Source organism: Aeromonas sp. 600886, assembly GCF_049174935.1.
In the GTDB taxonomy this organism is placed as follows: Bacteria; Pseudomonadota; Gammaproteobacteria; order Enterobacterales; family Aeromonadaceae; genus Aeromonas; species Aeromonas veronii_A.
This window is the reverse complement of record NZ_JAAKUB010000016.1, coordinates 56,880-109,464: the sequence shown is the minus strand read 5'-3', so window position 1 is coordinate 109,464 and position 52,585 is coordinate 56,880. Positions and strand designations below refer to the sequence as shown.

Sequence of the window (52,585 nt, the reverse complement as noted above, 5' to 3'; positions counted from 1 at the left end):
GAGCGGGAAACGAGACTCGAACTCGCGACCCCGACCTTGGCAAGGTCGTGCTCTACCAACTGAGCTATTCCCGCAACTACCTTAAAACAGGCCGAACAGCATTTGGTTGCTTGCGCTACTGTACGGGAGCCGAATTATAAGAGCAGTCATTCCAATTGCAAGGGCTTTTTTGTCTGGTTGCGCGCGTTCGCTCAAAAGCTGGCCGAACTGTCGATTTTAGCAGCCAGAGTATGACAACCCCTTGCCGGGGAATCAGATCTTGAAGACGTGGCTGCGATAGAACTGCAGCTCGGCGATGGATTCGCGGATATCGTCCAGCGCCTGGTGGGTGCCGCTCTTCTTGAACTGATCCAGCAACTCCGGCTGCCAGCGGCGTACCAGCTCCTTGATGGTGCTGACGTCGACGTTGCGGTAGTGGAAGAAGGCTTCCAGCTCGGCCATGTGCTTGACCATGAAGCGGCGATCCTGACCGATGCTGTTGCCGCACAGCGGGCTGGTACGCTCCGGCACCCACTGGCGAATGAACGCGAGGGTCTCGGCAATGGCTTTCGCCTCATCGTGCTGACTCGCCTTGACCCGGGCGACCAGACCGCTCTTGGTATGGGTGTTGACGTTCCAGTCGTCCATCTTGGCCAGCTCTTCATCACTCTGATGAATGGCGATGACCGGCCCTTCGGCCAGTACGTTCAGATCCTTGTCGGTGACGATGGTGGCAATCTCCAGTACCACGTTCTCTTCGGGGTCGAGACCCGTCATCTCCATGTCGATCCATACCAGGTTCTGCGCGCTGACTGTCATGATTGCTCTCTCTATTGGGAGGAATGGCGGAATTTTGCCAATTTGCATGTATCATACTGGCTTTGGATCTGTTCATAAACTGGCGAATCGAGTGGCAAAGAAAGCAAAACTCAATCTGGGTCAACAAAGGCGCGTCCAGGCCAACCGCGAACGGCGGCTGCAAAAAGATCACACCACAGTGGTGGATGACACCCTGTTTGGCCCCGCCATCGAAGGGGTGGTGATCAGCCGTTTCGGTCAGCACGCAGACGTGGAAGCGGTCGATGGCACCATCCACCGCAGCAACCTGCGGCGCAGCAGCATCAGCAGTCTGGTGTGCGGCGACAAGGTGGTGTGGCGTCCCGGCCTCAATGCCGCGACAGCGGGCGTCATCGAGGCGGTGCATCCGCGCCACTCGGTACTGACCCGGCCGGACTTCTACGACGGGGTCAAACCCATCGCAGCCAATATCGACCAGATCATCATCGTCTCGGCGGTGATGCCCGAGTTCTCCACCAACATCGTCGACCGCTATCTGGTGGCCGCCGAGGATGTGGAGATCCGCCCCCTCATCGTGCTGAACAAGGTCGATATGCTCGATGATGCCGCCAGAGCGCGCATCGAAAGCCAGCTCGAAACCTACCGCAAACTCAATTACGAGGTGCTGCTGGTGAGCTGCGAGAGCGGCGAAGGGCTGGATGAGCTTAGAGCCGCACTGACCGACAAGATCAGCATCTTCGTCGGCCAGTCCGGGGTGGGTAAATCCTCGCTCACCAACGCCCTGATGCCGGGGCTGGATGTGCTGACCGGCGAGATCTCCGAAAACTCGGGGCTCGGCCAGCACACCACCACCACGGCGCGACTCTACCACTTCCCGAGCGGTGGCGATCTCATCGACTCCCCCGGGATCCGCGAGTTCGCCCTCTGGCATCTGGAAGCCGACCGCATCACCTGGTGCTTCGTCGAGTTTCGCGACTATCTGGGTGGCTGCAAGTTCCGCGACTGTACCCACAAGGACGATCCCGGCTGTGCCCTGCGCGCCGCGGTCGACGCGGGCGCTATCAGTGCCGATCGCTTCCACAACTATCACCGCATCCTGGAAACCATGCAGGAAGCCCGTCACGGTCGCCAGCAAGCGCGCCTGTGACCCTAATAAACCTACGTTGATGATGAACATGAGCATTACTGACAACCTGAAAATTGCCGGTCAATACTGTCTGCCCAAGCACGCCCTCTCCCGTCTGATCGGCAAATTTGCCGCCGCCGAAGCGGGTAACATCACCACCAAAGTGATCGAGGCCTTTATCAAGCAGTACAAGGTCGACATGAGCGAGGCGCTGCACGAGAGCCCGGCCCACTACAAGAGCTTCAACGAGTTCTTCACCCGCGAGCTCAAGCCCGGTATCCGCCCCGTGGTAGAAGATGCCATGACTCTGGCCCTGCCGGTGGATGGCACCGTCAGCCAGCTCGGTCCGATCCAGCAGGGTCGCATCATCCAGGCCAAGGGCCACGACTACAGCGCCCGCGAACTGCTGGGTGGCTATGAGGATCTGGTGGCGCCGTTCAAGGATGGCGACTTTGCCACCATCTATCTGGCGCCCAAGGATTATCACCGCATCCACATGCCGCTGGAAGGTGTGCTGGAGAGCATGGTGTTCGTGCCGGGGGATCTCTTCTCCGTCAACCCGCTCACCGCCGAGAACGTGCCTAACCTGTTTGCCCGCAACGAGCGGGTGGTGGCCACCTTCCGCACCCCGCACGGCCCCATGGCGCTGGTACTGGTCGGTGCCACTATCGTGGCCAGCATCGAGACCATCTGGGCCGGCAACATTGCGCCGACCAAAGAGAAGAAGGTGGTGCGCTGGGACTATACCGGCGACGAGGCCATTACATTGCAAAAAGGTGCCGAGATGGGGCTGTTCAAGCTGGGCAGTACTGTCGTCTGCCTGTTTGGCCCGGGCATGCTGGCCGGTTTCGAACCTCACTTGGCTAACGGTGTCACCACCCGCATGGGTCAGCCCTTTGCCAAGCTGGCGGAGCAGGCATGAGCGAGCAACCGAACGCCTCGCAGAAGAACAACCCGCTGCACGGGCTGACGCTGGAAGCCATCGTCACCGCGCTGGTCGAACACTACGGCTGGGAAGAGCTGGGGCAGCAGATCAATATCCGCTGCTTCACCGATAATCCCAGCATCAAGTCCAGCCTGAAGTTCTTGCGCAAGACCCCCTGGGCTCGGGAGAAGGTCGAAAGCCTCTACCTCTACGTCCAGCGCAAGCAAGCCAAATCGAAGAAGGAAGGGCAAGATGGCCTTTAAGATTACGTACACCTATAAAAAACAGGCCAAAGAGATCGGCTACGCGAACGACAAGTTCCGCAGCATCTACGACGCCATCGCTGCTGCCGAAGGGCTGGATCTCACCAGTTTTCACGCCATGGAGGCCCAGCTGGCTCAGGTTTGTCGCCGCGACAAGAAAAGCGTGAAGGATTACCAGGAGAACTACTTCAAAGAGCTGGGATTCTCCAACATCGTCATCGAACGGGATCTGCAGGAGTAACCATGCGCACCTTGACCCTGATGGCCGCCTCTCTGCTACTGGCGGCATGCAGTACACCGGAACAACATCTGGTGGGCGGCGATCGCGACAGCCACGGCTGTATCGGCAGTGCGGGCTATCAGTGGTCAGCGCTGGCTGGCAAATGTGTGCGCCTGTTTGAAGAGGGTGTACGGCTCAATCCGACCGATGCCAGCCAGACCAGCAGCGCCTTCGTGCTGTTCAACACCGACCAGACGCAGGCCGAACTGCATCTGCCAAGCGGCGAGCAGCACCTGCTGACCCGTCAAGGTGCGGAGGGCAACTGGTCGTGGCAGGGCAGCGGCTACACCCTCTTTATCTGGAAGGGTTATGTGCTCAAGCAAGGTGACAAGGCGCTCTATCACGGGGAATAACCCGAGCGCCTGATATCTTCACGATATCCACCAAATAAAATGCCGACCCTGGGGTCGGCATTTTTGTTTTTGCAAAAGCCTGTTATCAGGCGCGGCTGAGGTAATCGGCCTGCCCTACCCACTTGTAGCTGGTGAGCTCGGTCAGCCCCATGGGGCCACGGGCATGCAGCATCTGGGTCGAGACCGCCACCTCGGCCCCCAAACCAAACTGGCCACCATCGGTGAAACGGGTGGAGGCGTTGACATAGACAGCCGCCGAACCGGCGCCATTGACAAAACGCTCGGCGTTGGCCAGATCGTTGGTCAGGATGGCATCGGAGTGACCGGCGTTGTGCTCGCGCATATGGGCCAGTGCCTCGTTCACATCCGCCACCAACTTAACCCCTAGGGTCAGCCCGAGCCACTCGGTATCGAAATCCTCCGGCCCCGCCTCGCACAGGTTGTCGGCACCCGCCAACTGCGTCATGGCGTTGGGCGCGGCCACCAGCGTCACCTTGCGCTCGTTCATCAGCGTCACCAGCTGCGGCAGGAAAGCCGAAGCGACTTTCTCGTGTACCAGCAGAGTATCGAGGGCATTACAGGCGGAGGGGCGTTGCACCTTGGCGTTGTCGATAACAGCCAGAGAGCGCACCAGATCGGCACTCTCGTCGACGAAAATATGGCTGATACCGAACCCGCCGATGATGACCGGGATGGAGCTGTTCTCCTTGCACATCTTGTGCAGGCCGGCACCGCCACGGGGGATGATCATGTCCACATAGCGGTCGAGACGCAGCAACTCGCCGACCAGCGCCCGATCCTGGTTGTCGATGTACTGCACCGCCGCCTCGGGCAGACCGGAGGCCGCCAAGGCATGCTGGATCACCCGCACTAGCTCCAGATTGGAGTGGAAGGTCTCGCGCCCACCACGCAGGATGCTGGCGTTGCCGGTCTTGAGGCAGAGGCTGGCGATGTCGATGGTGACGTTGGGGCGCGCCTCGTAGATGACGCCGATAACCCCGATGGGCACCCGACGACGGGAGAGCCGCAGGCCATTTTCCAGCACCCGGCTATCCATTTCGGCGCCGACCGGATCGTCCAGCGTAATTACCTTGCGCACATCCGCCACAATCCCGGCCAACCGGGCTGGATTTAGCAGCAGGCGATCCAGCATGGCTTCTGACAAGCCTGCCTCACGACCGGCGGCAATATCTTTCGCGTTGGCTACGAGGATCTGCTCACAGCGCGCCTCCAGCTCGTCGGCGATGGCGGCCAGCGCCCGGTTCTTCTGCGCCGTGCTGATGGTAGCCAGCTGATAGGCAGCTTCACGGGCCGCCTGCCCCATTTTCTCCAGACTCATCTCGGTTCCCTTTTGTTCATGCCGTGCCGCCCTGATTAGAGCAGCACCATATCGTCTCGATGGATGGCTACTGAACCATATCCATAGCCCAGTACCTGCTCAATCTGATCCGAGTGAACGCCGCGCAGCTTCTCCAGCTCCAGATGGTCGTAACGGCAGATGCCGCGGGCCAGCTCAGCGCCCTTGGGATCAAGAATGCGCACCACATCGCCCCGAATAAAGTCGCCCTTGACCGCGACGATCCCCTTGGGCAGCAGGCTGGAGCCTTTCTCCTTCATGGCGGCGACAGCCCCCTGATCCACATGCACTTCGCCATGAGGGGGTGGGCCTGCCAGGATCCAGCTCTTGCGCCCTTCCAGCGGGGACGCCAGCGCCGGGAACAGGGTGCCAATCCGCTCGCCCTTGGCGAGACGGCCGATCACCTCCGGCATCTGGCCGGTCGCGATCACCACGTTGACACCAGCGCGGCGTGCCACATCGGCGGCCTGCAGCTTGGTAGCCATGCCGCCGGTGCCGAGGCCGCTGACACTGTCACCCGCCAGCGAGCGCAGGGTATCGTCGATAGTCTGCACCTCTTCAATAAGCTGGGCATCGGGATTGGTGCGCGGATCGGCGGTAAAGAGCCCCTTCTGGTCGGTTAGCAGGATCAGCAGATCCGCATCCGCCAGAATGGCGGCCCGCGCGGAGAGGTTGTCGTTGTCGCCGACCTTGATCTCGGCGGTCGCCACCGCATCGTTTTCGTTGATGACCGGAATAATGCGGTGATCGAGCAGGGTGCGCATGGTGTCGCGGGCGTTGAGGTAGCGCTCCCGATCTTCCAGATCGGCGCGGGTCAGCAGCATCTGGCCGATATGCAGACCGTAGAGGTTGAACAGATCCTGCCATACCCGAATAAGCTGGGTCTGACCAACCGCCGCCAGCATCTGCTTGTTGGGAAGGGTTGGCGCCAGTGGCGGGTGACCCAGATGTTCACGCCCGGCGGCGATAGCTCCTGATGTGACAACCACGACCCGATGGCCGTGACGGTGCAAGGCCGCACACTGTCTGACCAGCTCGACCATATGGGCACGATTGAGCTGGGAAGACCCCCCTGTGAGCACGCTGGTGCCCAACTTGACGACTATGGTTCTGTTTTCCATGGGAGCATAAAGGCTAAAAAAGTAAGGAATATCTTTATACCCACGGCCATGGTGCCCTGCAAGGCAATTAACGCCGGGGTGAGGAGATGGGGCAAAGCCCGGATGATTGCGGGCGGAAGGGGAGATGGCTGACTGATGGCCCGGCAAACAGCGGGATGCTGCTCGCCGGGCATCAGGGATCAAGCGGCGGTCACGGTCAACTCATTGGTGACCTGATCCGCTGGCGCTAACTGACACTCCAGTGCCGTCAGTTTGTCGCTGATGAGCTTGTAGAAACGGTTGAGGGTCCGCTCCACTTCTACCTGGTGCTTCTTGGGGATCGGCTTGTCCAGCCACTCACCATCAGCATTGTAGAAACCGAGCTGATAATGGTAACGGAAATGGTGATCGTCCTGCTCCAGCACCAGCCACCAGCCCCAGAACTCCCGTTTGTCCGGCGCCGGCTTGGCGCTGACACAGACCGACAGGCAGTCGAAACGATAACGCCCCTCTTCGCAGAGATCCTCACGCAAGTAGGGGCCAATGGCAGCAAACTGCCTCAGCAGTCGCTTGTAGGTCACTCTTTCAGACATGTTAACCTCCCTGTTAAACAAGCCGCGCCACCTCGGGATGGCGTCAGTTCTTTAGCGCAATATCAGGTACACAAATGCTGTTTCAGCCACTCGACGATTTCGTCCAGTGCCTTGTCATACACCTCCAGCAAAGGCTGTTTGTCGAATACGATGGCCTTGCCGTTACGACTGGCCGCCGCCAATGCCCGTACATCCTGCTCGGGACAGATAAAATCTCGCTTGTGTCCAATACTCAATATCGGCACAGAGGTGCGAGTCCCCAGTAATCCTTGTGTTTTAAGTGAAAAAACCTGGCACTTGGTACGCATGCCGTCCCACTGCGCCGCATCCGCCCCCAACCGGTTGGCCAGACTATCCCGCATCATGCGCGGACACTTGGCAAACAGCTCCTGATTGGTAAACACCTGATTGACACCGGCGCCGACACAAACCACGGTGCGCAGCTTAAAGGGTTCGATAAAGGCCAGTCTGGCTGCGATATTGCCTGCCAGACGCATCCCCACCATGGCGATACGCTGATGATCGACCCAGGCCACTTCGGAAAGGTAATGGAGCACCGCCTGATGGAGACGGCTGGTATCCTGCACCAGCGGCCAATGCTCGGCATAGCCGACCCCGGGCATATCGAGGGAGAGCATGCCAATACCGTTGGGCTCGAGCCGTTTGAGATAGAAGTTGAGGAAATCGAGCTGCAGGGAGTCGATCCCGCCGCTGATGATCACCAGCGGTACCGGTTTTTCGGTCGTCGGCAGGTGGAGATAACCCTGAATATGCTTGCCGCGAAAAGGCACCTGGATCTCTTTGAGCGGTACCTTGAACAGGCGACCTGCCTCGCGATAGGCCATGTTGCCAAGCAGCTGGGCTTGATCCGCCAGCTCGTCATCCTTGAGATGGGGATAGCTGGCGATGGAGTAGTAGCGCACCGCCTTGAGCAGCTGTTTCAAGGCGCCAGAAGGATCTCCCTTCTCGCGCAGTTCGCGGCCCTGCTTGAAATAGTTGCCAGCCACCTGGCTCCACTCGTAGATCCAGTTGCCAGGCACATAGCCCTTGATGGTATCGAGATAGCAGTCATGGGTGCGCTCGCCGGTCGCCATGGCGATGCGGGCCAGGGTCTGCTCCACTTCGATGGGGTCTGCCCCCTGCCAGGTCCAGGAGGGGCGGCGCAGCAAGCGATACCAGCTCTTTGACATGGATCCGTCGATAAACATCTCGTCTGACTCGGCTTGCGCCAGATCAGCCGCACTGGAGTTGGAGATCTCGGATGTTTCCAATACCTTCTTGACGCGGGTAAAGAGCTGTTCGGTCAGGTTTAGGTCTTCGTTCAAGTCCAAGATAGTGTCCCATTCATATCAGGCAATAGCTCATCTTAACCACTTTTACTGCCCATCAGCCACCCTGCAACAGATTGATACACAAAAAAACAGGGCTCCAAATTGGAGCCCTGTGAAACCATTATTGCCGGTTGCGACCAATGGACGCAGCGAGCGTCACATCCCGCTCCCGTTACTTTTCGTCGCAGATCGGTGTGGCGAACTCCAGTGCCATATCCCACGGCTGTTCGATCCAGGTATCCTGCGGGATCGCCACTTCGAAATCGTCCAGCAGCGCTTCGCCCATCGGCTTGGCGAAAATCGCGATGAACTTGGCTTTCGGGTAGAGCTCGCGGATCGCCTTGGCGGTAGTGCCGGTGTCCACCAGATCTTCCACCACCAGCCAGCCTTCGCCGTCACCGGCGGTGGTGGCAGCCTTCACGACCACCAGCTCGCGCTGGCTGTCATGGTCATAGCTGGAGATGCAGAGGGTTTCCACATTACGAATGCCAAGTTCACGGGCCATCAGGGCTGCGGGCACCAGACCACCACGGCTGACCGCGATGATACCTTTCCACTGGCTGACAGGCAGCTGACGACGGGCCAGACGGCGAGCTTCACGTTGCAGGTTGTCCCACGACACATAGAACTTTTTCGGCATGTTATCGATCTCGAATAGTTATTTAAAAACAATCACTTAAAATAACAACACCCGCAATTATCCCTGCGGATGCCAGTAAATGGCGGCCCTTGCCCGACTGAATTCAGATTGCACTTCGGCTGCCTCAGGGCTAAGCCTCGGCAGCAAATCTGATAACAATGGAAGCAAGATGGGCTTATCCGGCGATCGGTTAGATGATGTGTCCAAACCGCGGACAGGCTGTTGGGCCGATATGATAGCACCGTTTGCAGAGAAAATGCCTGGCAAACGTATGCCAAAAACAGGAAAAATCGGCATCACCCTCTCCATTCGGCACATCTCGAGCTCCAAACGACTAACCTGCCGTCCCTGCTGCCGAGTCCTAATGGGCTGTGCGGCAAATCGCAGATAAAAAAATAGCAGGGGGAGGTTTAACCTCACGCACCTGCTGCTTTCTCGCCTCTGCCTGGTTGGGCAGCTCGTCTTAGCGACGAGTGACGAAGGGGTTAGGGTAGCTGAAACCCTGGGTATACAAAGAGGGGGCAAACCAATAGGTTGAGTTGCTGCCTGGCATATTGAAACTCCTGATTGCTTAACAAGTTACGTACCTTTATGCGGGCTCAAATCCTTGAACGAACACTCGGTTCCATGGAGGCGCACTTGCTTTGCTTCGGTTCCCTGGAGGCTTTCATCGTCATCCTGACGGGTGGCGAACCACGGGAGCTAATTTACCAGTCGGTGCGTTAAATTCAATATTTTTGTGAGATCGGTCACATATTTTCTTTTCTATCGGTCAGCGTCGTCCGAACCTGACGATCGTACTGCCTGGTTGCCATCAGCCAGCACAAGCTGCCTGCGATTTGCGCTGATTGCTCACATTTTTGTGTGATTGACTGTATTATCGTTATCCTCTTCCCCGGCCCGCTGATGGGGCCCTGTTAATTCCGTGCTGGTAAGGAGTCCCGACGTGGCACAGCTTAGCTCTCTCTCTCCCAAACTGATTTGGCATTTCTTCGAACAGATATGCTCCATCCCCCACCCTTCCAAACATGAAGCCAAACTGAGCGCCTGGATCATCCAATGGGCTCAAGGGGAAGGTCTGGCGGTCAAGCAGGACAAGGTCGGCAACATCATCATCAAGAAACCGGCCACCCCGGGGATGGAAAACCGCAAAGCCGTGGTACTGCAGGCCCACATCGACATGGTGCCGCAGGCCAACGCCGACACCAAACACGACTTCGCGACCGATCCCATCGATGCCTATATAGATGGCGAGTGGGTCACTGCCCGTGGCACCACCCTGGGTGCCGACAACGGCATCGGTATGGCCGGTTGCCTGGCTGTGCTGGCTGACAAGACCATCAAGCACGGTCCGCTAGAAGTGCTGCTGACCACAGACGAAGAGACCGGCATGACCGGCGCATTCGGTCTGGAAGCGGGCTGGCTGGAGGGCGAAATTCTGCTCAACACCGACTCCGAAGAGGATGGCGAAGTCTATATGGGCTGCGCTGGCGGTGTGGATGCCAATATCCGCTTCCCGCTCGAGCTGGTTGACGCCAGCGAAGGCGAAGCGTTCGAGCTGGCCGTGAAAGGGCTGCGTGGCGGTCACTCAGGTTGCGATATCCATCGCGGTCGTGGCAACGCCAACAAGCTGCTGGTTCGCCTGCTCAAAGCAGCAGAGCCGCTGGGTGTTCGTCTGGCCGAGATCCACGGCGGCACCCTGCGCAACGCCATCCCGCGCGAAGCCCGTGCCACCCTGCTGGTGCCTGCTGCCAGCGTAAACGAGTTCAAGGCGCTGGTTGACCGCTACACCGGGATCTACCAGACCGAACTGGCCGCCACCGAGCCGAACCTGACCGTGCTGGTCAACAACGCCGCCAAACCGGCCAAGTTGATGAGCGTCTCCCTGCAGCAGCGCCTGCTGGATGCCCTGATGGCCTGCCCGAACGGCGTGATGCGCATGAGCGATGCCATGCCCGGCGTGACCGAAACCTCTACCAACCTGGGGGTCATCAAGACTCAGGATGGCGAAGTGTACGTCCAGTGCCTGATCCGCTCCCTGATTGACTCCGGCCGCGAGAGCATCGAGCAGATGACCCGCTCCCTGTTCACCTTGGCAGGCGCCAGCTGCGAATTCACCGGTGCCTACCCGGGTTGGGCGCCGAACGTGGACTCCCCCATCATGGCGCTGGTACGCAATAGCTACCAGACCCTGTTCGGCACCATGCCCAACGTGATGGTGATCCACGCCGGTCTCGAGTGCGGTCTGTTCAAGAGCGCCTACCCGGAGTGGGACATGGTCTCCTTCGGCCCGACCATCCGCGGTGCCCACTCCCCTGACGAGAAGGTACATATCCCGGCGGTCGAACGTTTCTGGCAACTGCTGGTGCACGTACTGGAAGCGATTCCGGCCAAATAATCCAGCCTACGCCACACGGCAAAACAAAGCCCCGCACTGCTGCGGGGCTTTTTATTGTCTGTTCCAATCCGACGTTGGCACTTACCGGATGCCGCGGGCCTCGCGGATCCACTCCCAGGCTTGCTGGATCTCCTGGGTCTTCTCCTTGGCCATCTCCATCATCTCAGGCGGCAGCCCTTTGGCGGCCAGCTTGTCCGGGTGATGCTTGCTCATCTCCTTGCGGTAGGCGCGCTTGATATCCTGATCGCTGTCGCTCTCGCTCACCCCCAGCAGCTGGTAGGCATTCTTGAGGCGATCCGCCGAGGGTGCCGCCTGCCGATACTGCTGGCCACCGGAATGGCCCCCCTGATACTGGCCATGAGCCTGATTGAAGAAGTTCATCTGCGCTTCGGCCATCGCCAGAATGCGGGCCAGCTCGATGCGGCTGAAGCCCAGCTCGTCGGCAATGGTATGAAGAATGGCGCGCTCGCCTTCCTCCACCCGCCCGTCGGCAAAGGCCGCCTGCAACTGCACTTCAAGGAAGAAGCGCAGGATATCGCGCTGCCCCAGACTGGCACGGCGGAACTCGGCCAGGGTCTCGCGCAGCGGGAAGTCGGCCTCCTTACCGAGACGAAACGACTCCTGCGCCCGGGCACGCTGTTCGCCCGCCAGCCGCATCCGATCCATCAGGTTGGAGGCAACCCGGATCTCCTGTTCGGTCACCTGGCCGCTGGACTTGGCGATGTGACCCATCACCGAGAAAGTGGCATGGAAGAAGACGGCTTGCTGCTCCTGACTCGGACCGCGACGAAACGCCCCCTGCAGCCCCATGCCACGGTCGAAACGGTGGCCGATCCAGAGGCCAATCAGGGCGCCGATGATATTGCCGAGCAGAAAACCGAAGAAGGCGCCCAGCACCTTACCCCAAATACGCATGGTTCAAGACCTCTTGAAGTTAATGAGTGCGGGCCTGGAGCTGGTCATCCAGCTCGCGCAGTCGATCGACCGTGCCGATATCACGCCACTCGCCAGCGAGCAGGCTGCCGCCCACCCGCCCTTGCGCCATCCAGTCACGGAGCAGGGGCGCCAGCTTGCGGGCACCGCCCGCGAGACCGGCAAAGGCCGCCGGATCATATAGTCCGACCCCGCTGAAGGTAAACGCTGGCGTATCCATGACTCGCCCTTCTTGCAGGGCAAAGTCCCCGCTCGGGTGCTGGGGCGGATTGGGCACCAGCCAAAGGTGGGCCAGATCCTCGCCCAGGGGCTGGCTGACCAGAGTGTGATAATCGAGATCGAGCCAGGTATCGCCGTTGATCACCAGAAAAGGTTCTGCGCCCAGTAGTGGCAGCGCCTGCACGATGCCGCCCGCGGTCTCCAGTGCGCTCTCCTCGGCTGACCAGTGGATGGTCACGCCAAGCGCACGGCCATCACCAAGGCTCTCGACCAGCTTGTGGCCGAGCCAAGCGTGGTTGATGACCAACTCGGTCACGCCGGCGGCTTTGAGTTTTTCGATGTGATGAACGATGAGCGGCTTGCCCCCCACCGCCAGCAGCGGCTTGGGCAGCAGGTCAGTCAGCGGGCGCATCCGCTCGCCACGGCCAGCGGCCAGGATCATCGCCTTCATGATTTAACTCCAGCATTGGCGATCCCCGGCAACACCACCTGCTCCAGCCACTGACCAAAACGGGCCAATACCGGATAGGCGCTACCGTGAGTGCGACAGACATCCACCACATAGCCGAGGGTACGGGGAATATCCTTGAGATAGCCGGACTTGCCGTCGCGATGATAGAGCCGGGTAAAGATTCCGGCAGCTTTGAGGTGGCGCTGCATGCCGGTCAGGTCAGCATCACGACGGAAACTGGCATAATCGAGCTCGCCAAGCAGTCCCGCCTGCTGCAGAGTGGCAAAACCGTGTTGCATCCCCTGCTCGATCACCGCGTCCGGCCAGCGTACGTAGCAATCTTTCAGCAGGGAAACCAGATCATAGGTGAGCGGGCCGATGACCATATCCTGAAAATCGATGATGGCGAGTTCGCTGCTATCAGGAGTGTCTCCGCCACACACCATCAGGTTGCGACTGTGGAAATCTCTATGCATCACCCCCTGCGGCTGGGCCAGATTGCAGGCAGTGAGGCAAGCGAAGGTCTCGTCCAGCAGTTGCTGCTCTTCATGGCTCAGGGTCAGCTGCAGATGCTGGCCCAGCAGCCACTCGGGGAAAATGCTGTTCTCCCGCGCCATAAAAGCCGCATCGAAGGGTTCAAGCGCCAGTTCAACCGCCCCCAGGCGGGGCAGCAAATCAATCGCCTTGCCATACCAGGCCAGCACATTGTGTTCGTTCAGGCAGCTGATCAGCTGGGTATCGCCCAGGTCACTGACCGCCAGCAGCCCCTGTTCGTAGTCCACCGCCTTCACCTCTGGCGCCAACAGCTGACGCGCCTGCAAGGCCGCCGCGTTACGAACAAATTCATGATTTTTTTCGGTTTTCGGATTGGCATCCACCCACACCAGACCACCACCACGATAGTAGCGGCGGAAGCTGGCATCACCGGAAATAAGGGTCAACTGAAGATTGGCATCACCGGAAATACGGCGTGCCCACTGCAATAGCAGGGAATCGCGATCGTGCATAAGTAGAAGACCAAGGTGGAAAGCAGCACTTGGCTGTTAGCCCTGGCCGCAATAATGCTTTATCATTGCCGGCTAACATAAAGCAATGACATGCAATGTCAACTCGATGAAACCTGTCGTAAAATGCATGCCTTGGATCAACCGTATCTATCACGGATTGCACGAGTCTTTCACATGACAAAATGGACACTGGGGTACCGCTATCCCATCGCCCTGACTATCAGCCTGGCCCCCGCACTCACCCCTATGATGGTGCAGGCGGCCCCGTTCGAAGCGCCGCCAGCCACCGGCATTCTCGATAGTCTCTGCTATGACTATGTTCCCAAGATAGAGAAGCCTGCATCGGATCAGGATGCCAACGCACAGCCGGTCGAGGTTGATGCTGACCGTCTCGAGGCCAAACAGGGCGGCACCGCCGTCTATGAAGGTGACGTCAAGGTTCGTCAGGGTGTTCGCAAGTTTGACTCCGACTATGCCCAGCTCGACCAGAAGAGCCGGGATGTCATCGCCATCGGCAACATCTATTACAACGACGGTCAGGTGACCGTCACCAGCGACAAGACCCTCAAATCCAACCTGGATACCAAGAACTCCGAACTGGAGGAGGGCAAGTATCAGGTGCATGGCTCACCGGTGCGCGGCTTTGCCAAGCGCGTAGTGATGACCAACAACAACCAGAACATCACCATGGAGGGGGCCCAGTACACCACCTGCCCCCCCGGTCAGGAAGTGTGGACCCTCAAGGCGGGCAGCATCGACATCGACCAGAAAGAGGTGTTTGGCGAAGCCTGGAACGCCAGTCTCTGGCTTTACGACTATCCGGTGTTCTACTTCCCCTATATCAACTTCCCCATCAAGGATGAGCGGAAGACCGGTCTGCTCTACCCGGGTTACAAGCAGAGCTCCAGCAACGGCATGGATATCACCCAGCCCTTCTACTGGAACATTGCCCCCAACTATGATGCCACCATCACCTCCCGTTTTATGGACAAACGCGGCCTGATGGAACAGGTGGAGTTCCGCTACATGCCGGACCCCGCCCACACCGGCACCCTCTATTTTGAAAATCTGGCGGATGACAAGCAGTACAGCCCGAGCAACCCGAGTCTGGCTGGCCTGTCCGATGGCCATCGCTACCTGATGAACGTCCGACACGGCTCCACCCTGATGGATGGCAGCCTGCGTTTTGGTATCGACTACACCCAGGTGCGCGACAAGGACTACAACTACTTCAACGACTTCAGCCCGCAAGTAGGCACTCAGGTCGACAGTCAGTTGCAGCAATCCTTTACCGCCGGCTACTACCAGCACAACTGGAACCTCACCTCCGAGGTGCGCCGCTACCAGATCCTGAGCCCATATGCGTTGCTGCCCCACGAGATGCTGCCGCGTATCGACTACAACTACTATCAGCAAGGCAAGTGGTTCGATCTGGCCTGGAACAGTGAACTGACCAAGTTTGGCTATGACAGTGGCAGTGCCGCTACTCTGCAAGCAGGTGAGCGCTATACCGCCACCCGCCTGCATCTGGCGCCAACCCTGACCGTGCCCTTGGTGGATGCACCGGGTTACTACCTGACCAGTCAGTACAAGCTGATGTTTACCTCCTACAACCAGGAGGTACCCGATAATCTGGTTAGCCAGGACCGCAGCCGCTTCACCGATGCAGACAGCAAACAGCTGACCCTGAAAGAGGGCACCATTACCCGTACTCTGCCCTCCTTCCGCCTCAAGGGGGGCGTCAACTTCGATCGGCCGCTCGACTGGTATGATGGCAAGGGCACCCAGACCCTGGAACCCGAGTTCCAGTACCTCTATATCCCTTACAAAAATCAGGACGAGATCGGGATCTACGACTCCACCACCACCCGTCAGGACTACTACAGCCTGTTCAGTGACCGCCGCTTTGCCGGTCTCGACCGCATCAGCGATGCCAATCGGGTCACCGTTGGCCTGACCAGCCGGGTCTATGACAATGTGGGTGATGAACGGTTGCGTCTTGCGGTGGCCCAGGCCTTCGAAATGACACCACCCAAGGTGCGCCTCTACCCTTCAAATCCGGAAAGCACCAACGCCCGCTCCCTGCTCTCGTTCGAGGGGGATGCCCGGATCACCGATGAGTGGTTTGCCCACGCGGGGACCCAGTACGATACCTCCGAGGGTGAATTTACGGCTGGCAACGGTGCAGTCGAGTACCGGACCGGCAAGCTGACTACTCAGGTCAACTACCGCTACATCAAGGATGGCAACCTGGACTATCGCTATCCGACCAACACGGCGCTGGCAGAAGATCTGAGCCAGGCAGGTCTGGTGATGATGGCGCCGATCGCCGATCAGTGGCAGATGTATGGCGGTTACTACCGTGACATCAAGCAGGATGTGAACATTGACCGCAAGATCGGTGTCAAATACGACTCCTGCTGCTGGAGCATCAACATGAGCCTGGAGTGGCACAATCAGCCGGACAACGTCACCCTGAAGCCCACTTCGGAAAAAGTCATTGGTCTGCAGTTTGAAATGAAGGGACTTGGCAGCGTGGGTACCGGTGGCCGCAGCGTCACCCTGGATACCGAGCTGTTGCCCTATGTTCGCCCGTTTAATCTGAAAGGCCAGCAATGATGCTGGCCCAGCCTTGAGAGATGGATATGAAAAAGACCCTGATTGCCCTGCTGACCGCGGGAATGTTCGGTGCCATGAGCCAGGCCGCACTGGCTGCGCCCGAGCTGATGGACAAGGTGCTGGCCGTGGTCAACAAGGACGTGGTGCTGTCCAGCCAACAGGACGCACTGGTCAACAAGGTAAAACTCTCCGCTCAGGAGAGCGGCCAGTCCCTGCCTGACGACGCCACCCTGCGCAAACAGGCGCTGGATCGGCTGATCCAGGAGAGCCTGCAGCTGCAACTGGCGGAGCGCCAGGGGCTGAAGATCAGCGACACCCAGCTGGAACAGGCTATTCAGGGCATCGCTGCCGACAACAAGATGACCCTGGATCAGCTGCGGGCCCAGATCGCCCGTGAAGGGATGACCTATGCCCAGTATCGGGAAGAGGTTCGCCGCGAGATCCTGATGAACGAGGTGCGCCGCAATCAGGTGCGCCGCCGTATCAACATCTCCGAGCAGGAGGTGAAGCAGGTGGTGGAGATCCTGAAGAAACAGGGTCAACAGCAGAACGCATACCACGTCGGCCATATCCAGATTGCCCTGCCGGACAACCCCACTGCCGCCCAGCTGGATGCCGCCAAGAGCAAGATCGAGCGCATTCTGGCCGCCCTCAAGCAAGGTGCCGACTTCCGCAAACTGGCCATTGCCGAGAGTAACGGTCCCAAGGCGCTGGAAGGGGGCGACTGGGGCTGGATGAGCCCGCAAGAGATGCCGACCCTGATGGCGGAAGCGGTACAGGGTGCCAAGAAGGGCGACATCGTCGGCCCGCTGCGCTCCGGTGCCGGCCTGCACATCGTCAAGGTGTTCGACACCAAGGGTCAGCAGCAAGTGATGCAGACCGAGGTGAAGGCCCGTCATATCCTGATCAAGCCCTCCATCATCCTGAGCGAAGAGAAAGCCAAGGGGATGCTGGATGGCATTCTGCACGACATCAAGAGCGGCAAGGCAAGCTTCGCCAGCATGGCGGAGAAGTACTCCGAAGATCCGGGCTCTGCGGTGCAGGGTGGCGAACTGGGCTGGTCTGATCCCAACGTCTATGTCCCCGAGTTCCGCGACATGATCAACCGTCTGCAACCGGGCCAGATCAGTGCCCCGTTCCGTACCAGCCACGGCTGGCACATCGTGCAGGTGGAAGATCGCCGCAGCCAGGATGCGACCGACAAGGCTCAGGAGCAGCGCGCCTACCAGCTGATCTACAACCGTCGCTTCGTGGAAGAGTCCCAGGCGTGGCTGGATGAGCTGCGTGACGAGGCATACATCCGTGTCGAAGGATCTGCGAGCTGATGAGCTGCCGTCGCCTTGCCGTTACCCCGGGCGAACCGGCCGGGATCGGCCCGGACTTAGTGCTGCAGATTGCCCAGCAGGATTGGCCCCACCAGTTGGTGGTGATCGCCGATCCGGCGCTGCTGCGCGAGCGGGCAACCCTGCTTGGTCTGCCCATTGAGCTTGAGCCCTATGATGCCAGTCAACCTGCTCAACCGCAGCGAGCCGGCACCCTGACGGTATGTTCTGTCTCTCTCGGTACCGCCGTGGTGCCAGGCGAACTGAACGAAGGCAATGGCGCCTATGTGCTGGCAACCCTGCAGCGCGCCTGTGATGGCAACATGAGCGGCGAATTTGCCGCCGTGGTGACCGGGCCGGTGCACAAGGGGATCATCAACCAGGCCGGGGTCTCGTTTAGCGGCCACACCGAGTTCTTTGCCCAGCAATCCAACACCGCCGATGTGGTGATGATGCTGGCAACCGAGGGGCTGCGGGTCGCTCTGGCAACCACCCATATTCCGCTGGCCTATGTGGCGATGGCCATCACCGAGGATCGCCTTGGCAAGGTGATCCGGATCCTCAACGAGGATCTCGCCACCAAGTTTGGCATCGCCAAACCCCGTATTTACGTCTGCGGCCTCAACCCCCACGCGGGGGAAGGTGGCCATCTTGGACGTGAAGAGATTGACGTGATCGAACCCGCCCTGGCCACGCTGCGCCAGGAAGGGATTGATCTGGTCGGCCCGTTGCCGGCCGACACCCTGTTCCAGGAGAAATACCTCAAGGATGCGGATGCGGTACTCGCCATGTACCACGACCAGGGGCTGCCAGTGCTCAAATACAAGGGCTTTGGCAGTTCGGTCAATATCACCCTGGGGCTTCCCTTCATCCGCACTTCGGTGGATCACGGCACCGCGCTGGATCTGGCAGGCAAGGGCCTGGCCGATCCGGGCAGCCTTGTCACCGCGATTAACCACGCCATCAAGATGGTAGAGAAAAAAAGATATGAGCAGTAAGGTGCACATGGGCCACACGGCCCGTAAGCGTTTCGGTCAGAACTTCTTGCACGATCGGTATGTGATCGATCAAATCGTCGCCGCCATCAACCCGCAGCCGGGTCAGAATCTGGTGGAGATCGGTCCGGGTCTGGCCGCGCTGACCGAGCCGGTCGCCGCCCAGATGGACAAAATGACCGTGGTCGAGCTTGACCGGGACCTGGCAGCTCGCCTGCGCGAGCACCCGACCCTCAAAGACAAGTTGACCGTCATCGAAGCGGATGCCATGCGTTTCGACTTCGGCACCCTGATGGGTGAAGGCAAGGGGCCGCTGCGTATCTTCGGCAACCTGCCCTACAACATCTCCACCCCGCTCATCTTCCACCTGTGCGAGTTCGCCGATCGGGTAGAGGACATGCACTTCATGCTGCAAAAGGAAGTGGTGTTGCGTCTGGCCGCAGGCCCGGGCAGCAAGGCTTATGGCCGTCTGAGCGTGATGACCCAGTACTACTGCCAGGTGGTGCCGGTGCTGGAAGTGGGCCCGGGCGCCTTCAAACCGGCGCCGAAAGTGGACTCTGCCGTAGTTCGCCTGATCCCGCACAAGAATCCGACCATAGTCGCAAAAGACATTCGTTGTCTGAATCGCGTCTGTACCGAGGGCTTTGGCCAGCGTCGCAAGACCATCCGCAACAGCTTCTCCAACTTCATCACCGACTCCCAGCTGACCGAGCTTGGTATCGATGGCAACCTGCGCCCGGAGAATCTCTCCCTCGAGCAGTTTGTCATGATCGCCAACTGGCTGGCGGATCAGCAACAGGCCTGATCCTGTGGCACTCCCGCACATCGAGATCCGCCCATACCCCGTGTATGTGGCGGGATCCAAAGACCCTTACCAGTTTCACTATCTGATCGAGATTGAGAATCTGGGGCCCGGCCCAGTGCAACTGCTGCACCGGCGCTGGCTCATCACCGATGCCAATGGCAAGATGCTGGAAGTGGCAGGCCCGGGCGTGGTCGGGGAACAACCCGTCATTGCCGAAGGGGAAACCTACCGCTACCAGAGCGGCGTGCCGCTGGCGACCCCGCTCGGGGTGATGGAAGGGAGCTATACCCTGCAAGATGGCTCAGGTCAGCAGTTCGAGGCGCCCATCGCCCCCTTCACGCTGGCCATCCCCAATATTATCAACTGAGGTTTCATGGCGAACTGTTTTGTCGGTGACATCCAGGGCTGTTACGACGACTTGCGCCGTCTGCTGGATCTTGCCGCGTTCGATCCCGACCAAGACGTGCTCTGGCTCTGCGGCGATCTGGTCGCCCGCGGCCCGGACTCCCTCAATACCCTGCGTTTTGTCAAAGGGCTGGGCAACCACGCCGTCACCGTGCTCGGCAACCACGACCTGCACCTGCTGGCGGTCGCCAATGGCGTTGCCCCACTCAAGAAGAAAGACAAGCTGCAGAGCCTGATGGATGCGCCGGATCGGGATGAACTGCTGGAGTGGCTGCGCCACCGCCCGCTGCTGGCGGAGCATCCGGATCTGCCCATCATGATGGTGCATGCCGGTATCTCCCCGGCGTGGGATGCCCGCACCGCCCGCAACTGTGCCCGCGAGGTAGAGAGCCTGTTGCGCGGCGATCAGTACCAGTGGCTGCTGCACAACATGTATGGCGACCAACCCGATGGCTGGAAAGATGATCTGGTCGGGATTGACCGCTACCGCTACATCATCAACACCTTCACCCGGATGCGCTTCTGCTACTTTGATGGCCGGCTCGACTTCAAATGCAAGAAGGGGCCCAAGGAGTCGACCCCGGGGCTGCGCCCCTGGTTCGAGCAGCGTGAACACCATGTGGATGACCCCATTCTGGTGTTCGGCCACTGGGCAGCCCTGATGGGCAACACCGGAAAAAGCGATATCAAGGGTCTGGATACCGGCTGCGTCTGGGGCAACAGCCTCACCCTGTGGCGCTACGAGGATGATGCTCTGATCGCCACCTCCTGCCCGGTTCACGCCAGCTAGGGAGTACGCAGCAATCAGGCGGTCGCAGTTGCACCGATTGCCAAGACCCGTACCAATAACAAAGCCCGGCAATCTGCCGGGCTTACTATTTTGTGTGCCCTGTTTTCCGGCGAATGAAGTTACAACTTGCGCCCCAGCCGCTTCTCGATCTGGCGCCGCTCCCACTCCGGGCCAAACAGTTTGAAAGGCTCGAATATCCGAATGGCATGGGACGCCAGTCCCAATCCCCACCCCAGTGCCGGCCACCAGGCCCAGATATACCCCGGGTTGCTCAGATAGTTGATGACAAACAACCCGCCAATCACCAGCAGATAGCTGGCGACATGGTGATAGAAGCCCTTGAGCCCCTCCACATACTTCATGGCAGCTTGCTCCTCTGCTGAAACCTGCAATGCATCCTTCCCCATAGTGTCACTCCCTCTCATCTCATGCTCCTGTTGCCGTGTGCCGTCCAGTTGCGCCACATCGAGCTCAAAGACAGCGGCCAGGGCCTTGAGAGATTCCAGTCCGGGTTGCTGCCCCTGCTCGATCCGCTGGATAGTGCGGACACTCAAACCAGTCAACGTTGCCAACTGATCCTGAGACCAACCCCGTTGCAATCTCAACTTCCTGACGATCATCTCGAACTCCTTGTGGTAATTGACAGGGCCAGCATAGGGCTTGCGCCGCGAAAGGTGACACGACAGATGGCCGACATCAACCTGACAACTCTTTAAAATCAATTAGTTGAATAAACATAAAGAGATATAAGGTCAAGCTATGCCACACATGCAGATGTGCCCGGATGTGTAATCACAGGCTCTGCATCAGCTCGGCGGCAATTTCAAAGGAGCGCAGTCGGGCCTGATGATCGACGATGGGCCCATTGAACATCAGCTCATCGGCACGGGTTTCCGCCAGCAGCGCCTTGAGTCCATGACGAACCTGCTCCGGGTTGCCCACTAGCGAGCGGGCCAGGGTCTGCTCCATCGCCATCAGCTCACGGGGAGACCACTCATCGCCAAGCTGGACGACCGGCGCGGGCAGCTTGCCCGCATCACCGCGATGGAGGCGCAAGAACTGCTGCTGCATGGTAGTGAACTGGAAGCGGGCCTCCCGCTCGCTGTCGGCGGCAATCATGTTGATGCAGACCACCGCATGGGGCTTGGGCCAGCGAGCGGAGGGGCGATACTGGCTACGGTAGATCTCCAGCGCTTGCAGCAACATGGCAGGGGCGAAATGGGAGGCAAACCCGAACGGCAAGCCCATCACCGCTGCAAGTTGCGCGCTGTAGAGGCTGGAGCCCAGCAGCCAGATGGGCAGATGCAGCCCCTGACCGGGCACCGCCTGCACCGCGCCGATCTCGTCGCCAAAGTAGCTCATCAGCTCGCGCACATCGGCCGGAAAATCATCCACCTCGCCACTGCGCATACGCCGCAGCGCCCGCATGGTGCGCTGATCGGTCCCGGGGGCGCGGCCAAGGCCAAGGTCGATGCGGTCGGGATAGAGAGAAGCCAAGGTGCCAAACTGCTCGGCAATCACCAGCGGCGAGTGGTTCGGCAGCATGATGCCACCCGCGCCGATCCGCAAAGTGGTGGTGGCTTCGGCCAGATGACCGATCAGCACCGAGGTGGCGGCACTGGCAATGCCCGGCATGTTGTGGTGTTCGGCCAGCCAGTAGCGCTGGTAACCCCAGCCCTCGGCATGGCGGGCTAGATCCCGCGAACGGCGAAATGACTCGGCAGGTACGGAACCTTCGGCAACAGGCACCAGATCGAGCACGGAATAGGGGATGGCAGGCATGAGTCACTCCATGGATTTACAGACCAGTAACAAGTGAGGCAATGTAGCACGGGATACCTGAATGAATCACTATCTCCTGCCAAGCTCTGCCTGGCAGTGGGCAACCATGGAAAAGCACAGATATCAGGCCAGTATTGTCATTTCTGTTATCGTATTGACACACTGCTGACAGATCGTCTCCGTAAGCATCACTGTGACAAGGAAATGTCCATGATCACTGCCAGATCCGGGCGCAAGCCCTTCTATGTTCACATTGCCACCCTATTTACCCTGCTGTTCAGTGTGCTGGGCATGCTGCTGATTCTGCTGCAGTTCCAGCAGGGCTCTCGCCAGATGCTGGAACATGAGCGCCACAACTTCAAACAGTACCGGGAACAGCTGGCCCTCGCTCTGCAATTGAACGAGCAGCCAGCCCGCATGTCCCTCAGCCTGCTAGCCAGCAGCCGACTGGCCGACATGAGCGATCTGGCAAGCCGACTGGAGTATCTGCCGCAGTTGGCAGAGATCTTGGCCAATCGCGACAGCTATGGTGCCGTCTACATCGGCTATGAGAGTGGCGATTTCTTTCTGGTACGAAAACTCACGGAACGGGCCCGGGCCCAGTTGCAGGCTGTGCCTGAAGGCAGCCAGTTGCTGGTTCAGAGCCTGAGTAGCGGGCGGGGAGAGTTCCTCTATTTTGATGAGCAGCTGCAACTTTTGGGGCGGCGAGCCATGGCGGATTATCGATTCGATCCCCGCAGCCGCGACTGGTACCGGCTGGCTCGCGGTTCATCAAAGATTGTCGCCACCACCCCCTATCTCTTTTTTACCACCAGGGAGCCGGGCATGACGCTGGCTGTCACCAGCCATAGCCAACGCGCCGTGATCGGGCTGGATGCCAGTGTCGAAGGGCTCTCGGCCTTGATTGGCGAGCTGCAGTTGCCGCTCCAAAGCCAGGTAGTGTTGTTCGATCGCTCCGCGACCCTACTGGCGGCCGATCCTGTACATCTGCCAGCCTATGATCAGCTAACCCAGCTGCCAGCGATCACGGCTCTGGGCAGCCCAGTCATGGCCGAGCTGAAAACTAGGCTAGAGAGGACGCCTGTGCTGCTGGATGGTTCTCCCCGGGAGCTGACCCTGACCACAGGGGAAAAACAAGAGTGGCTGGTCAATATCTCCCCCCTCGGCAAGGACACCCCTTTTTACATCGCCCTGCTGGCCTCGGCAGATCTGCTCTATCAGCAGGCACGCAATGAAGCACTGATCAATATGGCATGGGCGCTGACCAGCCTGTTGTTGCTGCTGCCAGTGATCTGGATGGTCTCCCGCCGTACCGCTACCCCGCTGCTGGCCCTGACCCGCGAGGCCGAGCGGATCCAGCGTTTCGACTTTGGCGAGGGGCAGGTTCCAGAATCGGCCATCCGGGAGATAGATGACCTTGCCCGCACCATGTCCGGCATGCGCCAAACCCTCGGCAACTTCATGAACATGGGTAGAGCACTGGCTGCAGAGCACCGCTTCGACTCCCTGCTAAGCCGCATCCTGCATGAAACCATCGCCGCGGTACAGGCAAAAGGGGGGAGCCTCTACCTGGCCCAACAGCAAAAGATGCAGCCGGTCCAGGCCCGCTGGCAGCAAACCGAGCTGCCCCTTGGGCAGGTTCCCTGGCCACAACCATTGCTATCCGGCATGGCCACTTCCCAGCGCATCTCCCTCAGCCTGGATGAGGCGACATGGAGGCAACACCTGGACAGTTGGGGTTCCTTTCCCGACCCATGCCAGCTGGTGGCTGAGCCGCTCTGCGGCCATCGTCAGGAGCTGATCGGATACCTCCTGCTGATCCTGCCACGCTGCAGCGAACAGGAGCTGGCATCGCGCATCAGCCTCATCGAAGCGCTGGCGGGCACTTCCGCCTCCGCCATCGAGAACCAGCGCTTGCTGGAAGAGCAGAAACAGCTGCTCGAATCCTTTATCGAGCTGATGGCCGGCGCCATCGACGCCAAGAGCCCCTACACCGGCGGTCACTGCCAGCGGGTGCCGGAGCTGACCCGGATGCTGACCGAGGCGGCCTGCGCCCAGCGACAGGGCCCCTTTGCCGATTTCACTCTCAACGAGGAGGAGTGGGAAGCCATCCATATCGCCAGCTGGCTACATGACTGTGGCAAGGTGACCACCCCGGAGTTCGTGGTCGACAAGGCCACCAAACTGGAGACCCTCTACGACCGGATCCACGAGATCCGCACCCGTTTTGAAGTACTCAAGCGGGATGTCTATATCGAGTGCCTCGCTGCCCGCTTGTCATCAGAGATCAGAAGTGCCTGCCGGGAAGAGGCAGCCCCGCGCTGGGCCGAGCTGGATCAGGAGTTTGCCTTCATCGCCGAGTGCAATCTGGGTGGCGAGTGGATGGCCCCCGAGAAGATTGAACGGCTCGACGCCATCGCCAGCCGCACCTGGCTGCGCACCCTGGACGATCGGCTCGGCATCAGCCGGGAGGAGATCAAGCTGCGTCAGAAAGAACCATCTCCCGAGTTGCCCTGCCTCGAGCCACTGCTGGCCGACAAGTGCTGGCACCTTGTGCCTCGTCCGGATGGAGATCGGTTCGACGAGCACAATCCCTGGGGCTTCAAGGTCAAGGTACCGCACCATCTCTACAACCGGGGGGAGAGATACAACCTTGCCATCAGCAGGGGAACCCTCACCGAGGAGGAGCGCTACAAGATCAACGAGCACATCATCCAGACCATACGCATGCTGGAGCACCTCCCCTTCCCCCGTCATCTTCGCTGCGTGCCGGAGATTGCCGGCGGCCATCACGAGCGGATGGATGGCAAGGGTTACCCACGCCAGCTGACCGGATCACAGATGAGCGTACCGGCCCGCATCATGGCTATCGCCGATATTTTCGAGGCTCTGACCGCCAGTGATCGCCCCTACAAATCTGGCAAGACGGTCTCCCAGGCTCTTGCCATCATGCAGAGCATGGTACGTGAACAGCATATCGACCCGGATCTGTTCGTTCTGTTTGTCAGCAGCGGTATCTGGCGCGATTACGCCAGACGCTTCCTCGAGACCGCCCAACTGGATCAAGTGGATGAAACCGCACTGCTGGCCGCACAGGCCTAGCTGGGTCATATCTTCTTACATTTGCGGGCTGGCTTGAACGCCCCGGGCTGGTTATAACGGTGCCCCTATAGCGAAGGGGGAGCAATAGACTCCCCCTCACTCTTTGTCACACCACACTGTTCAGGTTATCTATGTCAAAACATCTCGTTCTGCTGGGCGCGCTGACGCTCTCCGGCTGCTCCCTGTTGTCTCCCCCCACCCCCACCGTCACCCCGGTGCGCCTTGCCGATAAGGGCCAGCTCGGCTTCTACATAGAGTGCAGCAGCATGACGGCCTGCTTTCAGCAAGCCAACCAGACCTGCCCACAGGGCTACAAGGAGACAGATCGCCGCCAGCAGACGCTATACAGCACCCAGTATCTGGGAGGAAGCTACGACGAAGATAAGAAGGTCTACAAGGCGGCCAAGCCCTATCGCATCGCCAACACGGTCCACTCCCTGACTATCCAGTGTCCCGTCACTAGAGGCTGAGCCAGCCTAAGGGCGATGCTCTCCCATTACCGCGGAAAAGAAAACGGTCAACCCAGGTTGACCGTTTTTCACTATGGCGTAGTCCTTAGAACAGCAGATGCGCTACACCGGCAATCACCGGCAGGGTAACCAGGGTGCGCATCAGGAAGATCACAAACAACTCCCACAGTTTGACCGGGATCTTGCTGCCCAGCAGCAGGGCCCCCACTTCGGACATATAGATCAGCTGGGTCACCGACATGGCGGCAATGACGAAGCGGGTCATCTCGCTATCGATGGTCGAAGCCAGCACAGCCGGAATAAACATATCGGCAAAACCGACCATGATAGTCTTGGATGCGGCTTCCGCCTCCGGCAGTTGCAGCAGTTCCAGCAAGGGGACGAAGGGAGCGCCAAGCCAGTTGAAGATGGGGGTGTGTTCGGCCAGCATCAGGGCACAGGTACCGATCGCCATGACCACAGGCAACACGCCAAACAGCATGTCGAGCGCATTTTTCACCCCTTCCCGGGCGACGGCACCGAGACCGGTCATCTGCTCTGCCTTGGTCAATGCACGTTCGAGACCATAACTCATCACACTGTGCTGGTGGGGCACCGCCTCCTGCTTGCGACACAGGGGAGCGCCATCGATATAGATATCCTTCTTCCAGGATAGCGGCGGCAGACGTGGCACCACGATAGCGGCAACCACCCCAGCCAGACAGACAGTCAGATAGAAGGGAACGAACATGTGTTCCAGCTTCACCTGGGAGATCACTACCAGACAGAAGGTGATGGAGACGGCGGAGAAGGTGGTGCCAATAACGGCCGCTTCCCGCTGGGTATAGAACTTCCCTTCGTACTGCTTGCTGGTCAGCAGGATGCCGACACTACCATCCCCCAGCCAGGAGGCAAAGCAGTCCACGGCAGAGCGACCCGGCAACCGGAATACCGGACGCATGATGCGAGTCATCATAGTGCCGACAAACTCCAGCAGCCCGAAATCGAGCAGCAACGGCAGCAGCAGGCCGGCAAAAATGAAGACTGAAAACAGCACTGGCAGCAGATCGTTGAGCACCAGGCCGCCGGTTGCGCCTGAATAAAGCACCTCTGGTCCCACCTGGAAGAAGGTCAGCAGCACGAAAATACCACCCACCACCCGCACGCAGGCCCAGAAAGGAGAGACGTTGAACAGGCTGTTGAGGAATGGTCTACGCACCAGAATCGCCGGTTTGAACAACCAGGTGATGATAGTCATCAGCATGGTGGTAGTGATCACCGCACTGACCATGGCAACCAGATAATCGGCAAAAACGCGCTGTACCAGCTTGGCCAGCACTGCGACGGGGATGGTGACGTTACCGTCATAGACGACCGGCGTCATGAACAGCAAGATACCGATCAGTGACGGTATTAGAAACATCAACAAGTTACGGCGGGTATTAACCGCAGATGCTTCAAGACTCTTTTCCAGCATGATAAGACTGCCCTAATGTTACTTTTCCATAGCCCGGCCTACCTGCGTATTCATGCATTAACCGGAAAAACGGGCGCAAGAATACTCCAAAAAAATGCACAAACAAGCCCATAAGGCATAAATCTGCGCATAAAAATTTTTACAGGTAAACCTTCCATCAAAACAATCAGATACAGAAACGCATATCGATTCAATCGACATCGCCAGACGATTGTTTCATTACTGTTAATTTTGATGGGCAGTATAAACAGTTATCAACTGCAGGCAATAAGTGGCATCACAAATATACCTAATGAGCCACTACTCGACAGGCATAAAAAAACCGGAGCCTGTTCAGGCTCCGGTTATCAATGAAATGGACAGACAAGGGTATCAGTCACGGACGTAGATCACTTCCACACCATCATCATCTTCGTCATCCCAATCATCATCGTCGAGACTTTCGTCAAAGGCCATGGAGGCGGCAAGCGCTTCCGCTTCGGCTTTAGCCAGCTGGTTCTTGTGGTAGTCGTCCCACTTGAACTCCACTTTCTCGATCGCCTCTTTGGCATCCTGCTCCAGCTGACGGGGCATGGTATCCAGCAGATCCAGGATGTCGTAGCAGACCTTCTTGGTCCCTTCCTTGCTGATGGCAGTGATGGCGTAGACCGGCCCTTCGTGGTTGAGGGCGGCTTTCACGCGATCCATCACTTCCTGAGCCTCTTCTTCCAGGATCAGATCCATCTTGTTGAACACCAGCCAGCGCGGCTTGCCAGCCAGTTCCGGGCTGTACTTCTCCAGCTCACGCACGATGGTCACGGCATTTTCAGCCGGATCGGAGCCATCAATGGGGCAAATATCCACCAGATGGATCAACACGCGGCAGCGTTCGAGGTGCTTGAGGAAACGGATACCAAGACCTGCGCCTTCGGCTGCCCCCTCAATCAGGCCCGGAATATCGGCGATCACGAAGGAGCGGGAGTTCTCACCACGCACCACACCGAGGTTCGGCACCAGGGTGGTAAAGGGATAATCAGCGACTTTCGGGCGGGCGGCAGAAACAGCGCGAATAAAGGTAGATTTACCGGCGTTGGGCAGACCCAGCATACCGACGTCAGCCAGCAACAGCAGCTCCAGCTTCAGGGTACGCACTTCGCCCGGGGTGCCGTTGCTCTTCTGGCGTGGAGCCCGGTTGACCGAACTCTTGAAGCGGGTATTGCCCAAACCGTGGAAACCGCCCTTGGCAACCAGCAACTTCTGCTCGTGGTGAGTCAAGTCGCCCAGCAACTCGCCGGTATCGTCATCGGTTGCACGGGTACCGACCGGCACGCGCAGGATCTTGTCCTTGCCACGACGACCGGTACAGTTGGCGCTCTGGCCATTCTCGCCACGCTCGGCAGCATGGAAACGCTCAAAACGGTAGTCGATCAGGGTATTGAGGTTCTCATCGGCAACCAGATAGACGTCACCACCGTCACCACCGTCACCACCATCCGGACCACCGTTGGGAATATATTTTTCACGGCGAAAACTTACACAACCGTTACCACCGTCACCGGCATCGACTCGAATCTGGACTTCATCAACAAACTTCATAGGTAACCGTCACCTTAATTCGAAAAACCGATACGCAATTATAGTGGTACAGACCCCTGCGGGCGATACGCATCTTGCCTCTCCGGGCAATCTCGGTACCCGGGTCATCTGCGTTCCGTTTTTTCGTCATTATTTCGGAAAAACAAAAGCCCCGCCTGTTGGCGGGGCTTCGGATCCTTGCGGTCCGTAATTACTCAGCAACGATGCTAACGTACTTACGATTCAGCGGACCTTTAACTTCGAACTGCACCTTGCCGTTCGCGGTAGCGAACAGGGTGTGGTCCTTGCCCAGACCAACGTTCTCACCAGCGTGGAACTTGGTACCGCGCTGACGAACGATGATGCTGCCAGCCAGAACTGTTTCGCCGCCGAAACGCTTCACGCCCAGGCGTTTAGCTTCAGAATCGCGACCGTTGCGGGATGAACCGCCAGCTTTTTTGTGTGCCATCTATCGGACTCCTCTAATTAAGCGCTGATGCCAGTGATTTTGACTTCAGTGAACCACTGACGGTGGCCCGCTTGCTTACGGTGGTGCTTACGACGACGGAACTTGACGATAGTCACTTTCTCGCCACGGCCGTGAGCCACAACTTCAGCTACAACCTTGCCACCTTCAACGAAAGGAGCACCTACTTTAAAAGTGTCGCCTGCAGCAACCATCAGCACTTCGTTGAAGTCGATGGTAGCGCCAGTCTCAACGTTCAGCTTTTCCAGACGAACGATTTGACCTTCGGCCACACGGTGTTGTTTTCCGCCGCTTTGGAATACCGCGTACATTTGATTAACTCCGTAAAGGCATGTCTTTTGCTCAAGGCTAGACATGCGCAAAAACCTATAACAATGGGCGGGCATTCTACGCAAATCGATCTGCTCAGGCAAGGCCAATTTAGCAAAAAGTTTATTTTGTGCGCATATCTGCCGCCGTGGATAAACGCCTAACTGTAACCCATTGTGAAATCGTGTAGAATCCCTGCCATTACTAAAATCGCAGTTATTGCTGCTGTCACGTTACGAGACTTATGGACCAACAGACTATCCGTGCGCTCTGTGCCGCCGACATGACGGCGGTCAATGAACTGATCCTGGCCCGACTCCAGTCCGACGTTAGTCTGATCAATCAGCTGGGTTTCTACATTGTCAGCGCCGGCGGGAAACGGATGCGCCCCATGCTGACCGTGATGGCTGCGCGTGCGCTGGGCTATGAAGGTGAGGATCACCTGAAACTGGCCGCCATCATCGAATTCATTCACACCTCTACCCTGCTGCACGACGACGTGGTCGACGAATCCGACCTGCGCCGTGGCCGGGAGACCGCCAACGCCATGTTTGGCAATGCTGCCAGCGTGCTGGTCGGTGACTACCTCTATAGCCGCTCCTTCCAGATGATGGCCGAACTCTCCAACCTGCGGGTGATGGAGATCCTCTCGGATGCAACCAACACCATCGCCGAAGGGGAAGTGCTGCAGTTGATGAACTGCAACGATCCGGATACCACAGAAGAGAGCTACATGACGGTCATCTATTGCAAGACCGCCAAGCTGTTCGAGGCCGCCACCCGTCTCGCCGCCGTGCTGACCCATCAGCCCGAGCCCGTCGAGCAGGCCATGACCGACTACGGCAAGTATCTGGGTACCGCCTTCCAGATCATCGATGATGTGATGGATTACTGCTCCCAGAGCGAAGAGATGGGCAAGAACGTCGGTGACGATCTGGCCGAAGGCAAACCGACCCTGCCGCTGCTGCGCGCCATGGAAGTGGGTAGTGCGGAAGAGCGCCAACTGGTGCGTGATGCCATCGAACACCGCAACGGCATGGAGCATCTCGACCAGATCCTGGCCATTCTCGACCGCACCGGTGCGCTGGAGTACTCCCGCATGCGCGCAAGGGAAGAGGCGGACAAGGCCATTGCCGCTCTCGCCATCCTGCCTGACTCCCCGCACAAACAGGCGCTGGAAACACTGGCCCACATGGCGGTGCAGCGCAGTGCCTGAGTAAACGACATGCATGAAAAAAGAGGCCTTCGTCCTCTTTTTTATTGTCTGCTATCTGCTGAACAGTGCATTTCGCCAGACTCAGCGACTCACCATCCAGAGGATCACGCTGCCAGCCACCACCAGCGAGCCGCCGATACGGCGTAGCTGCTCCGCCGGTTGTTCGCTCAACAGCCGCAGCATCTGCTTCCACACTCTTGGCATCAGCAACGGCCCCAACCCTTCAAACAGCAACAGCAGACCCAGCCCCGTCAGTATGGATGTCATCATTCTGCCCCTCTCCCGTCAAAAACCATTGATCCCGTTTGTTTGGCAGACAAATAAAAGGGCCTGACAAAGCAGGCCCCTGGCAAAACAACTCCCGACACTTACTGCTTGGTGCCTTCAGGAGACTTGAAGTAACGGAAAAACTCGCTATCCGGCTTGAGCACCATCAGGTCATTGCCACCGGCGAAGCTCTTGCGATAGGCCTCCATACTGCGCACGAAGCTGAAAAACTCGGGGTCTTTCTTGTAGCTGTCAGCATAGATTTTGGCGGCTTCCGCATCCCCTTCACCGCGCAGTTGACGAGCGTTACTCTCTGCATCAGCGATCATCACGGTCACTTTGCGATCGATATCGGCCCGCAGGATCTCGGCCTGCTCACGCCCCTGGGAGCGATGCTCACGGGCCACGGCAGTACGCTCGGCCCGCATCCGCTGGTAAATGGAGTTGGACACTTCCACCGGCAGGTTGATCTGCTTGATCCGCACATCCACCACCTTGATGCCGAGCTCGGAGGAGCGCGCCATCTTCATCAGAGCATCTTCCATCACGGTACTGCGTTCACCGGAGACGATATCCTTGATGGTACGATTACCGATCTCGGAGCGCAGACCGTTGTTGATTTTGCGCTTGAGCAGATCCTCGGCCTGCAACTTGTTGCCACCACCGGTTGCCAGGTAGTACTTGGAGAAGTCCTCGATCTTCCATTTCACATAGGAATCGATGATCAGGTCTTTCTTCTCGGAGGTGACAAAACGGTCAGCCTGGCTGTCGATGGTCTGGATGCGTGCATCCATTTTGCGAACCTGGTCGATGAGCGGCACCTTGAAGTGCAGGCCCGGTTCATAGAGGCGGGGTTCACCGGAGTCAACCCGCTTCACCTTGCCGAACTGCACCACAATCCCCTTCTGGCCTTCATCAACGATAAAGACAGAGGAGAAGCAGACCATGGCCGCGACAGCGATTACACCAATAGCTAGCTTTTTCATCTATCAGTTTCTCCCTGAGCTGAAGCGGTCACCGCTACGCAGCGGCGTCGGAGTGGAGTTGGCGCCCTCGTTGGAAGCTGGCGTGGACTCGATGGTCGGCGCAGCAGCTGGACGCCCCTGCTGGACGCTCGCCTGCTTGCCAGCCAACTTGTCGAGCGGCAGATAGATCATGCTGTTGTTGCCAGCCGGCATGTCGACCACCACTTTATTGGCCTGCTGATAGAGCTCTTCCATGGTCTCCAGGTAGATACGATTGCGTGTCAGATCGGGCGCAGCTTGATACTGGGGCAGCAGCTCGTTGAAGCGGGCCACTTCACCCTGGGCTTTCAGCACAATCTGGGACTTGTAGGCTTCCGCCTCCTGCTCCAGACGCTTGACCTGACCACGGGCCTTCGGCTCGACTTCACGGGCATAGGCTTCAGCCTCGCGGATGAAGCGTTGCTCATCTTCCTGAGCGGCAATGGCGTCATCAAACGCATCCTTCACCTCTTCCGGCGGACGAGCCGGCAAGAAGTTGACGTCGACGATCTGCAGACCCATCTGGTAAGGCTCGATGATGCCATCAATCACCTGCCAGGTCTCCTGACGCACCTTCTCACGACCGGTGGTCAGCACGTCGTCCATCTTGGTGTGGCCCACAACATAACGCAGGGCACTGTCGGTGGCCTGACTCAGGCTCTCGTCAGCATTCGTTACGCTAAACAGATACTGCTCGGGGTTGACGACACGGTACTGCACGTCCATCTCGACCCGCACCACGTTTTCATCCTGAGTCAGCATGAAACCGGAAGCAGGCAGCGAGCGCACGGACTCGACATCCACCGGGATCACCTTGTCGATAAAGGTGGGATTCCAGCGCAGACCCGGCTCGACAATATGGGAAAACTTGCCAAACCGCAGCACTGCACCACGTTCCGCTTCACGAATGGTGTAGAAGCCGCTGACGACCCACACCACCACAGCCACAACCAGCGCGATGGAGATACCAAAGCGACCTACATCGCCGCCAGATTTGCCGCCACCAAACAAGCCACCGAAACGGCGGCTCACTTTGCGCAGCATTTCATCCAGATCAGGGGGTCCCTGATTCTTGCCGTTATTCCCCCAAGGGTCACGGTCTTTGCCGTTGTTACCAGGCTCATTCCAAGCCATCAGCGTCTCCATTAATACATGCGGATGGATATCATCTCTATCGGGCCATCATACGTTGAGAAGCCCCTAAGGGTTCACTTCATCGACGAATCAATGCCTGATAAAGCGTTGTAAACTCTCACCTTCCTGCTTTACGAGGCGGTTCCAGTCGGCCACTTGCAAGCGGACTTCCAGCACGAAATCTCCCTCCTCGCTAAAGCCTTCCTGCTCAATGCCCTTCAACTGATAAAGCGCACTGCGCAATCTTGCTGCCGAGGGTGGCAACTGCAGGGTGTGGTGCACCATGGAGCCGGCCAGCAGTTCAGTCAGCGCCGTAAACAGATGCTCACAACCTTCACCAGTCTGAGCCGACAGCCAGACGCGCACTGGGCGCCCCTCGTCATCTCGCTCCAGACCAGCAGGACGATCCGCCAGCTTGTCGATCTTGTTGCAGATCATCAGCTGAGGCCTGTCGTCAGCTTCAATTTCGGCCAGCACCTGCTGCACGGAGTCGATATTCTCCTGCATCTGCTCATCGGCACAGTCCACCACATGCAGCAGCAGATCCGCTTCGCGGGTCTCCTGCAGGGTCGCTTTGAAGGCCGCGACCAGATCATGGGGCAAGTGTCGAATAAATCCAACTGTATCCGCCAAAATCACATCACCCACATCCCGGATCACCAGTTTACGCAGGGTGGGATCCAGAGTTGCGAACAATTGGTCGGCAGCATACACGCTGGCAGCTGTAAGTTGGTTGAACAAAGTGGACTTTCCGGCGTTGGTGTAACCAACCAGTGACACCGTCGGCACTTCGTTGCGGTTGCGGGCGCGGCGTCCCTGCTCCCGCTGCTTGGCCACCTTGTCGAGCCGACGCAAAATCGCCTTGATGCGTTCCCGCAGCAGACGTCGGTCAGTTTCAAGTTGGGTTTCACCCGGGCCACGCAGACCGATCCCGCCCTTTTGACGCTCAAGGTGGGTCCAGCCTCGCACCAGGCGAGTGGAAAGGTGGCGTAACTGGGCCAGTTCGACCTGCAGTTTACCTTCATGGGTTCGGGCGCGCTGGGCGAAGATGTCGAGGATCAGACCGGTTCTGTCCACCACCCGGCACTGGAACAGACGTTCCAGATTTCGTTCCTGGGCAGGAGTCAGGGCATGGTTGAAGATCACCACATCCGCATCCAGCATCTGGACCTGGGACGCGATCTCTTCAGCCTTGCCGCTGCCGACAAAAAATTTGGCACTGGGCGCACTACGACTGGTGGTGATGACCGCCAGCGCATTTACACCGGCAGAACTCACCAACATCTTGAGCTCTTCCAGATCCTCCCGCTCACCCTCATCACTGAAGTTGACATGCACCAGAACGGCCTGTTCGCCAGCTTCATAACGGTCAAACAAGCGCTTGCTCCTTAACAGGAATCATGATGAATCTGAGTTGGCGAGTCGACTCGCCCAGGGATATCACGCCTCGGCATCACCCTGATCATCAGCCGCGCCACCCGGAGTGGGCTGGTGATGATTAACGGCACGGGCCGGTACGACAGTCGAGATGGCGTGCTTGTAAACCATCTGACTCACGGTGTTTTTCAGCAGGATAACAAACTGGTCAAAAGACTCGATCTGACCTTGCAGTTTGATGCCGTTCACCAAATAGATAGAAACAGGAATCCGCTCACGGCGCAGCGCATTCAAAAACGGGTCTTGGAGAGATTGCCCCTTAGCCATTTTTCTTTTCCTTATAGTTTGTTGTTTTTAAACACCGAATATCAATATAACAACCTGATTATACAGGGAGTGTCAAGCCGCACCAGCGCGAGCAAGCACGCGGTCGAGATTGCCAGACTCACCAGATTCCAACCAGGTCACGTCGGGCCAGCCGCGTAACCAGGTCATCTGTCGTTTTGCCAATTGGCGTGTGGCAACAATGCCACGATAACGCATCTCATCATACCCCACTTCACCGCACAGGTAGTCCCACATTTGGCGATAACCCACACAGCGAATGGAGGGGAGATCCGGGGTCAGATCGCCGCGCGCCATCAGCGCACGAACCTCCTGTTCAAAGCCACCTTGCAGCATCTTGTCAAAGCGCTGTTCGATACGCTGATGCAGCAAGGCACGCTCGCTCGGGGCGATGGCAAACTGCAGCACCCGATAGGGCAAGCCCTCCCCCTGCACCTGCGTCAGCTCGGTAAGGGTCTTGCCGCTGATGCGGTAGACCTCCAGCGCCCGGGAGAGTCGCTGCGGATCATTGGGGTGGATCCGCGCCCCGGCCACCGGGTCGATGCGTACCAGCTCATCGTGCAGCGCCTGCCAACCGAGGCGGGCAGCCTCTTCCTCAATCCCGGCTCGAATGGCGGGATCGGCGGAGGGCAGCGGAGACAATCCCTCCAGCAACGCCTTGAAATAGAGCATGGTACCGCCCACCAGCAGCGGAATGCGGCCGCGATCGGCGATCTCTTTCATCTCCCGCAGGGCATCCTTGCAAAAATCGGCCGCAGAATAGCTCACTGCGGGATCAAGAATGTCGATCAGCCGGTGCGGGGCCCGTGCCAGCTCATCGGCAGTCGGCTTGGCCGTACCTATATCCATGCCACGATAGATCAGCGCAGAATCGACGCTGATGATGTCGCAAGGCAATGCCTGACACAGTTCAATGGCGAGATCCGTCTTGCCGGAGGCCGTCGGCCCCATCAGAAAAATTGCGGTCGGCAAGTCACTCGCCATGTTCAAACTCCTCCAGCACGGTCGCCAATGAAAGCGGGCGTACCATGCGAATATCTGTCAGTTGGTCAGCGTGAGCGGCTACAAGTTCCGTCAGCAGACGACTGGCAGTTGAAAAATCGTATATCTTCTCGCGGCTTATCCCCTGCTCCACCAGCCATTGGCATAATACTTCAGCCTGCTGACCAGCATCACTGTCAGATCCGCCTTCGATAATTTGCAGCAATTCGGGTAACAGACGCACCAGATCGGTCTGGCGCAGCAGAGCCGGCACCCGAGTCAGGATCATGGTGTCGCGCCCCCCGCTTTTCAACTCCAGCCCCATCCGTTTCAGCAAACGTTCCTGCTCGGTCACCAGCGCGATCAAATTCTTCGGCAATTTGAAGGAGACCGGCAGCAACAGCGGCTGGGCAGCCAGTCCCTGGCCCCAGGTCTCCAGCAGCCAGTGGCGCAGCAGTACCCGCTCGGCGCGTACCAGCGAGAGCAGCGCCAGCTGATTATCACGCTCGATCAACAGGTAGGCCTGCTCCACCAGTGTCAGGGCACGACATCCCCCCTGTTTGGGTGACGGCACTGGATCAGTGGGCTGCGCAGGAGCAGCCTCAGCTGCGATAGGAAGCGTAGTGAGCAGAGCGCCCATGCCGCGCATCGCCTCCCGGCTTGGGGGCTCGGGCGGTTGATAGTTGCTGGCTCGGCCTGCACCACCACCGTTCCCTTCCCGCACCTGTGCAGGTGCCCGGTAGCTGTGCTCGGCACCGTACCACTCGGTACGCGGAGCCTGACCGGGATATTCGCTCTGCGGGCTGACCGGCAGCTCGACCAGGGTTTCGGCCAGCGGAGTGTCCTGATGAGCGGCGCTGACCCCTTCGCGACGCAGCGCAGTAAACAGCGCCTGAAAAATAAAGTCGTGGATCAACCGCGCCTGATGAAACCGTACCTCATGCTTGGCCGGGTGGACGTTGACATCCACCTGACGGGGATCCAGCTCGATATAGAGCACATAGGCTGCAAAACGGTCAGCGGGCAGCAGCTCGTCATAGGCCTGACGAATGGCATGATTGATGAGCTTGTCACGCATCATCCGACCGTTGACGTAGGTGTATTGCAGGTCGTTCTGCGGTCTTGCCCCCTCCGGGGTTGCCAGCCAGCCCCACAGACGCACGTCGCTATGCTCGCTCTCTACCGCCAGCGCATGGTGCATGAAGGGGGTGCCGCAAACGGCGGCGAGACGTCGCTCCTGCTCCGGCACGGTATTGGCGGCCTTGTACTGGCGCACCACCTTGCCATTGTGGCGCAGGATCAGGGTGGCATCGAAGCGGGAGAGCGCGATGCGGCGCACCAGCTCGTCAATATGGGCAAACTCGGTCTTTTCGCTGCGCATGAATTTGCGCCGCGCGGGTGTATTAAAGAAGAGATCCACCACCTCCACCGTGGTGCCCACCGGATGGGCCGCAGGCTTGATGGTGACGCTCATCTCGCGCCCTTCCGCCTGGGCTTGCCAGGCTTCGGACTGCTCGGCGGTGCGGGAGGTGAAGGTGAGACGGGAGACAGAGCTGATGGAGGCGAGCGCCTCGCCACGAAAACCGAGGCTGTTGATCCCTTCCAGATCATCCAGCGTGGCCACCTTGGAGGTTGCATGACGCGACAGCGCAAGTACCAGCTCATCTTTGGCGACACCGCTGCCGTTGTCACGGATGCGGATCAGCTTGGCGCCCCCCTTGTCGATGTCGATCTCGACCCGGTCGGCCCCCGCATCCAGGCTGTTCTCCACCAGCTCTTTCACCACAGAAGAGGGCCGCTCCACCACCTCTCCGGCTGCAATCTGGTTGGCCAGAATGGGTGGCAAAATACGGATCGGCATCATTTACTCCTGAATTTCAATCTTGCGGATAGGGAGCCGTTCCACCACCTCTCCACCAACCGGAATCTGGTTGGCCAAGATAGGGGGCAATATACGGATCGGCATCACTTACTCCTGAATTTCAATCTTGCGGATAGAGAGCCGTTCCACCACCTCTCCACCAACCGGAATCTGGTTGGCCAAGATAGGGGGCAATATACGGATCGGCATCACTTACTCCTGAATTTCAATCTTGCGGATAGAGAGCCGTTCCACCACCTCTCCACCAACCGGAATCTGGTTGGCCAGGATAGGGGGTAATATACGGATCGGCATCACTTGCTCCTGAATTTCAATCTTGCTGATGGTATTGGCTAACAGCGAGAGCGGTATCACCCGCTCCCGCGCGTCAGTTTTGCGGAATGTAGAGTACCTGCCCTACCTGAATATTCCGCGATTTGAGCTTGTTGATCTCTACCAGTCGCGCCTGACTCACCCCATGCTTCTCGGCAAGGCGGGAGAGACTCTCCCCCCGCTTGACCACATGGCGGATCATCTGCGACTTGTCATCACTGCGAACGGGGGCGGCAGCGCGGCTCTGCCCCTGCTGGGGAATATAGATGGTCTGACCAATCTGAATATCCCGGCTGCGCAGCTGGTTGATCTCTACCAAAGTGGATTGACTCACTCCATGCTTCTCGGCAAGGCGAGAGAGACTCTCGCCACGTTTGACCACATGGCGGAGCATCCGAGATTTGTCATAGTCGCCCACATTGCTAACCGGCGCACCAGAATCTTGCGCAGCCTCAGAATAGGGCTTGATCACACCGGCACCTGAACCGGTCGCAGTAGCGCCGTCACGCACTGTAGCCGGCATCTTGTTGGTCACCACCGGCTGCGACTGCACCGGCTTGGGCTGGCTCACCGGCTGCGAAGCTACCGGTGCAGAGCGAGTGGTCGCAGCAGGCCTGCTCGCCTGTCCCTTGCCGGTCAGCATGGCCCCCTTGGTCGGGTGGGCGCGGTAATAGTTGCGGATCCCCTCGAAAATGGCGCGGGCCAGCTGATCCTGATAGCTTGAGGTGGCCAGCAGCTTCTCTTCCGCATGGTTGGAGATAAAGCCGGTTTCGACCAGCACCGAGGGAATATCCGGCGCCTTCAGCACAGCCAGACTGGCATGCTCCGGCGCCTTCTTGTGCAGTCGGGCAACCTTGCCCAACGAGCGCAGGATCTGACGGCTGACGTCGTAGCCTTCGGCACGGGACTTGTCCATTGAGAGGTCGAGGAAGGTCTGCGCCAGATAGGGGTTGGGATCGGATTCCGCCAATACCTTGCCAACCCCGCCCAGCAGCTCACCCTGCTTCTCCTGCTTCTCCAGCCAGCTTCCCATCTCGCGGTTGGCACGGTTGGTCGAGAGGACCCAGACAGAGGCGCCACGCGGAGTGGAGTTATGGAAGCTGTCCGCATGGACCGACACCAGCAGATCCGCCTTGGCCTTGCGGGCAATCTCGGAACGCTTGTTGAGGTCGACGAAATAGTCGCCACGACGGGTCAGCACGGCGCGCATCCCCGGCTCGCGGTCGATCAGCGCGGCCAGCTTCTGGGAGACCGCCAGCGTCACTCGCTTCTCATAGGTACGACGTGGACCGATGGAGCCCGGGTCTTCCCCACCGTGGCCTGGGTCGATGGCAATCACCACCCCCTTGCCCTTGCCACCCACTGGTGTGGCTTGTACCGCAGCAGCCGACCGCTTCTCTTCATAAGGTAGATCGATCACCAGACGGTGACCATAAGGCCCGGCTGGTGCCAGCGGAAAGACCACCGGCTTGATGGCTGAGCTGAGATCCAGTACCAGCCGCAGGCCACCCTTCTCCAGCGGAGTGCTCTCACGTATCTTGCGCACCAGCTCGCTGTTGTTCTCGACCTGGGCCAGATTGGCAGCGTTGCTCGCCCCTTTCAGATCGATCACCAATCTATCGGGGCCAGCCAGGGTGAAGTAGTTGTAGTTGGGGGCACTGCTCATATCGAGCACCACCCGGGTATTATCCGGTGATGGCCAGATTCGCACACTCTTGAGCTGATTCGCCCAGGAGGGTAATGCCATCAAGGAGAGAGCAATAACAAGGATCAAGCGCACGTAGATGACAACCGTTCCAGAATGGCTTCGCCAATAGCAGTGCGAGCCTCTATCAGAACCTCGCGCTGCTCGCCTACATAGGTGAGGGTAATTTCCAGGTCTGGGGCCGGTAACCAGCCCTCGCCCTTCTCGGACCACTCCACCAGACAGAGAGTATTGGCGGCAAAATAGTCCCGAATGCCCATGAATTCCAGCTCTTCCGGATCAGCCAGGCGATAGAGATCGAAATGGTAGACCTGCCAGCCATCGAGTTCGTAGGGCTCGACCAGGGTGTAAGTCGGGCTTTTTACCTTGCCCTGATGGCCAAGGCCCTGCACCCAGCCGCGGGTAAGGGTGGTTTTACCGGCGCCAAGCGTGCCATGCAAAAACACTGTAGTCGCCTGCTGGCAGGCCTGTGCCAGACGGCCACCAAGTGCCACGGTTGCTGCCTCGTCCGGCAGTGTCATCATCAACTGTTTTGCCATGTTCTTCTTTTTAACTTGTAATGGTGTCGGGATTAACCAGTTTGCGGATCAGCGGCAGCAAGTCTGACGCCAGCATGCCCCGCTCGCCGTCAGCGGCGGCCTGATCTGCAGCCTCGCCGTGGATCACGGCGCCCAGCCAGCTTGCCATGGTGGCAGACCAGCCCTGGGCCAAAAGGGCGGCGATTATACCAGATAACAGATCGCCCATGCCGCCACTTGCCATGCCGGGATTGCCTTCACAACAGAGAGCGACCCGCTCGCCGTCATAAATAAGTGTTCCCGCCCCTTTTAACAAAACCACACCGCCATAACGCCGCTGCAGTGCCTGCACGGCGGCAAACCGGTCGGTTTCAATGTCGGCAATGGAGCATCCCAGCAGGCGCGCTGCTTCGCCGGGATGGGGCGTGAGCACCCAATTATCCTGATGGCGGGGAGATTGCGCCAGCCAATTCAATCCATCGGCGTCCAAAACCAGTGGCAGCCGTTCGGTGAGATAACGGGTGATTTGTACTCTTCCCCACTCATCCTGACCGAGCCCGGGGCCAATGACCCGCACCGACGCCCACCCCTCGTAATCAGCGCTGGTGAGACTCATCAGTTCGGGTTGATAGAGGCTGACCGGCGAATGTTCCGGATGCTGACACACCCGCACCAGCCCGGCCCCCGCCCGCAGGCAGGCGCGAGCCGCCAGCACGATGGCCCCCTGCATGCCGCGATTGCCCCCCACCAGCAGCACCTTGCCATAAGAGCCCTTGTGGGAAGCGCGCGGGCGCGGGGTCAGCAGCGTGCTGAGCTGCGGATAATCGATACGCCAGGCGGCGGGCAGCATAGCTTCATCAGGCGTCACGCCTAGGGGATCACAGTCGAGCTGGCCGACACAATCCACCCCGTCGCCGGTGAGCATTCCCTGCTTGATACCGATAAAGGTGAGGGTGCGAGTGGCCTGCACCACGGCCCCCATGGCACGGCCGGTATCGCCGTTGAGGCCGGAGGGGAGATCCACCGCCAGCACGGGCACAGCCAAGCCATTGATTGTTGCGACGATCTTTGTCAGTAGTGGCGAGAGGGACGTGTTGACGCCGGTGCCAAGCAGGGCATCGACCACCAGATCCGGGGTGGTGTGCTGGTCCTTATCAAACTGCTCGGCCAGCCAGACCCGGCCACCGGCCGCCAGCCACTCATCGGCGGCCCGTCTGGCATCCCCCTTCAGCTGGTCGGGTGCTCTGGCGGCAATCACCACCACCTCGATGCCAATCTGGCGGGCAAGGCGGGCCAGCACATAGCCATCACCGCCGTTATTACCGGGGCCGACGAAAATCCACCAGCAGCGACTGTCGGGCCAATGCAGGGTGGCATAGGTGCGCAGCGCGGCACCGGCTCGCTCCATCAGGGCATAGAGAGGTTGCCCCTCACGCGCGGCCCAGTTGCGCTCCAGTGCGCGGATCTGTTCAGTCTGCCACAACCCCTGTGGTAAACTGCTCCCCTCTTTTGTGCCCAACGCGCCCCTGATGATCTCTACCATGACGGCTCCCGCCTCTTATCAATCGACCCACGCCAGCAAACACCGGCCAGGCCAAGCCGCATGAGCGCACCTGACTTCCACCAGCTGGCCCACGATATCAAGCTCTGGGCACGGGAGCTAGGTTTTGACCAGGCGGGCATCACCGACACCGATCTGCGTATCGAAGAGCCGAGATTGCAGGCCTGGCTGGATGCGGGCTATCACGGCAGCATGGATTACATGGCGCGCCACGGCATGATGCGCGCGCGCCCCCACGAGCTGTTGCCGGGCACGATGCGGGTGTTGTCGGTGCGGATGAACTACCTACCGTTCGAGGCGGGCTTCGCCGCTACCCTGCGCGATCCGACTCTCGGCTATATCAGCCGCTATACTCTCGGTCGCGACTACCACAAGGTGCTGCGCAACCGGCTCAAACAGCTGGGTGATCGCATCGAAGCGCGCTGCGCCGAGCTGTTTCAAGGCACTGAAGAGACCTTGGGTGAGTGGCGCCCCTTCGTCGACTCCGCCCCCATCCTCGAGCGGCCACTGGCGGCCAAGGCGGGTCTCGGCTGGGTTGGCAAACACTCACTGCTGCTCAACGAATCGGCTGGCTCCTTCTTCTTTCTCGGTGAGCTGTTGATCAACCTGCCGCTGCCGCTCGACCAGCCAGTGGAGAAGGAGCTGTGTGGCAAGTGCGTCGCCTGCATCAACATCTGCCCGACCGGCGCCATTGTCGCCCCCTATGTGGTAGATGGCCGCCGCTGCATCTCCTATCTCACCATCGAGAACGATGGCCCTATTCCGGAAGAGTTCAGGCCCTTGATGGGCAACCGCATCTATGGCTGTGACGACTGCCAGCTTATCTGCCCCTGGAATCGCTATGCCGATGCCAGCCCGGAACCCGATTTCAGCCCCCGCCCCAGCCTGCATCGCCCGCCCCTGCTGGACCTGTGGTGCTGGAGCGAGGCCGAGTTCCTCAAACAGACCGAGGGGAGCCCGATCCGCCGCATCGGCTATCAACGCTGGCGCCGCAATCTGGCGGTAGCCCTTGGCAACGGCCCGGCGACCCCCGAGGTAATCGCCGCCCTGCAACTGGGACTGACCACCGCCGAGCCTATGGTGGCCGAACATATCGAATGGGCGCTGGCCACTCTGGCACTGCGTCAGGATGAGGAGAACAAGAAAACCCGTTTGCTGATCCGCTGCATCGAAAAAGGTTTGCCGGATCACGCATAAGTGATCTGCCCCTTGCCGGATTGCAGCACTTTTTTCATGCTCTGCCGACCCGTCGTGATCAACCCTGCGATCAAGACAACATGGTCGGCACACTAAAAGGACATTACAGATGCAAATGTTGGGAGTGGATATTGGAGGCTCGGGGATCAAGGGTTGCCTGGTCGACACCGAAACAGGCGAACTGATCGGCGAGCGTCATCGCATTGCCACACCGCAACCGGCCACCCCGGCCGCCATCGCCCATACCCTCAAGGCACTGGTCGAACACTTCGACTGGAAAGGGCCGGTGGGCTGCGGTTTTCCAGCCACCATCCACAACGGGGTTGCCAAGAGTGCCGCCAACATCGACAAGAGCTGGATTGAGACCGATGCCGAACATCTGTTTGCCGATGTCACCGGCAAACCCTGCTATGTGCTGAACGATGCCGATGCAGCGGGTCTGGCCGAGATGCGCTTTGGCGCAGGTAAAGATCGCAAGGGGGTCATCATCCTCATCACGGTCGGCACCGGTATCGGCACCGCCATCTTCGTCAACGGCCATCTGCTGCCCAACACCGAGCTGGGTCACCTGATGCTGGAAGGAATGGTCGCCGAGCACTACTGCTCCGATGCGGTGCGCAAACGGGAAGATCTCTCCTGGAACCGCTGGGGCAAGCGCTTCAACAAGTATCTGGCCCGCCTCGAGTTTCTCTTCTCCCCCGACCTCTTCATTCTGGGGGGAGGCAGCGCCGCCAAGCTGGATAAATTTGTCGATCGCATCGAGACCCGGGCACCGCTGATTCCGGCGGCCAGCCTCAATCAGGCAGGTATTATCGGAGCCGCTCTCTACGCAGCCGAACGGCATCAGAGCTGATTGCCCAGCAACACAGTCCCTTATAACCCTCCTATAAAAGAAGGGCCCGGCATGGCTGCCGAGCCCTTCTTTTTATCTGCGTACCAATCCTTCCGGTTTCCTACATATCATCAAGCCGATGCACCCCATGCACCAGACGGTGCAGGCGCGTCTGTTCCAACGCAGCCAGATTGTCGAGCATGGTTGCAGTAGCAGGCGTCGGACACTCCCGAGCCAGATGACCCAACTCACCGACCAGCTGCTCCTCCCAGCGACAAACCAGCGCAAGGATCTCCCCGGTTTGAGCCGAGGCTGGCAGCTCGCAACCGGTAATGGCAGGCAGCATATCCTCGCTAAAACCCTGCTCCAGCCAGGTTTCCCTGACCGCCTCTCCCAGTTGAGCGGCATATTCGTGCAGATGGGCACTAGCCGCATCCTCACGCCCTTGCAGATAGACCAGCAACATCCGGCTGCGTTCGCTGTCCACCTGACTGGTCAAACGCCCGTAACAGAGTCCGAGCTGGTGATGAACCTGCTCAAGATAGTGCAGCAACTCTTTGATCTGTTGGAATCTCATCGCACTGCCCTCCATGCTTGTCGACAACATCAGTATAAAAAACCGGCGCCACCGACCCAATCCCTATCCGAGCCCCTCTTGCGCTGCATCAAGGTTGACACCGACAAAGTGGCGATCAGGTGATCCGGTCACGAATAGGGAACGATTTGTGCAGCAATTTGTGTAACGATGGAGGAGCATTAAGCTAGACAGCAGATGTGAACAGAAACGAGCTAACACACTAATAAAACCAGCCTTACCCGGCATAAACCATCTTTAATTCGGTTATCTGCCGCAGGGACGAAACAGGATCTGGATGAGCAACAATACCATTCTGATCGTTATCCGCCTGACAGAAATCCTTATCACTTTTTTAGACGTCTAGACGTAAAAACATGCGTTGACATGGCCATCCAGACATCTTAGCATCATCCTCCATGATGACAGAGTAACCCAGTGGAACCTCTGCCCAATTTTCCCGCCTGTAGCGCCCTGTGCTTTAAGGCTGTTAGCACGGAAGAATCCATGATTAAGTTGATCGGTCTCAACAAAGTCTACGGTACAGGCAGTGATGCCGTGCACGCCCTGCGTGATGTGAGTCTGCATGTACCCCAAGGCAAAATTTTCGGGGTGATCGGTGCCTCCGGTGCCGGCAAGAGTACCCTCATTCGTTGTGTCAACCTGCTGGAGCGCCCGACAGAGGGTCAAGTCATCGTTGATGGCCAGGATCTGGTCGCCCTGAGCGAACGGGATCTGACCCAGGCTCGCCGCCAGATCGGGATGATTTTCCAGCACTTCAACCTGCTTGCCTCCCGCACCGTCTCCGCCAACATCGCCTTTCCGCTGGAGCTGGCAGGCTGGAGCAAAGAGAAGATCCAGCAACGGGTTGCCGAGTTGCTGGCACTGGTCGGGCTGGAAGCCCGTGCCCAGGCCTATCCGTCCGAGCTTTCCGGCGGTCAGAAACAGCGCGTCGCCATTGCCCGCGCACTGGCACCGGCCCCCAAGGTACTGCTGTGTGACGAGGCCACCTCGGCTCTCGACCCGCAGACCACCCGCTCGATCCTGACCCTGCTCAAGGAGATCAACGTCAAGCTGGGGCTCACCATCCTGCTCATTACCCACGAGATGGACGTGGTGAAAGGGATTTGTGACGAAGTGGCCATCATCAGCGATGGTCGCCTGATCGAGCAGGGCGAAGTGGCCTGGTTCTTCAGCAACGCCAAGACCCAGCTGGCTCGTGACTTCATCCACTCCACCATCCATCTGGAGGTACCGCAGGAGTATCAGGATCGGATGAGCAGCGAGCGGGTGCCAGGCAGCTACCCGCTGGTGAAGCTTGGCTTTACCGGCAGCACGGTCGATACGCCGCTGATCTCCGAGGCGAGCCGCCGTTTCAATATCGACATCAGCATTCTGAGCGCGGACATCGAGTACGCCGGTGGCGTCAAATTCGGTTTCCTGCTGGCCGAGCTGTTCGGGGATGAAGCCCAGTGCGAGGCGACCCAGCAGTTCCTTATCGACAACCACATTCAGCTGGAGGTAATGGGCTATGTCCGAAGCCATGATTAATCTGCTCATCACGGCCCTGGGCGACACCCTGATCATGGTGTTTGCCTCCGCCCTGTTCGGCTGCCTGCTGGGCCTGCCACTCGGCGTAGCGCTGCATGTGACCAAGGCGGGCCAGATCCTGGCCAACCCCTTGCTCAACCGTACTCTGGGCATGGTGGTCAACGTGGGTCGCTCGGTGCCCTTTATCATCCTGCTGGTCGCCATCATTCCGCTGACCCGGCTGATTGTCGGCACCAGTATCGGCACCATCGCTGCCATAGTGCCGCTGACTGTCGGTTGCATCCCTTTCATCGCTCGTCTGGTGGAAGGGGCCCTGATGGAAGTGCCGGACGGCCTGCTGGAAGCGGCCAAGGCGATGGGCGCCAAACCGCTGCAAATCATCACCAAGGTGCTGCTGCCCGAGGCTCTGCCCGGCATCCTCAACAGCGTCACCATTACCCTCGTCACTCTGGTGAACTACTCGGCCATGGCCGGGGCTATCGGTGGCGGTGGTCTGGGGGATGTGGGTATTCGTTATGGTTATCAGCGCTTTGACCCGACCGTCATGCTGGTGACCGTGGTTATCCTGGTAGTACTGGTTCAACTTATCCAGAGCGCGGGTGAGCGCCTGGTCAACAAATGTGATCATCGTTAATCGTCGATTTCTGACAGGAGGTTTTATGAAATTTGGCATCAAATCCGTTGCGGCAGCTCTGCTGGCTGGTCTGGTACTGGCCGGTTGCGGTCAAAAAGAAGAGAGCAAGGTTCTGAAAGTGGGCGCTATTGCCGGCCCCGAGACCGAACTGGTTGAAGTGGCTGCCAAGGTCGCCAAAGAGAAATACGGTCTGACCGTCGAGGTGGTCAACTTCTCCGACTACGTAACCCCGAACGTGGCGCTGAACGATGGCAGCATCGACGTCAACGCCTTCCAGCACAAACCCTATCTGGATGCGCAGGTGCGTGATCGCGGCTTCAAGCTGGTGCCGGTTGGCAACACCTTCGTCTATCCGATTGCCGGTTACTCGAAGAAGATCAAGGCGCTGAGCGAGCTGCAAGATGGCGCCCAGATCGCGGTACCGAACGATCCGACCAACCTGGGCCGCTCCCTGATCCTGCTGGCCAAACAGGGTCTGATCACCCTGAAGGATGGTGCCGGTCTGGAAGCCACCGTACTGGATATCGCCAGCAACCCGCGCAACTTCAAGATTGTCGAGCTGGAAGCAGCCCAGCTGCCGCGCTCGCTGGAAGACGTGGACTTGGCCATCATCAACAACACCTTCGCCGGTCAGATTGGTCTGACCCCGACCGAGAACGGTCTGTTTGTTGAGGACAAAGAGTCCCCCTACGTCAACCTGATCGTCGCCCGTGACAACAACAAGGATGACGAGAAGGTCAAACAGTTCGTACAGTCTTTCCAGACCGATGACGTCTACAAGAAAGGGTTGGAGCTGTTCAAAGGCGGCCTGGTAAAAGGTTGGTAATTGCTCACTCGGCAAAAAAGGCCACGCAATGCGTGGCCTTTTTTATTGGCGCCGCTATCATATCCGCGAGCACGGCAACACGAACATACTCATAACATGAAAAAATGGTATCTGGCCTACTGCAAGCCAAAAGAAGAGGCCCGCGCCCGCGCCCACCTCGATGCCCAGGGTATCGAATCCTATTACCCCATGGTGGAGATCGAGAAGCTGCGCCGGGGCAAGCGAGTTCCGGTACGGGAACCCATGTTCCCCAACTACCTGTTTATCTTTGTCGATTTGGAAGAGGTGACACCGGTCACCCTGAAATCGACCCGCGGCATCAGCAGAATCATCCACTTTGGCAGTGAATGGACCCCCATCAGCAGCAAGCTGGTCTATCAGCTGATGAGCCGCGATGACAGCGACGAGGCGAGAGCCAGCTACGCCAGCCTGCCCTGCTCGGGCGACAAGGTGCTGATTGAAGAGGGGCCGCTTGCCGGCTTCGAAGCCATCTATATGGAGCCGGATGGAGAGAAACGTGCGATTTTGCTGGTCAGCCTGCTCAACCGGGAGACCACCAGCAGCTTCGACAACCACACCTTCAGACGTCTGGACTAAACCCACGGGCCAGACGGCACGATAAATCGCAATGGCGGGATGATCCCGCCATCTCACGCGTCAAGATCAAAGCGGGCGATGACCGCCTTCAGCTTGCCGGTATCGCCAGCCAGTCTGGCTACGATCTCCTCCCCCTGCTGACTGCGCAGACAGGATTGCCGACTGAGCGCAGCAATGTCATCGACCGTTCCGGCTACCTCCGCGGCCACCCGCGACTGCTGCTCGGTTGCCACCGAAATGGCCTGCAGCTGGCCCGACAGCGAGTGCACCAGCTCGTTCATGGCACTCAGGGTATCGGTCACCAATCCAACGGCATCCCGCCCCTGCTCCACCAGCCGGGTGCCGCTGCTGACGGTACTCACCGTCTGGCGAGTCTGCCGGGAGATGGCTGCAATAGTCTGGCTGATCTCGGCGGTTGATTGATGGGTGCGGGTCGCCAGCTGGCGCACCTCGTCGGCCACCACCGCAAAACCGCGCCCCTGCTCGCCTGCCCGTGCCGCTTCTATCGCCGCATTGAGTGCCAGCAGATTGGTCTGCTCCGCAATGGTGGCGATCACCTCGGTGATCTGCCCCACCTGTTCACTCTGATGCTCCAGCAGCCCCATGGCCTCGTTGGCCTGCCCAATCATGGCGGCAATCTGCTGCATGGTATCGCTCATTCGCGCCAGCGCAGCCTCTCCCTGACGGGTCTGCTGCTGCACCTGCTGGGCACTATCCGCCACACCGGCAATGTTGCCAGCCACATCACGGGCACTCACTGACATCTGATCGATAGCTGCCGCCACCGCATCGACCCGCTGATCCTGCTCCGTCAGATCCGCCACTATGGCTCTGGTGGTGTTGCCCACATCAAGACAGGCCTCTTCGACCTGTCCCACTGCGCCCTGCAACTCGCCGACCAGATCACGTAACTGGGCAGACATCCGGTTGATGGAGCCGGTCAATCCACCCAGCTCATCCTGACCCGTTATCGGCAAGGGCTCGGCAGCCAACCGACCATCCGCAACCAGCCCCGCCCGGATCACCAGACTGGCAATGTCACGGGTCAGACGACGGCTAAAGAGCCAGGCGACCAGCATGCCAAGCACGATGGCACTGCCGGTGGCCAACATTAGTGTCTGGTTGATGGCCCTTCCGGCTCCGGTCATCTGCGCCGAAATCTGATCCACCTCGGCGCGGGTTTTATTCACCTGCTGGACCAACTGCTCGCTGAGGCTGGACTGCATCGGCTCGATGTCGGTGGCCATCAGGTAGTTGGCCTGATCCCAATCCGGCGCCTGGCGCTTCTCGATCACCTGCCCCACCAGCTCGGAGAAGGGGGTCGCCATCTCTTCAAACAGCTGCCAGAGGCTCTGCTGGGTATCGGTAAAGAGCGCGGCTTGCTGCTTCACCTCAGCCACCCGCTGCTGGTGAAACTGGTAGTAATCCTGATACTTGCTGCGGTATTCGGGATCGCCTGAGATGAGAAAATCCCTCAGGGCAGAGAGGGAATTGGCGAGGCTGTTGTAGGCATCTCCCACCTGCTTGAGCAGCATGCGGCGATCGCCCGCGAGCTGATCCTGCGAGGTCGCCACCTCCTCATTGGCAAAGGATTGCAGCTGATCGAGCGCAGCCTCCGCCAGCGGCCCCGCCTCCTGCAGCATCAGGGTGTGAGCGGGCAGATTCTCTTCACTCTGGGCTATGGTCCACACCTTCTCCTGATGGCTTTTGAAGGTCTCGAGAGACTTGGCGAGCGCCGGGCTGAAGGCCTGATGGGCAATGGCCTGCCAGGCCGACTCCCACTCCTGCTTGAGGCGGGAAGCCTGAGCCGGATCCTTGCCGAGGATCAGATAGCCACGCAGGGCAGAAACGGTGGCAACCAGAGCCTTCTGGCTCGCCTCATCCCGCTGCAGAGCGGGCAGCGCCTGCTCCAACAGGGTGTGTTGGGCCTGATTGATCTGGGTCAGCCGGTAATAGACCAGCGCGGAGGAGAGCAGGATCAGCAGGTTGATAAAACCGAAGCTGAGCAGCAACTTGCTTGAGATTTTCATGAACATCCTTGTTCAAACGGAGGGATCCAGCCAACAGAATCAGATAGATATCAGTGTAGGCAATCTATCTTGCCAAGCCCGGTGCCACTCTTGCAACTCGCTGCGTGGCATCGGTCTGGCAGAGAAGAACCCCTGACAAACATCGCAGCCCAACTTTGCCAGCAACCGCCAGGTCTGCTCATCCTCTACCCCTTCAGCCACCGACTTGAGGCCCAACTTGCGCGCCAGCTCGATACTGGACTCGATAATGGCCAGACGGGATGGGTCTTCAAAACAGCGGTCGACAAAGGAGCGATCCAGCTTCAGTTCGGTAAAGGGCAGCAGCGCCAGTTGCTGCATGGAGGAGTAGCCGGTACCGAAGTCATCAATGGCGAGGCCAAAGCCGTGCATCCGCAGCCGGGTCAGCACCTCCAGCGACTTGCCCAGATCCTGTACAAAGGCGCTCTCGGTCACCTCCAGGGTGATAAGCTCGGGGTTGATGCTCCAGCGTTGACACTGATTGATCAGGGAATTGCACAGATCGCCCTCGATCAGCGAGGTAGTGGAGAGGTTCATCGACAGATTGAGCGAGAGTCCGGTCTCTTCCCACAAGTGACCATCACTAAGGGATTTGCCGATGATCACTTCAGTCAACTGATCGATCAGTCCGTTGCGCTCCGCCAGTGGAATAAAACGCCCCGGAGAGATCAGGCCGTACTCCGGGTGCTGCCAGCGGGCCAGCGCCTCCATCCCGACCCACTCGCCGGAGGCAAAGCTCACCTTGGGCTGATACCAGGGCAGCAACTGATCCTGCTCGAGTGCACGGCACAACTCATCCAGGCCGATCCTGTGCCCCTCCTCCTCCCTGGCAGGCTCCTCCCGGGGTGACCAAGCATCGATCAGCAGCTTGAGCTGCTGCTGGGTAGAGGGTTTCTCTATGCGGCCGAGCACCTGCAAGCCATAGGCGGCACTCATCCGCAACACGGCCTCCACCACATCGTCTTCAAGGGCGCTGGAGAGGATAATCCCCCCGCGAAAACCGCCCAGTGACAGGCGGCGCAGCAGTGCCATGCCATCCATGCCCGGCATCCGCAGGTCGCAAAACAGGATATCGACGGCGTGTTGCTGGCTCAGTACCAGCGCCTCGGCACCATCGGCCGCCTCCAGCAGATTCTGGTAACCCAGGCTGCGGACCTGGTGCAGCAGCGCCTTGCGCTGAAATCCATGGTCTTCCACGACCATAATGACCAACTCATGTTGTGCTTTTTTCATCGAGCCATAATCCAATGTCGTGGGCGATCGCCGTCATCAATAGCTGCACCTTGCTGGTCAGCTCATCCAGTTCCTCAAGCTGCTTCAATCTGGCAGCCGACTCCAGCCTGGCAGCCTGTGTGGCCAGCTCCTGCAGCCCGACCATGCGGGCTGCCCCCTTGATCCGGTGGGCAGTTTCTACCAGTACGCTGAAATCATGGCAAGCCAGCGCAGCCATCATATGAGCCCCATCCTGACGATTGGAGTCGAGATATTCCGCCGCCATCGCCCGCGCCGTCGGCTCATCGCCAAACAGGGTCAACCAGCGTTCAGCCTGAACGGCCAGCACATCATCGACCGCCATCACCGCTGTATCGCCCGCCGGTACCGACTCAGCGAGCCAGTGTGCCAGCAGCTGGCGCAGGGTATCCAGCGGGTAGGGCTTGAACAGCATGTCACTCATTCCCGCTTCCACCATACGGGCATGAGCCTCTTCCGAGGTATCCGCCGTCACCCCGATAATGGGCGCCGTCACGCCCGCAGCCCGCAGCGCCTTGGTCAGGGCATAGCCATCCATCACCGGCATGTGGCAATCGGTCAGCAACAGGGAGAATGGCTGCCCCTGCCAGGCCCGCAACGCCTTTTCGCCATCTTCCACTACCTGGGATTCAATTCCGAGGATAGCCAGTTGTCGTGCCAGCAGGGCGCGATTGACCGGATGATCATCAGCCACCAGCACCCGTCCTCCCAGCTTGTCGGCCAGCGCAGGCAAAACCGGGGCGACCCGTTCCTGCAGCAGTTCGAGACAACTCTCCAGCAGCAGGTCCGGGTAGAGAGGAGAGAGCCCCAATCGCCACCACAACTGACCGCCGATCCGGCCGCGAAGAGCCTCGTTCGGTGACGCTATGATCCCTCTCAATGAGACATGCTGCAACCATCCCTGCCACTCACCGCCGAGGGCCT

Annotated in this window: 51 protein-coding genes and 1 tRNA gene (1 of these 52 running past the window's edge); 21 read left to right on the top strand and 31 right to left on the bottom strand. The window is 59.0% G+C overall.

Going from position 1 to position 52,585, the window contains the following annotated elements:
- Position 1 precedes the first annotated feature (1 nt).
- Positions 2-74 (bottom strand) — tRNA-Gly (locus G5179_RS13640).
- 178 nt (positions 75-252) lie between these two features.
- Positions 253-798 (bottom strand): oligoribonuclease, encoded by a 546-nt coding sequence (gene orn, locus G5179_RS13635; protein WP_111900716.1) that lies wholly within the window; start codon positions 796-798, stop codon positions 253-255.
- Positions 799-889: 91 nt separating this feature from the next.
- On the opposite strand from orn, the gene rsgA reads away from it, so the two are divergent.
- Genes rsgA through G5179_RS13610 form a run of 5 tightly spaced genes read left to right on the top strand, consistent with a single transcriptional unit; the run spans position 890 to position 3,724 of the window.
- On the top strand, positions 890-1,924 hold the full coding sequence (rsgA, locus tag G5179_RS13630; protein ID WP_216977076.1) for a small ribosomal subunit biogenesis GTPase RsgA: 1,035 nt from the start codon (positions 890-892) through the stop codon (positions 1,922-1,924).
- Between the two features lie 28 nt (positions 1,925-1,952).
- On the top strand, positions 1,953-2,825 hold the full coding sequence (gene asd, locus G5179_RS13625) for an archaetidylserine decarboxylase (RefSeq protein WP_421258543.1): 873 nt from the start codon (positions 1,953-1,955) through the stop codon (positions 2,823-2,825).
- The gene (locus G5179_RS13620; protein WP_005349372.1) at positions 2,822-3,091 is read left to right on the top strand and encodes a VF530 family DNA-binding protein; all 270 of its coding nucleotides are present in this window, start codon (positions 2,822-2,824) and stop codon (positions 3,089-3,091) included. The genes asd and G5179_RS13620 overlap by 4 nt, the downstream gene beginning before the upstream one ends.
- Positions 3,081-3,332: a DUF2960 domain-containing protein gene (locus G5179_RS13615; RefSeq protein WP_005338984.1), complete on the top strand. Its 252-nt coding sequence runs from the start codon at positions 3,081-3,083 to the stop codon at positions 3,330-3,332. The genes G5179_RS13620 and G5179_RS13615 overlap by 11 nt, the downstream gene beginning before the upstream one ends.
- Before the next feature lie 2 nt (positions 3,333-3,334).
- Complete coding sequence (locus G5179_RS13610; protein ID WP_421258542.1) at positions 3,335-3,724, top strand: hypothetical protein; 390 nt, start codon at positions 3,335-3,337, stop codon at positions 3,722-3,724.
- A gap of 85 nt (positions 3,725-3,809) precedes the next feature.
- Here the strand turns inward: G5179_RS13610 and G5179_RS13605 are convergent, their stop codons facing one another.
- The 5 genes from G5179_RS13605 to gpt all read right to left on the bottom strand — a co-directional run bounded on the left by G5179_RS13605 (position 3,810) and on the right by gpt (position 8,745).
- Complete coding sequence (locus tag G5179_RS13605) at positions 3,810-5,099, bottom strand: glutamate-5-semialdehyde dehydrogenase (RefSeq protein WP_421258548.1); 1,290 nt, start codon at positions 5,097-5,099, stop codon at positions 3,810-3,812.
- Entirely contained in the window at positions 5,099-6,202 is a 1,104-nt protein-coding gene (gene proB, locus G5179_RS13600; RefSeq protein WP_005358365.1) for a glutamate 5-kinase, read from the bottom strand. The genes G5179_RS13605 and proB overlap by 1 nt, the downstream gene beginning before the upstream one ends.
- A 179-nt stretch (positions 6,203-6,381) precedes the next feature.
- Entirely contained in the window at positions 6,382-6,774 is a 393-nt protein-coding gene (gene crl / locus G5179_RS13595) for a sigma factor-binding protein Crl (RefSeq protein WP_005339003.1), read from the bottom strand.
- Between the two features lie 62 nt (positions 6,775-6,836).
- Positions 6,837-8,105, bottom strand: a complete 1,269-nt coding sequence (frsA, locus tag G5179_RS13590) for an esterase FrsA (RefSeq protein ID WP_005349360.1) — start codon at positions 8,103-8,105, stop codon at positions 6,837-6,839.
- A 172-nt stretch (positions 8,106-8,277) separates the two neighbouring features.
- Positions 8,278-8,745 carry a xanthine phosphoribosyltransferase gene (gene gpt, locus G5179_RS13585; protein WP_005339007.1) on the bottom strand — a complete coding sequence of 156 codons (468 nt, stop codon included), beginning with the start codon at positions 8,743-8,745 and terminating at the stop codon, positions 8,278-8,280.
- Between the two features lie 946 nt (positions 8,746-9,691).
- On the opposite strand from gpt, the gene G5179_RS13580 reads away from it, so the two are divergent.
- Positions 9,692-11,143 (top strand): aminoacyl-histidine dipeptidase, encoded by a 1,452-nt coding sequence (locus G5179_RS13580; protein WP_421258541.1) that lies wholly within the window; start codon positions 9,692-9,694, stop codon positions 11,141-11,143.
- An 81-nt stretch (positions 11,144-11,224) separates the two neighbouring features.
- On the opposite strand, the gene djlA is transcribed toward G5179_RS13580, so the two are convergent.
- The 3 genes from djlA to G5179_RS13565 are packed head-to-tail and all read right to left on the bottom strand — an operon-like array spanning position 11,225 to position 13,753.
- Positions 11,225-12,058, bottom strand: a complete 834-nt coding sequence (gene djlA / locus G5179_RS13575) for a co-chaperone DjlA (protein ID WP_005358354.1) — start codon at positions 12,056-12,058, stop codon at positions 11,225-11,227.
- 19 nt (positions 12,059-12,077) lie between these two features.
- The gene (murU, locus tag G5179_RS13570) at positions 12,078-12,746 is read right to left on the bottom strand and encodes an N-acetylmuramate alpha-1-phosphate uridylyltransferase MurU (RefSeq protein WP_421258540.1); all 669 of its coding nucleotides are present in this window, start codon (positions 12,744-12,746) and stop codon (positions 12,078-12,080) included.
- Positions 12,743-13,753, bottom strand: a complete 1,011-nt coding sequence (locus G5179_RS13565; RefSeq protein WP_421258539.1) for an aminoglycoside phosphotransferase family protein — start codon at positions 13,751-13,753, stop codon at positions 12,743-12,745. Before G5179_RS13565 ends, murU begins: the two co-directional genes overlap by 4 nt.
- Before the next feature lie 174 nt (positions 13,754-13,927).
- Between G5179_RS13565 and lptD the strand changes: the two genes are divergently transcribed.
- From lptD to G5179_RS13535, 6 genes are read left to right on the top strand one after another with little or no spacing between them, the layout of a single operon-like run.
- Entirely contained in the window at positions 13,928-16,372 is a 2,445-nt protein-coding gene (gene lptD / locus G5179_RS13560; protein WP_421258538.1) for an LPS assembly protein LptD, read from the top strand.
- Positions 16,373-16,398: 26 nt separating this feature from the next.
- Positions 16,399-17,697: a peptidylprolyl isomerase SurA gene (gene surA, locus G5179_RS13555; RefSeq protein ID WP_421258537.1), complete on the top strand. Its 1,299-nt coding sequence runs from the start codon at positions 16,399-16,401 to the stop codon at positions 17,695-17,697.
- A complete protein-coding gene (gene pdxA / locus G5179_RS13550) occupies positions 17,697-18,692 on the top strand; it encodes a 4-hydroxythreonine-4-phosphate dehydrogenase PdxA (protein ID WP_279489692.1) in 996 nt (331 codons plus the stop codon). The genes surA and pdxA overlap by 1 nt, the downstream gene beginning before the upstream one ends.
- Positions 18,682-19,494: a 16S rRNA (adenine(1518)-N(6)/adenine(1519)-N(6))-dimethyltransferase RsmA gene (gene rsmA, locus G5179_RS13545; protein WP_421258536.1), complete on the top strand. Its 813-nt coding sequence runs from the start codon at positions 18,682-18,684 to the stop codon at positions 19,492-19,494. Before pdxA ends, rsmA begins: the two co-directional genes overlap by 11 nt.
- 4 nt (positions 19,495-19,498) lie before the next feature.
- Positions 19,499-19,861: a Co2+/Mg2+ efflux protein ApaG gene (apaG, locus tag G5179_RS13540; RefSeq protein WP_031227971.1), complete on the top strand. Its 363-nt coding sequence runs from the start codon at positions 19,499-19,501 to the stop codon at positions 19,859-19,861.
- Between the two features lie 6 nt (positions 19,862-19,867).
- Positions 19,868-20,689, top strand: coding sequence for a symmetrical bis(5'-nucleosyl)-tetraphosphatase (locus G5179_RS13535; RefSeq protein ID WP_421258535.1), 822 nt, complete (start codon positions 19,868-19,870; stop codon positions 20,687-20,689).
- A 119-nt stretch (positions 20,690-20,808) separates the two neighbouring features.
- Here G5179_RS13535 and G5179_RS13530 read toward each other — a convergent pair whose 3' ends face one another.
- Positions 20,809-21,309, bottom strand: coding sequence for a 2TM domain-containing protein (locus tag G5179_RS13530; RefSeq protein WP_227341996.1), 501 nt, complete (start codon positions 21,307-21,309; stop codon positions 20,809-20,811).
- Positions 21,310-21,481: 172 nt separating this feature from the next.
- On the bottom strand, positions 21,482-22,471 hold the full coding sequence (locus G5179_RS13525) for a luciferase-like monooxygenase (RefSeq protein ID WP_421258534.1): 990 nt from the start codon (positions 22,469-22,471) through the stop codon (positions 21,482-21,484).
- 210 nt (positions 22,472-22,681) lie between these two features.
- Here G5179_RS13525 and G5179_RS13520 point away from each other — a divergent pair, with 210 nt between their 5' ends.
- Both G5179_RS13520 and G5179_RS13515 read left to right on the top strand, forming a co-directional pair.
- Positions 22,682-25,573, top strand: a complete 2,892-nt coding sequence (locus G5179_RS13520) for an HD domain-containing phosphohydrolase (protein ID WP_421258533.1) — start codon at positions 22,682-22,684, stop codon at positions 25,571-25,573.
- A gap of 131 nt (positions 25,574-25,704) precedes the next feature.
- The gene (locus G5179_RS13515; protein ID WP_421210008.1) at positions 25,705-26,043 is read left to right on the top strand and encodes a hypothetical protein; all 339 of its coding nucleotides are present in this window, start codon (positions 25,705-25,707) and stop codon (positions 26,041-26,043) included.
- Positions 26,044-26,128: 85 nt separating this feature from the next.
- Here G5179_RS13515 and G5179_RS13510 read toward each other — a convergent pair whose 3' ends face one another.
- The 4 genes from G5179_RS13510 to rplU all read right to left on the bottom strand — a co-directional run bounded on the left by G5179_RS13510 (position 26,129) and on the right by rplU (position 29,851).
- The gene (locus tag G5179_RS13510) at positions 26,129-27,499 is read right to left on the bottom strand and encodes a YjiH family protein (RefSeq protein WP_216952929.1); all 1,371 of its coding nucleotides are present in this window, start codon (positions 27,497-27,499) and stop codon (positions 26,129-26,131) included.
- Between the two features lie 372 nt (positions 27,500-27,871).
- The gene (cgtA, locus tag G5179_RS13505) at positions 27,872-29,074 is read right to left on the bottom strand and encodes an Obg family GTPase CgtA (protein ID WP_216952928.1); all 1,203 of its coding nucleotides are present in this window, start codon (positions 29,072-29,074) and stop codon (positions 27,872-27,874) included.
- Positions 29,075-29,264: 190 nt separating this feature from the next.
- Positions 29,265-29,522 carry a 50S ribosomal protein L27 gene (rpmA, locus tag G5179_RS13500; RefSeq protein ID WP_005304202.1) on the bottom strand — a complete coding sequence of 86 codons (258 nt, stop codon included), beginning with the start codon at positions 29,520-29,522 and terminating at the stop codon, positions 29,265-29,267.
- Between the two features lie 17 nt (positions 29,523-29,539).
- The gene (gene rplU, locus G5179_RS13495) at positions 29,540-29,851 is read right to left on the bottom strand and encodes a 50S ribosomal protein L21 (RefSeq protein WP_005304210.1); all 312 of its coding nucleotides are present in this window, start codon (positions 29,849-29,851) and stop codon (positions 29,540-29,542) included.
- A 242-nt stretch (positions 29,852-30,093) separates the two neighbouring features.
- Here rplU and ispB point away from each other — a divergent pair, with 242 nt between their 5' ends.
- Complete coding sequence (gene ispB, locus G5179_RS13490; protein ID WP_421222476.1) at positions 30,094-31,065, top strand: octaprenyl diphosphate synthase; 972 nt, start codon at positions 30,094-30,096, stop codon at positions 31,063-31,065.
- 81 nt (positions 31,066-31,146) lie between these two features.
- On the opposite strand, the gene G5179_RS13485 is transcribed toward ispB, so the two are convergent.
- From G5179_RS13485 to G5179_RS13435, 11 genes are all read right to left on the bottom strand, one after another.
- Positions 31,147-31,335 carry a DUF2065 domain-containing protein gene (locus tag G5179_RS13485; protein ID WP_421258532.1) on the bottom strand — a complete coding sequence of 63 codons (189 nt, stop codon included), beginning with the start codon at positions 31,333-31,335 and terminating at the stop codon, positions 31,147-31,149.
- 98 nt (positions 31,336-31,433) lie between these two features.
- A complete protein-coding gene (gene hflC / locus G5179_RS13480) occupies positions 31,434-32,318 on the bottom strand; it encodes a protease modulator HflC (RefSeq protein ID WP_421222473.1) in 885 nt (294 codons plus the stop codon).
- Positions 32,319-32,321: 3 nt separating this feature from the next.
- Positions 32,322-33,470: an FtsH protease activity modulator HflK gene (gene hflK, locus G5179_RS13475; RefSeq protein WP_216952924.1), complete on the bottom strand. Its 1,149-nt coding sequence runs from the start codon at positions 33,468-33,470 to the stop codon at positions 32,322-32,324.
- A 90-nt stretch (positions 33,471-33,560) separates the two neighbouring features.
- Positions 33,561-34,847: a ribosome rescue GTPase HflX gene (gene hflX, locus G5179_RS13470; RefSeq protein ID WP_227341990.1), complete on the bottom strand. Its 1,287-nt coding sequence runs from the start codon at positions 34,845-34,847 to the stop codon at positions 33,561-33,563.
- 63 nt (positions 34,848-34,910) lie between these two features.
- Positions 34,911-35,174 (bottom strand): RNA chaperone Hfq, encoded by a 264-nt coding sequence (hfq, locus tag G5179_RS13465; RefSeq protein ID WP_216980178.1) that lies wholly within the window; start codon positions 35,172-35,174, stop codon positions 34,911-34,913.
- A gap of 72 nt (positions 35,175-35,246) precedes the next feature.
- A complete protein-coding gene (gene miaA, locus G5179_RS13460; protein WP_421258531.1) occupies positions 35,247-36,176 on the bottom strand; it encodes a tRNA (adenosine(37)-N6)-dimethylallyltransferase MiaA in 930 nt (309 codons plus the stop codon).
- Positions 36,166-38,034 (bottom strand): DNA mismatch repair endonuclease MutL, encoded by a 1,869-nt coding sequence (mutL, locus tag G5179_RS13455; RefSeq protein WP_421258547.1) that lies wholly within the window; start codon positions 38,032-38,034, stop codon positions 36,166-36,168. Before mutL ends, miaA begins: the two co-directional genes overlap by 11 nt.
- Before the next feature lie 213 nt (positions 38,035-38,247).
- Complete coding sequence (locus G5179_RS13450) at positions 38,248-38,409, bottom strand: hypothetical protein (protein ID WP_323913175.1); 162 nt, start codon at positions 38,407-38,409, stop codon at positions 38,248-38,250.
- Between the two features lie 13 nt (positions 38,410-38,422).
- Positions 38,423-40,114 carry an N-acetylmuramoyl-L-alanine amidase gene (locus tag G5179_RS13445; RefSeq protein ID WP_254204557.1) on the bottom strand — a complete coding sequence of 564 codons (1,692 nt, stop codon included), beginning with the start codon at positions 40,112-40,114 and terminating at the stop codon, positions 38,423-38,425.
- Positions 40,115-40,137: 23 nt separating this feature from the next.
- The gene (gene tsaE, locus G5179_RS13440) at positions 40,138-40,611 is read right to left on the bottom strand and encodes a tRNA (adenosine(37)-N6)-threonylcarbamoyltransferase complex ATPase subunit type 1 TsaE (RefSeq protein WP_005339056.1); all 474 of its coding nucleotides are present in this window, start codon (positions 40,609-40,611) and stop codon (positions 40,138-40,140) included.
- Positions 40,612-40,621: 10 nt separating this feature from the next.
- Positions 40,622-42,133 carry an NAD(P)H-hydrate dehydratase gene (locus G5179_RS13435; RefSeq protein ID WP_245095004.1) on the bottom strand — a complete coding sequence of 504 codons (1,512 nt, stop codon included), beginning with the start codon at positions 42,131-42,133 and terminating at the stop codon, positions 40,622-40,624.
- A gap of 60 nt (positions 42,134-42,193) precedes the next feature.
- Here G5179_RS13435 and queG point away from each other — a divergent pair, with 60 nt between their 5' ends.
- Both queG and ppgK read left to right on the top strand, forming a co-directional pair.
- The gene (queG, locus tag G5179_RS13430) at positions 42,194-43,348 is read left to right on the top strand and encodes a tRNA epoxyqueuosine(34) reductase QueG (protein ID WP_421258530.1); all 1,155 of its coding nucleotides are present in this window, start codon (positions 42,194-42,196) and stop codon (positions 43,346-43,348) included.
- Between the two features lie 109 nt (positions 43,349-43,457).
- Positions 43,458-44,201 carry a polyphosphate--glucose phosphotransferase gene (gene ppgK, locus G5179_RS13425; protein WP_421212542.1) on the top strand — a complete coding sequence of 248 codons (744 nt, stop codon included), beginning with the start codon at positions 43,458-43,460 and terminating at the stop codon, positions 44,199-44,201.
- Positions 44,202-44,301: 100 nt separating this feature from the next.
- On the opposite strand, the gene G5179_RS13420 is transcribed toward ppgK, so the two are convergent.
- Complete coding sequence (locus tag G5179_RS13420) at positions 44,302-44,757, bottom strand: hypothetical protein (protein ID WP_236348117.1); 456 nt, start codon at positions 44,755-44,757, stop codon at positions 44,302-44,304.
- A gap of 504 nt (positions 44,758-45,261) precedes the next feature.
- On the opposite strand from G5179_RS13420, the gene metN reads away from it, so the two are divergent.
- From metN to rfaH, 4 genes are all read left to right on the top strand, one after another.
- Positions 45,262-46,305, top strand: a complete 1,044-nt coding sequence (gene metN, locus G5179_RS13415; RefSeq protein WP_204419570.1) for a methionine ABC transporter ATP-binding protein MetN — start codon at positions 45,262-45,264, stop codon at positions 46,303-46,305.
- Positions 46,286-46,939 carry a methionine ABC transporter permease gene (locus G5179_RS13410; protein WP_005339070.1) on the top strand — a complete coding sequence of 218 codons (654 nt, stop codon included), beginning with the start codon at positions 46,286-46,288 and terminating at the stop codon, positions 46,937-46,939. The genes metN and G5179_RS13410 overlap by 20 nt, the downstream gene beginning before the upstream one ends.
- A 25-nt stretch (positions 46,940-46,964) precedes the next feature.
- On the top strand, positions 46,965-47,765 hold the full coding sequence (gene metQ / locus G5179_RS13405) for a methionine ABC transporter substrate-binding lipoprotein MetQ (RefSeq protein ID WP_005349258.1): 801 nt from the start codon (positions 46,965-46,967) through the stop codon (positions 47,763-47,765).
- A gap of 96 nt (positions 47,766-47,861) precedes the next feature.
- Entirely contained in the window at positions 47,862-48,362 is a 501-nt protein-coding gene (gene rfaH, locus G5179_RS13400) for a transcription/translation regulatory transformer protein RfaH (protein ID WP_005339074.1), read from the top strand.
- A 53-nt stretch (positions 48,363-48,415) separates the two neighbouring features.
- Here the strand turns inward: rfaH and G5179_RS13395 are convergent, their stop codons facing one another.
- The 3 genes in view from G5179_RS13395 to G5179_RS13385 are tightly spaced (at most 39 nt apart) and all read right to left on the bottom strand, a layout consistent with a single transcriptional unit that may run on beyond the window.
- Positions 48,416-50,392 (bottom strand): HAMP domain-containing methyl-accepting chemotaxis protein, encoded by a 1,977-nt coding sequence (locus G5179_RS13395; protein ID WP_216952921.1) that lies wholly within the window; start codon positions 50,390-50,392, stop codon positions 48,416-48,418.
- A gap of 39 nt (positions 50,393-50,431) precedes the next feature.
- Positions 50,432-51,643, bottom strand: coding sequence for an EAL domain-containing response regulator (locus G5179_RS13390; protein WP_216952920.1), 1,212 nt, complete (start codon positions 51,641-51,643; stop codon positions 50,432-50,434).
- Positions 51,624-52,585, bottom strand: partial view of an ATP-binding protein gene (locus G5179_RS13385; protein ID WP_216952919.1) — the 3' portion only. 3,289 nt of this gene lie beyond the right edge of the window; 962 of the gene's 4,251 nt are visible here — the last part of the coding sequence; the start codon falls outside the window, past its right edge; the stop codon is at positions 51,624-51,626. The genes G5179_RS13390 and G5179_RS13385 overlap by 20 nt, the downstream gene beginning before the upstream one ends.

What these genes read in the sequence shown, in the direction of transcription:
- G5179_RS13515 (WP_421210008.1), top strand. Translation starts at nt 25,705, where the DNA reads ATGTCAAAACATCTCGTTCTGCTGGGCGCGCTGACGCTCTCCGGCTGC.
- metQ (WP_005349258.1), top strand. Translation starts at nt 46,965, where the DNA reads ATGAAATTTGGCATCAAATCCGTTGCGGCAGCTCTGCTGGCTGGTCTG.
- G5179_RS13610 (WP_421258542.1), top strand. Translation starts at nt 3,335, where the DNA reads ATGCGCACCTTGACCCTGATGGCCGCCTCTCTGCTACTGGCGGCATGC.
- G5179_RS13410 (WP_005339070.1), top strand. Translation starts at nt 46,286, where the DNA reads ATGTCCGAAGCCATGATTAATCTGCTCATCACGGCCCTGGGCGACACC.
- metN (WP_204419570.1), top strand. Translation starts at nt 45,262, where the DNA reads ATGATTAAGTTGATCGGTCTCAACAAAGTCTACGGTACAGGCAGTGAT.
- crl (WP_005339003.1), bottom strand. Translation starts at nt 6,774, where the DNA reads ATGTCTGAAAGAGTGACCTACAAGCGACTGCTGAGGCAGTTTGCTGCC.
- mutL (WP_421258547.1), bottom strand. Translation starts at nt 38,034, where the DNA reads ATGCCGATCCGTATTTTGCCACCCATTCTGGCCAACCAGATTGCAGCC.
- G5179_RS13485 (WP_421258532.1), bottom strand. Translation starts at nt 31,335, where the DNA reads ATGATGACATCCATACTGACGGGGCTGGGTCTGCTGTTGCTGTTTGAA.
- G5179_RS13445 (WP_254204557.1), bottom strand. Translation starts at nt 40,114, where the DNA reads ATGGCATTACCCTCCTGGGCGAATCAGCTCAAGAGTGTGCGAATCTGG.
- pdxA (WP_279489692.1), top strand. Translation starts at nt 17,697, where the DNA reads ATGAGCTGCCGTCGCCTTGCCGTTACCCCGGGCGAACCGGCCGGGATC.
- rplU (WP_005304210.1), bottom strand. Translation starts at nt 29,851, where the DNA reads ATGTACGCGGTATTCCAAAGCGGCGGAAAACAACACCGTGTGGCCGAA.
- hfq (WP_216980178.1), bottom strand. Translation starts at nt 35,174, where the DNA reads ATGGCTAAGGGGCAATCTCTCCAAGACCCGTTTTTGAATGCGCTGCGC.
- miaA (WP_421258531.1), bottom strand. Translation starts at nt 36,176, where the DNA reads ATGGCGAGTGACTTGCCGACCGCAATTTTTCTGATGGGGCCGACGGCC.
- queG (WP_421258530.1), top strand. Translation starts at nt 42,194, where the DNA reads ATGAGCGCACCTGACTTCCACCAGCTGGCCCACGATATCAAGCTCTGG.
- cgtA (WP_216952928.1), bottom strand. Translation starts at nt 29,074, where the DNA reads ATGAAGTTTGTTGATGAAGTCCAGATTCGAGTCGATGCCGGTGACGGT.
- asd (WP_421258543.1), top strand. Translation starts at nt 1,953, where the DNA reads ATGAGCATTACTGACAACCTGAAAATTGCCGGTCAATACTGTCTGCCC.
- ispB (WP_421222476.1), top strand. Translation starts at nt 30,094, where the DNA reads ATGGACCAACAGACTATCCGTGCGCTCTGTGCCGCCGACATGACGGCG.
- hflK (WP_216952924.1), bottom strand. Translation starts at nt 33,470, where the DNA reads ATGGCTTGGAATGAGCCTGGTAACAACGGCAAAGACCGTGACCCTTGG.
- G5179_RS13530 (WP_227341996.1), bottom strand. Translation starts at nt 21,309, where the DNA reads ATGATCGTCAGGAAGTTGAGATTGCAACGGGGTTGGTCTCAGGATCAG.
- G5179_RS13395 (WP_216952921.1), bottom strand. Translation starts at nt 50,392, where the DNA reads ATGAAAATCTCAAGCAAGTTGCTGCTCAGCTTCGGTTTTATCAACCTG.
- gpt (WP_005339007.1), bottom strand. Translation starts at nt 8,745, where the DNA reads ATGCCGAAAAAGTTCTATGTGTCGTGGGACAACCTGCAACGTGAAGCT.
- murU (WP_421258540.1), bottom strand. Translation starts at nt 12,746, where the DNA reads ATGAAGGCGATGATCCTGGCCGCTGGCCGTGGCGAGCGGATGCGCCCG.
- orn (WP_111900716.1), bottom strand. Translation starts at nt 798, where the DNA reads ATGACAGTCAGCGCGCAGAACCTGGTATGGATCGACATGGAGATGACG.
- G5179_RS13510 (WP_216952929.1), bottom strand. Translation starts at nt 27,499, where the DNA reads ATGCTGGAAAAGAGTCTTGAAGCATCTGCGGTTAATACCCGCCGTAAC.
- lptD (WP_421258538.1), top strand. Translation starts at nt 13,928, where the DNA reads ATGACAAAATGGACACTGGGGTACCGCTATCCCATCGCCCTGACTATC.
- surA (WP_421258537.1), top strand. Translation starts at nt 16,399, where the DNA reads ATGAAAAAGACCCTGATTGCCCTGCTGACCGCGGGAATGTTCGGTGCC.
- hflC (WP_421222473.1), bottom strand. Translation starts at nt 32,318, where the DNA reads ATGAAAAAGCTAGCTATTGGTGTAATCGCTGTCGCGGCCATGGTCTGC.
- G5179_RS13420 (WP_236348117.1), bottom strand. Translation starts at nt 44,757, where the DNA reads ATGAGATTCCAACAGATCAAAGAGTTGCTGCACTATCTTGAGCAGGTT.
- proB (WP_005358365.1), bottom strand. Translation starts at nt 6,202, where the DNA reads ATGGAAAACAGAACCATAGTCGTCAAGTTGGGCACCAGCGTGCTCACA.
- G5179_RS13525 (WP_421258534.1), bottom strand. Translation starts at nt 22,471, where the DNA reads ATGCCTGCCATCCCCTATTCCGTGCTCGATCTGGTGCCTGTTGCCGAA.
- G5179_RS13535 (WP_421258535.1), top strand. Translation starts at nt 19,868, where the DNA reads ATGGCGAACTGTTTTGTCGGTGACATCCAGGGCTGTTACGACGACTTG.
- G5179_RS13435 (WP_245095004.1), bottom strand. Translation starts at nt 42,133, where the DNA reads ATGGTAGAGATCATCAGGGGCGCGTTGGGCACAAAAGAGGGGAGCAGT.
- rsmA (WP_421258536.1), top strand. Translation starts at nt 18,682, where the DNA reads ATGAGCAGTAAGGTGCACATGGGCCACACGGCCCGTAAGCGTTTCGGT.
- djlA (WP_005358354.1), bottom strand. Translation starts at nt 12,058, where the DNA reads ATGCGTATTTGGGGTAAGGTGCTGGGCGCCTTCTTCGGTTTTCTGCTC.
- G5179_RS13390 (WP_216952920.1), bottom strand. Translation starts at nt 51,643, where the DNA reads ATGAAAAAAGCACAACATGAGTTGGTCATTATGGTCGTGGAAGACCAT.
- G5179_RS13620 (WP_005349372.1), top strand. Translation starts at nt 2,822, where the DNA reads ATGAGCGAGCAACCGAACGCCTCGCAGAAGAACAACCCGCTGCACGGG.
- tsaE (WP_005339056.1), bottom strand. Translation starts at nt 40,611, where the DNA reads ATGGCAAAACAGTTGATGATGACACTGCCGGACGAGGCAGCAACCGTG.
- G5179_RS13615 (WP_005338984.1), top strand. Translation starts at nt 3,081, where the DNA reads ATGGCCTTTAAGATTACGTACACCTATAAAAAACAGGCCAAAGAGATC.
- G5179_RS13520 (WP_421258533.1), top strand. Translation starts at nt 22,682, where the DNA reads ATGATCACTGCCAGATCCGGGCGCAAGCCCTTCTATGTTCACATTGCC.
- G5179_RS13565 (WP_421258539.1), bottom strand. Translation starts at nt 13,753, where the DNA reads ATGCACGATCGCGATTCCCTGCTATTGCAGTGGGCACGCCGTATTTCC.
- rpmA (WP_005304202.1), bottom strand. Translation starts at nt 29,522, where the DNA reads ATGGCACACAAAAAAGCTGGCGGTTCATCCCGCAACGGTCGCGATTCT.
- ppgK (WP_421212542.1), top strand. Translation starts at nt 43,458, where the DNA reads ATGCAAATGTTGGGAGTGGATATTGGAGGCTCGGGGATCAAGGGTTGC.
- rfaH (WP_005339074.1), top strand. Translation starts at nt 47,862, where the DNA reads ATGAAAAAATGGTATCTGGCCTACTGCAAGCCAAAAGAAGAGGCCCGC.